This window comes from Lederbergia panacisoli, from assembly GCF_024626525.1.
Lineage (GTDB): Bacteria > Bacillota > Bacilli > Bacillales > Bacillaceae_C > Lederbergia > Lederbergia panacisoli.
In genome coordinates, this window is the sequence record NZ_JANJGU010000008.1 from 57,672 (window position 1) to 115,342 (window position 57,671).

A 57,671-nucleotide genomic window follows, 5' to 3' on the forward strand; every position below is an offset into this window, starting at 1 on the left:
ATTACTTGAAACTCAGGAAAATCTTGAACTCACCCACGAACTGGTAAAAGAGGAAAATGATCCGGAATTAGAAGGTGAACTTGAATCAGAGTTGGAAGAATTAATTGGACGTTTAAATGATTTTGAACTCCAGCTTTTACTAAGTGAGCCTTATGATAAAAACAACGCCATTCTTGAGCTTCACCCGGGAGCTGGCGGAACAGAATCCCAAGATTGGGGATCCATCCTTTTGCGCATGTACACGCGTTGGGCAGAGAAAAAAGGTTTCAAAGTGGAAACGCTCGACTATTTACCTGGAGACGAAGCCGGCATTAAAAGCGTCACTTTGTTGATTAAAGGTCATAATGCGTATGGTTATTTAAAAGCGGAAAAAGGTGTACACCGCCTCGTTCGGATTTCACCTTTCGATTCTTCGGGCCGTAGACATACGTCATTCGTTTCTTGTGATGTTATGCCGGAATTTACGGATGATATAGAAATCGATATCCGAAGCGAAGATTTAAAAGTTGACACATACCGTTCAAGTGGAGCGGGTGGGCAGCATGTCAACACTACGGATTCTGCTGTTCGGATTACCCATATTCCTACTGGCACGGTTGTAACATGCCAAAACGAAAGATCACAAATTAAAAACCGTGAACAAGCAATGAATATGCTAAAAGCTAAATTGTATCAGCGTGAAATTGAACAAAAAGAAAAAGAACTAGCTGAAATTCGCGGAGTCCAGAAAGAAATTGGCTGGGGAAGCCAAATCCGCTCCTACGTTTTCCACCCGTATTCGATGGTGAAAGACCATCGGACGAATACCGAGGTAGGAAACGTCCATGCAGTAACAGATGGAGATATCGATACTTTTATTAATGCATTTTTGCGCTCTAGAATATAATGTGCAAAAGCAGCCGTGTGTATCGTGCGGCTGCTTTTTTTGTTACAATAGAGATATCAATTTTAAAAGGATGTGGAAAATGAATATAAAACCGCTAGTTGAAGGTAGTGAGCTGAAAGGATATAGGATTTTAAACAGCAGAAAGTCGTTATCCCTTGAGAAGACTGATAAACTTAACAGACTTGAAAAAGGTTTTGCAGGTGAGTTGCTTTTTTACGAAAATATAGTAGGACTTTCCAAGGAATGGCTGCTCCTCAATGATTTACAGCTAGAAAGTAATAACAATAAATTTCAAATTGACTCGCTGCTAATTTGTAAAAAGTCCTTAATGCTGTTTGAGGTAAAAAATTACGAAGGAGACTATTATATAGAAGGTGATAAATGGTATTACATGAACGGTGATGCAATCCAAAACCCTGTAAATCAATTGGAACGAACGGAATCCCTTGTTCGACGTCTGTTACAAGACCACAAATATAATAACATCCCCATCCAATCATATGTTGTCTTCGTTAATTCCAATTTCCACTTATATAACGCTCCACGAAATCTCCCTATTATTTTCCCAACCCAATTAAACCGCTTTTTTAAAGAGCTCAATAACATTTCTTCCAAAACGAATAATTACCAGATGAGACTTGCCAAGAAGCTCCACTCACTACATAAAAATATAACACCCGAATTACCAAAATATAGCTATGGCGAACTTCGTAAAGGAGTAATTTGTGGTAATTGTTGTTCGTTTAATTTGGAGAGTAAAAAGAACACTTTATTTTGTAAAGACTGTGGGACGATAGAAGATATTTCCTTAGCAATATTACGAAGCGTCGATGAATATACGCTTTTTTTTCCAGAACAGAAAATTACAATTAGTTATATTTTGGATTGGTGTAATGGGATTAGGGGAAGAGACACCATTCGAAAAATTTTATTAAAAAAATACACTCTTAAGTGGAATGGCAAGGCCTCTTACTACGAAAAATCAAGTGACTAGAGGCTCTGTCACACTAATATTCCGAAAGCCATCACAGTTGCTCTGCGCAAGGCACTGATACGCAGAAAATCCGGCTGGTTTTTCACCAATGCTCTGTGCAAGGTCCCGATACACAGAATCTCCCGTTAGTTTGTCACAGTTTCTCTGCGCAAGGCACTGATACGCAGAATCTCCTGCTGGTTTGTCACAGTTGCTCTGCGCAAGGTCCTGATACACAGAAAATCCCGCTAGTTTGTCACTATAATTCTGCGCAAGGCACTGATACGCAGAATCTCCCGCTGGTTTGTCACAGTTGCTCTGCGCCAGGCACTGATACACAGAATCTCCCGCTGGTTCGTCACAGTTTCTCTGCGCAAGGCACTGATACACAGAAAATCCGGCTGGTTTTTCACCAATGCTCTGTGCAAGGTCCCGATACACAGAATCTCCCGTTAGTTTGTCACTATAATTCTGCGCAAGTCACTGATACGCAGAAAATCCGGCTGGTTTTTCACCAATGCTCTGTGCAAGGTCCCGATACACAGAAACTCCCGTTAGTTTGTCACTATAATTCTGCGCAAGGCACTGATACGCAGAATCTCCCGTTGATTTGTCACAGTTGCTCTGCGCCAGGTCCTGATACGCAGAATCACCCGTTAGTTTGTCACTATAATTCTGCGCAAGTCACTGATACGCAGAAAATCCGGCTGGTTTTTCACCAATGCTCTGTGCAAGGTCCCGATACACAGAATCTCCCGCTGGTTTGTCACTATAATTCTGCGCAAGTCACTGATACGCAGAAAATCTCGGTAGTTTGTCACCAACACTCTGCGCAAGGTCCTGATACACAGAAAATCCCGCTAGTTTGTCACTATTATTCTGCGTAAGGCACTGATACACAGAATCTCCCGCTGGTTTGTCACAGTTTCTCTGCGCAAGGCACTGATACGCAGAAAATCCGGCTGGTTTTTCACCAATGCTCTGTGCAAGGTCCCGATACACAGAATCTCCCGTTAGTTTGTCACAGTTTCTCTGCGCCAGTCACTGATACACAGAATCTCCCGCTGGTTTGTCACAGTTTCTCTGCGCAAGGCACTGATACACAGAAAATCCGGCTGGTTTTTCACCAATGCTCTGCGCGAGGCATTGATACGCAGAATCACCCGTTAGTTTGTCACAGTTGCCCTGTACAATCATCGAAGATTTTCATTGTTCGTTACAAACTTTTATCTCTTGATACGGGTTTGGAGAGAATAAAAACTTTACTCCACATGATACCGGCAATGGCCTCCGCTCTTATGACACCCTAGACCACCCAATAATTCACACATTAGCTACAATTAAAGAAAACCATACCACATATAGGTTTTCTTCAACTTTTTCCAACAATGGTTATGTTTGTGGAGAGTGTATTTAGTTTTAAAAAAATTGATTGTTGGTATACTAAAATTATTGAAAGGAGTGTTTTGTCTTGAAGAAAAAAGTAATTGGATTATTACTGGGAATGACGTTGGCACTTGGGCTCGCGGCTTGTGGCGGCGGAAATAATGCAAACGACAATAATAACAATAATGGTGGTGCAACTGCCACAAATGATGCTGAAGCAATTGTAAAGAAAAACTGTATTTCATGTCATGGTGAAAATCTAGAAGGTCGAAATGGTCCAGAATTGGCTCACATTGGATCCGAGCTTTCAAAAGATGACATTTTAAAAGTGATTCAAGAAGGAAGACCTGGAATGCCTGGCAATATCATCAAAGGCGATGACGCTGACAAGGTCGCTACTTGGTTATCTGAGAAAAAGTAATGCAAAAAGGATGCGCTAATAATATCGCATCCTTTTTCATGCAATAAACCTCTCTAATTCTCCAGAATTCTTATCCGACAAATCATTTCATTTAATCCGATTTAAGTTAATTCATTCTAATACTCGACTATCCATCGTATTCACCATAAACCCGACCAATGACACCACTATCGTAGGGGGAGTTTTTGAAAAGAAGCTGGACTATCGATTAGGTCCCGATCGTCGACGGCGCTTTTTGTAGCAATAAATCCAGCATCGTCCCCTAAATTTTGTCCGAAGCCTTGTGTTTTCTTGTCATAATTATTCCAATCTGCCAATAGGTTTTGCCCTATATTTACTGCAGATGCATTTTCAAAGGAATTAATTTTAATAACAAAAATATTAATGTTAATAGCACTAGCCAATGGAGTCCACCTCCTCTTAACGAACTATATTCAAAATGATTGGTTTTATGATTCCTAAAAAGGAGGGATAGCTCATGGATTTTGATAAATTAAAGCAATGGATGGAACTGGCACAAAAATACCAGTCGGGTGATTTTTGGAATAATATGATGAATCAATCCTCCTTTGGCCAATTTATGAATGATTCCATGGATATGAGTGGGGGTCCCTCACAATCAGAAAAAACGAATCAACCTCAACATTCCACTACTTTTCCTAAAATTGATATTTACATAACGGATACGGAAGTCACAGTAATAGCGGAACTGGCTGGTTATGAAAAGGAAAATCTTCATATATCCGTTTCTGGAAATAAGCTGCTGCTGAAAGGGACATCTACTCCGATTATTATGGGGCAGCCTGTTCTCCAAGAACGAAACGAAGGTCAATTTCAGCGGATCATCGAATTGCCTGAACCTACATTTTCAAATCAAATCAGGGCAAAGTTGCAAAACGGACTTTTAATATTAACGTACAAACGAAAATACTTTCAGGAAGAAAGAGTACCTATCGACTGAATTTGCTGAATATGAACTTAGCCAATGTAAATCGCATTTCATAATCACCATGACTTCCACCAAAACCCACTTTTCCTATGAGTTCTCGTCATAGAACTAGCTGCACTGCCAACGATGTTAGAAACCTACTTCTCCTTTTTTTTATAAAAAACAATATTGCGGGGAATAAAAATGCCTATAAAAGGATTATTCAGCCAAAAACAAAATAATGAAAATATATTAGAAAAAATAGCGGAACTGGAGAAAAAACAGGCAAGATTAAATGCACTCGAAGTTCATATTAAAAGGCTTTTAAAATTAGAAGAGGAAATCACGCCCCTTTTAAAAGGAGGGAATCTAGAAAAAAAGGACAAACCTCCACCGAGAATTTCGGAGAAAAAAGCGGAGCCGAGAGAGAAGGATAAGAATAGGTTCCGTGGTGAAGCTAGTTTAATGGAAACCGCCATTATCAAAAAAATCACGCCTTTTCTAAAAGCTGTGGACAGAATGGACAAACAGATTAGGGAACTTGAAAAAAATGTCGTGCTGATCCATCAATCGCAATCGGAACTCACAATTCGACTTGAAGCAATGGAAGAGAATTTCTCCAGATTTCAAGAAGAAAATACTAAACCAACTGAAAAAAAGCCGCAAGAACAAGCGATGGTTATTAAAGAAATTCATATCGATAAATTTTATTTAGATAAATATGAACAAAATAATAATTTTGCCCAGTTAGGAATTAAAGATTTAAGCGGTGCTCTAAATATTGGAGCGACTTACGGTAGGGAAGTGCTTCCGAAGGAGCTATCGGACCAATTAAAAGAGGATATGAAGGAATTCAAAGGGATGAAAAAGGAGTTTGGTATAGGAGAAGAAGAGTCTTCCAGTACGAATGAAGAGGAATCTTCCGGTATGACTGAAGAATCATCTAGCAGCGAGGAACCTGTGTACGATGCTGAATCCTTTACGGAAATACCAATAGAAGTCGTAGATGACGATAATTAAAAAACAAAACGTGAAGTCAATTTTCATGTTTTGTTTTTTTATGTCTAACAGTAGTTAAAAGGTCCTATTTCGTTAGATTCATCTAACTGGAAAGGTTAGGAAGAAAAACGACAAAAATGAAATGAAACTGTAATATAATTTTCCCTTAACATATTAATATCTGATGTTATAATAGGTTTGGGTTCATTTTTCGCCAGCAAGCGACAGAACGCAGCGGTTTTTTTCGCGATACATACGATTTTTAGCGGAAAAACAGAAAAACTACTATGTAAACCATATTTTTTGCCTTTTACAATTTCCATATTTAGGACATTTCGGCTATAAAAAATTGGTTTAGGAACCAGGTGATGACATGATTGAAATGCAGGATGTAGTAAAAAAATACTCGAACGGCATAACTGCTGTCAATGGATTGAGCATCCGCATTAACCAAGGTGAATTTATTTATGTCGTTGGTCCAAGCGGTGCGGGAAAATCTACCTTTATTAAGCTGATGTACAGGGAAGAAAAACCTACTTTAGGACAAATCAAGGTTAATGGGATCGATTTATCTAAGCTGAAAAATCGGAATGTCCCATTTTTACGTAGAAATATAGGTGTTGTATTTCAGGACTTTAGGCTTCTTCCGACACTTACTGTGTTTGAAAATGTAGCCTTTGCACTTGAAGTAATTGAACAGCGCCCTAAAGATATTAGAAAAAGAGTGATGGACGTGCTGGCAATGGTTGGATTAAAGCATAAGATTCGTATGCTGCCTACCGAACTTTCTGGTGGAGAGCAGCAACGCGTCTCAATAGCGAGATCAATTGTCAATAATCCAAAACTTGTCATTGCGGACGAGCCTACGGGTAATTTAGATCCTGATACTTCATGGGAGATTATGAGTCTATTAAAAGAAATCAACATGAAGGGTACAACGATTATTATGGCAACCCATAATAAGGAGATTGTAAATACAATTAAACATAGAGTTGTGGCTATTGAAAGCGGAAGAATTGTCCGCGATGAACAGCGGGGGGATTACGGATATGAAAGCTAGAACACTTCGACGACATCTAAGAGAAAGCTTTAAAAGTTTACGTCGAAATGGCTGGATGACGTTTGCCTCGGTTAGTGCTGTTACTGTTACATTACTGTTAGTTGGAGTTTTCTTCGTCATTTTGATGAATATGAATAAATTTGCCAGTGACCTTGAACAAGATGTGGAAATTAGAACCCATGTTGAATTAACGGCAACTAAAAAAGATCAGGCAGCATTAGAACAAAAAATTGCAAAACTTGATCTAGTTGAATCAGTGAAATTTTCTTCAAAGGAAGATGAACTTAATCATTTGATACAAACAATGGGAAAAGAGTGGAACTTTATCGAAGAGCAGGAAAATCCTTTACACGACGTATTTGTCGTGAAAACGAAAAAACCTGCCGATACTCCGATCGTTGCACAACAAATCCGTAAAATGGAATTCGTCAACTCCGCTGAATATGGCGAAAAGAAAGTTGAGAATTTGTTTAAAGTCTTAAAAACAAGTCGAAACATCGGGTTGGTTCTCGTCATCGGGCTTTTGTTTACAGCAATGTTTCTGATTTCGAACACAATAAAAATTACTATTTTTGCTAGAAGACGTGAAATTGAAATTATGAAACTAGTAGGAGCAACAAATTGGTTTATCCGTTGGCCATTTTTATTTGAAGGAATTTGGTTAGGGATGCTTGGTTCTATTTTACCAATTGGAGTTGTTGCTACTGGCTATTATTATGCATATGACTTTATGGAAATGCGAATACCACGCCAATTAATTCAGCCTCTTGAGTATACGCCATTCGTTTATGAAGTTAGCCTGCTCATGCTTCTAATAGGAATCATCATTGGTGGCTGGGGCAGTTTCATCTCCGTAAGACGATTCTTAAAAGTGTGAAACTATTACCATTGTATACAAGCTCTATCGACTATAGAGAGAGTAAATGCAAGAGGGAGAAAGGGGAACTATTCTTGAAAAGACGTTCGGTACTTTCGATTACGCTAGCTGTTACATTAGGGTTTGGAGGCATTTTAACAAATGTCCAAGGTGTCTCGGCTGCTAATCTAAAGAATCTGCAAGATGAGCAATCAGATGTTATAAATAAACGGTCAAATATCAATGATTCTATTGGGGAAAAAGATAATCAAATTTCGGAAATCGGTGATCGTCAAAGTCAGCTAGAAGCTGAAATGAAGCAACTTGAAAATGATATTGCTGATACAGATAAAAAGATTACTGAAAAGCAAAAGCAAATTAAAGAGACAAAAGCGGAAATTAAAAAACTAAAAAAAGAAATTGCTGAATTAAAAATTCGAATTGAAAAAAGAAATGAATTGCTTAAAGAGCGTGCGAGAAACATTCAACAAAATGGAGGCTCCGTCAAGTTTATCGATGTATTATTAGGAGCAGAGAGTTTCGGAGACTTTATCGATCGCATTTCAGTTGTGTCTACACTTGTGAATGCTGATAAAGAAATCATTGAGGAACAAAAGGCTGATAAAGAAAAGCTCGAATCGAATCAGAAAAAAGTAGAAATAGAGCTTGCTAGTTTAAATGGAATGCTTAAAGAATTAGAGAATTTGAAAGCAGATTTGAAAAATCAAAATGCTAAAAAAGCTCAATTGAATAAGGAATTAGCCGCCGAGAAGAAACATCTTGAAAGTGAAAAGATGTCTTTAGAGGAAGAGGCAGAATTATTGAAAGCGCAAGAAATTGCTCTTCAGAAGGCTATTAAACTAGAAAAAGATAGGATAGCGGAAGAAGAGCGGAAGGCTCGTGAAGAAGCAGCTAGAATAGCTGAGGAAGAACGTAAGGCAAGAGAGGCAGCAAATGCTAATAAAGGTGGCGCAACGGGACCTGTAAATAATAATAGTGGTTCAAATAACGTTTCGAAGCCGCCGGTTTCATCGGGATTATTCTCAAGACCGGCTAATGGATATGTCTCTTCCGGTTTCGGAGGTCGTTGGGGTGCCTTGCACGCTGGGTTAGATATTGCTGCATCGGGACCAGTTCCGATTGTTGCTGCCGCCAGCGGTGTTGTAAGCAGATCGTATACTTCTTCCAGTTATGGTAATGTTGTCTTTGTTGTGCATCACTTAAATGGACAAACATATGAGACTGTTTATGCTCATATGAGAAGCAGAAGTGTCAGCACAGGACAAACTGTATCTAAAGGGCAACAGTTGGGCGTAATGGGGAATACCGGACATTCATATGGCCAACATCTACATTTTGAATTACATGTAGGGCTTTGGAATATGTCTAAATCGAATGCTGTTGACCCGCGTAGATATATAAATTTTTAATATGATCATCACATAAATGGCCGCATCCATCAGGGTGCGGTTTTTTACATGCCTCTAAAGGTTCATATAGTACTTTCAAATTGGTAAATATGCTAAAATATAGGAAATTAATAAAAGATTAGATAATGCGAGGGGCTTTTTATGACGATTACGTCAATTATGGCGGTTTTATTAAGCATTTTCCTGCTTTTAAATATTGTTTTGGCTGGTTTTGTCGTATTTCTCGAAAGACGGGATGCAGGGGCAACATGGGCTTGGCTACTAGTATTATTTTTCGTTCCGGTAGCGGGTTTCGTTCTATATTTGATTTTTGGACAAAATTTAAGCCGTAAGAAAATTTTTGAGTGGAGAGACAAAAACAAGATCGGCATAATGGAAATTACAAAATATCAAATTGAACTGCTGCAAAAAGGGGAGTTTCTATTCAATGATAATAGAACTTCTCAATATAAAGACTTGATTTATATGTTGCTTGTTAATGATAGAGCCGTACTCACACAAGATAATCACGTAGACATTTTTACTGACGGCGATCATAAATTTCGTTCTCTTTTAAATGATATTATTTCCGCAAAGGATCATATCCACATCGTGTATTATATCGTTCGTAATGATAGATTAGGCAAGGAATTACTAGATACACTCACGAAAAAGGCGAAAGAGGGAGTTGAAGTAAAGTTTCTATACGATGCGATGGGATCAAGGCGTCTTCCTCGCAAGTTTTTCAAACCTCTCATTGAAGCTGGAGGGAAAGTGAGTGCATTCTTTCCAGCCATTTTGCCGCATCTTAATCTACAAGTTAACTTCCGGAATCATCGCAAGCTAGTTATTATTGATGGAGAAATTGGTTATACCGGCGGGTTCAATATTGGAGATGAATATTTAGGGTTAAATAAAAAATTTGGCTATTGGCGTGATACGCACTTAAAGATTTGTGGGAAAGCCGTATATGCGATGCAGACACGGTTTATTCTAGATTGGAATCAAGCCTCTTCTACGAAAGTAAGCTATGAGGATAGGTTTTTTCCTGAGATTGATGCTGTAGGGGATACGGATGTGCAAATTGTTTCAAGCGGGCCGGATTCCGAGTGGGAACAGATTAAATATGGAATGTTAAAATTAATCACCTCAGCGAAAAAATATATATTTATTCAAACACCTTATTTCATCCCAGATGCGAGTGTGCTTGATGCGATAAAAATTGCAGCCTTATCTGGTGTGGATGTACGATTAATGATCCCAAACAAACCTGATCACGCATTTGTGTATTGGGCAACATTGTCCAATGTAGGGGAATTGTTAAAGACGGGGGCAAAAGTGTATATATATGAAAATGGGTTTATCCATGCAAAAACGATGGTGGCAGATGGGAAAATTGCTACTGTCGGAACAGCAAATATTGATGTACGCAGCTTTAAATTAAATTTTGAGGTTAATGCATTTTTATACGATGAAATATTAGTGAAGAAGCTAGTCGATATTTATCATAACGACATCACACATTCACGGGAATTAACTATGGAAGAATATCAAAATCGATCACTGCTTATTCGGTTTAAAGAATCTCTTTCACGGCTTCTGTCCCCGATTCTGTAATGAAATGAGTTGAATCCGTTTGACTTGGTATACAATTGGAACATTATCTTTTCCGGCCACATGGGTTTCGATCATAGCCGCTTTTTTAATAACAGGGGCATTTTTATATATTAGAAAAATGAAAGATACTGCTAATTGGTATGGGAATGTCGTCTTTATTTTTATCATGACTTGGAAATTCAGTGTCGTTCTTTTTCAATTTAACATGATCGTGTCGAATCCACTTTCCATTCTTTATTTTAACGGAGGAATGAAGGGGTATTGGCTTGGAGTAGCGGCAGCCATTGTGTATACATACTTTTATATGAAGCATAATGAAGTGAAAATAGGGCAGTTTATCCAGGCTTGGCTGCTTTTTATCGTTATATATGAGATTGTTTCTGCATATGTTTCACATGAAGCTCGTACTTGGCTTCTTATTCGTTTGATAATCGGTATTCTAGTCATCATATTGTCCTTTTTAAAGGAAAAACAATGGATTTGGCAACTTCAAATTATGATATTATTTATTGGAGTATTAGCAGTTCTTTATTCCTTAACAAATCAATTGCTATCATTGCCTTTGACTACATTCGTTATCATTGCAATTTCATTGAGCCTACTATTAAAAATAAGGAGGCTGGACATTGACTAAAAAAATCTTTGGTTTATCTCTAGTTGCTATTTTAGCAGGTATTTTAATTGTAAATATTGTGCAAGACGCTCGGGAGAAGAAAAGCAATACAGTAGAGCAAGAAACGTACTATATTGATTCCTCTGATGAGGATGGAAATGCAAGTGTGTTTAATAATGAAGGAGTGACTGAAGGGGATATTCCTCCCGATTTTGAACTCATGACGCTCGCTGGCGATAAAATTAGGCTTTCAGATTTTAATGGAAAAAAAGTGATATTGAACTTTTGGGCAACATGGTGTCCTCCATGTAGGGCAGAGATGCCGCATATGGAGAACTTTTATAAAAAGAATGCTGAGAAATTGAATGTAGAAATTATTGCGGTTAATTTAACTGCCGCTGAACGTGGCGGGAATGGACCGGAAAAGGTCAAGAAATTCATAGAGGAATACGGGCTTACATTTCATGTCCCATTAGATGAGACGGGTGAAGTGGGCGATAAGTATAGGATTATTCCGATTCCTACAAGTTTTTTGATTGATACGAATGGAATCATTAAACAGAAAATTTTAGGACCTATGGATGAAGAAATGATGGAGAAGCTAGTAAAGGATTTAAAGTAATTAATCATTTGTATTGAAAAATGTATTGACATGTTGAATAACCTTCATATATACTAGTTTTCAAGAGTTTCAAGAAAATTTAAAAATGAATATGTATATTACTCTTATCAAGAGCGGCGGAGGGAATAGGCCCTACGATGCCCGGCAACCTTCAGGTATTAATATCTGAAAAGGTGCTAATTCCTACGGATCAATGATGATCTGGTAGATAAGGGGAGGAAACTGATAATAAGCCCTCTTCTTATAGAAGAGGGTTTTTAGTTTTAGAATTTATTACTTAGGAGGATGGAAAAATGAGTCAAGAAAATTACAAACAAGAAACGGTTTTACTTCACGGTGGTCAAGTACCTGATGAGACAGGGGCACGTGCAGTTCCAGTTTATAGAACGACTTCATATGTTTTTGAAAATACAGAGCACGCACAAAAATTATTTGGTTTAGAAGTGGCTGGTAATATTTATTCCCGTATTATGAACCCGACTGTAGATGTATTTGAAAAGCGCGTTGCCGAACTTGAGGGCGGAACAGCCGCTGTTGCTTTATCTTCTGGAATGGCTGCTATTGCATTTTCAATCTTGAATATTGCACGAGCAGGCGATGAAATTGTTGCTGCTACTGACCTTTATGGCGGTACGTTTAATTTGTTTGCAGTTTCACTTCCGAGATACGGAATTAATGTGAAATTTGTTGATCCTAAAGATCCAGAGAATTTTAGAAAAGCCATTACTCCTAAAACAAAAGCACTTTTCGCTGAAGTAATTGGAAATCCAAGCCTTCATATATTAGATGTTGAAGCTGTTGCTAATATAGCCCATGAAAATAGCATCCCTTTAATTGTTGATAGCACGTTTGCGACTCCTGTTTTAAGTAGACCAATCGAGTGGGGAGCGGATATCGTTGTCCATTCAGCTACTAAATGGATTGGCGGTCACGGAACTGCCATTGGTGGAGTTGTTGTAGACAGTGGTAAATTTGACTGGAATAATGAGAAATTCCCTGACTTTATTGAGCCGGATCATACGTATCATGGAATCCGCTATGGGATTGATGTTCCGGGAGCGGCATTCGCTACAAAGTTAAGAGTTCAGCTGCTTCGTGATTTCGGACCTTGCCTAAGCCCAGATAACGCTTTTATTTTCTTACAAGGCTTAGAAACTCTACATCTTCGTATGGAAAAACATATTGCAAATACAAAAGCAGTTGCGAAATACTTACAGGAACATGATGCAGTTGAGTGGGTGTCCTACCCGGGATTGGAAGACCATCCATCCTATGAGCTTTCGAAAAAGTACTTCCCTAAAGGGGCGGGTGCGATTATCGTCTTCGGTATTAAAGGCGGACGTGAAGCGGGCAGAGCAACAATTGATAACGTGAAGTTATTCTCACATGTTGCCAACGTAGGAGACGCAAAATCATTGATTATTCACCCAGCGTCCACAACGCATCAACAGTTAAGTGCTGAAGAATTGAAATTGACAGGAGTAACAGAAGAATTAATTCGTTTGGCAGTTGGCCTTGAAGCGATTGAAGACATCACCGCCGACCTAGGGCAAGCGATAGAAAAAGCGGTAGCAGCAACTTCTGTAAAATAAGTGAGTGAATGAAAAGGAGAGGCCTGGGAACTTGTTTCCTAGGTCTTTTCTTTTTAGTGAAGGAAAGGCAGCATCAAAAAAACCATAATTTGAATCTGAATCCTCGCCTGATTCGGAGCGAATATCCTGAAAACCATAATATGAGAACGAATCCGTACCTGATTCGCCCGGAAAATCCCCAAACTCATAATTTGAGAACGAATCCGTGCCTGATTCGACCGGAAAATCCCCAAACTCATAATTTGAGAACGAATTCATGCCTGATTCGAACCGAAAACAGCAAATATCCAAAGTTGAACCGAATTCAAATTAGTGTAAAATGCTTATCTTTTAGAAATTATGTATTAATATCAAGTTATTGGTTTACATTCTTAAAGCAACTTTTATCCATGTTTTTAAGGATACTAACCACACTATTCTATTCCTATCCCATTTACACAAGTTTCTTCACATAACTTGTCCTTTTTCCGCATAGGATGTATGGAAAACTCTTGAAAATGCAATATCATTTGCATGAGCGGCAGAGGAGGAAAAACATGAAGAATAGGTGGCTGGTCATCATTTCAATCTGCTCTTTATTATTGGGGGCGGGTGGTACATATGCTTCTTTTTTATGGATATTGCCGCCGGGAACGATGGACTTTAGCAAGGAAAAGGTTGGATCGGAACAACAGGCTACGACTGAGAGGGAAAGGATTTCTGGTTTGGAGAAAGTGGCGGATGCATTTGATTTGATTCGAAAGTCTTACGTGGAAGATGTGAGTGATGGCCAACTTATACAAGGGGCTATCCAAGGAATGGTTGGAACCTTGCAAGATCCGTACTCCGTTTATATGGATGAAGAGGCATCAGAACGATTTAATGATAGCTTTGACTCTTCGTTTGACGGAATTGGCGCACAGATTGCGATTCAGGAAGGAAAGCTTATCATCATTTCACCCATAAAAAATTCGCCGGCTGAAAAAGCTGGGCTGAAAGCAAGAGACCGTATCATCAGTATCGATGGTGAAACAGTAGAGGGGCTTGACTTATTTGAAGCATCAAAGAGAATTCGTGGCAAAAAAGGATCTGTTGTCAAGCTTGAGATTGCCAGAAGTGAATTGACCAAACCACTAACGATAGAGATAATGAGGGACAAAGTACCTGTTCTAACTGTCTTTTCTGATATGAAAAAAAATGCCGAGAAAAATATTGGCTATATACAAATTACTACTTTTGCGCAACATACAGCAAAAGATTTTACAACAGAACTGAGGAAGCTTGAGGAACAGAATTTAAAAGGGCTTATTATTGATGTGCGTGGAAATCCAGGTGGAATGCTTTCAAGTGTTGAGGATATTTTGTTTCAAATTGTGACTGATTCCAAACCTTATGTACAAATTGAGGAACGTTCAGGGAAAAGAAATCCATTATATACTAGTCTTAAAAAGAAACTACCCTATCCGATTACGCTACTTGTAGATGAAGGGAGTGCTTCGGCTTCTGAAATTCTAGCAGGAGCTTTGAGTGAAATCGAAGGATACACGCTAGTTGGAAAGAAAACCTTTGGGAAAGGAACGGTTCAGCAGGCATTGCCTTTAGACGACCATAGTAATATTAAATTGACGATGTTTAAATGGTTAACACCTGATGGAAATTGGATCCATGGAAAAGGAATAAAACCAACGATTGAAGTGGAGCAGCCAGCTTATTTTCATGCTCATTCATTACAATTAGATGAAACGCTCGCTTTGGATATGAATAATGAGAATGTAACGATTGCTCAAGAGATGCTTTTAGCGTTAGGCTTCGGATCTGGCAGACAAGATGGTTATTTTGATGAGCAAACTGAAAGGGCAGTTAAAGCCTTCCAATCTATTAAAAAGATGCCTGTTACGGGTCGAATTGATGTAGAAACGGCTGTAAAATTAGAGGAAGAAATCGTAAAAGCGATTCAGGATGAAAAAAATGATTTACAATTACAAGTGGCATTAAAAACTTTTCGATAATAGTAATTAATAATTTTTCATAAAGGCGGATTAGCCTTTATTTTTTTTCCTTTTTTCAGGAAAGTTCTGATAGAATAGAATGTAAGAGTATTTTTTCGGAAAAAGGATGTGGCAATATGGCAGAAATGTGGTTGCTTGAAATCGCAAAGGGAATCGGTAGATTGTTTCTTCATCCTATTCTTTACTTCTCGTTGCTGCTTGCTTTAACTGCGGGGTATCTCCGTGTTAAACGGGAGCGTCGGGATTTCCATGTGAGGGTGAATCGTCTTTTTCATGAATTGCGATATTTATTTCCAGCAGGTATTGCTGCAGGACTCATAGTATCAATATTGTTTGTTTTAGTTGGTCTTACTTTACCATTTCCTTTTATTGCGGCCATTGCCATTACGACATTATTATTAGGTTTGGCAGGGAATGCAAGGTTATTATCTCCAGCTTTAACTATTGGACTGGCTTTGTTGGTAGTATTTGCAGTCCATTATTTCAGTTTGGAAATTCCCTATTTTGAAAATACCTTTAAATCGATTGATTCCAGCTTCTTTATGGGGGCTGCCATATTACTAGGTATTCTTATCATGACAGAAGGAACGCTCATGTTAAAAAACGGTCTTAAAGACGTATCTCCTAAACTTCGGCAAAGCAGAAGAGGATTGACGGTAGGAGCACTCCAGACGAAAAGACTATGGCTATTGCCAGTTTTTCTTTTCCTTCCTGTTGGCCCAATCAGCGCACCATTCGAATGGTGGCCAGTCATCCATTGGGGAACTGAAAGTTATTCTATTATTTTAGTTCCATTTTTAATGGGCTTCCAGCAGCAGATTCAAACGACATTACCTGGAAATGTCGTAAAAAGATTAGGAAAACAAGTATTAAGTCTCGGTGTTTTGATTACTGCTATTTCTGCTACAAGCTTCTTATTGCCAAACTATATTCCAGCAATTGCAGCAACGGCAGCTGTACTCGGAAGGCTAATTATTGCCTACCTTCACAGAGTGCGTGAAGGCTCCGCTTTATATTATTTTACACCTAGAAATAGCGGCATCATGGTGCTGGATGTACTCCCAGGATCTCCTGCTTCTAAAATGGGATTAAAAAAGGGAGAAATTATCCAAACATGCAATAATATGAAAGTACGTAATAAAACAGATTTATATAAAGCTTTATTAAAAAACCGTGCCTATTGCAAGCTTGAAGTGTTCGATAAAAATGGTGAGATTCGTCTTGTACAACGTGCTCTTTACGAAGGGGATCACCATGAGCTTGGTATTTTGTTTATCGAAAAGAGAGAGATGCAAAAATCTGCAAAAGCTATGTAATGACGGAAAAATCCTAATTCAGTAGAATTGGGATTTTTTCGTAAAAAAACTCTTAATTTATTAGCCCTTGCTGGACAATCTCCGTATTTATTTCCGCATGAATCGGTATATCCTGGTAGATTTTTTTCCATTCCAATGACTTCCAAGTTTGATAATGGTGTGCTTTTATTCTTTCACCTACTCCGAGCCCATCACAATTCGCTTCCTGCATTTTCTTAATCGTTTTTTCGGCAAGCTGATTTAAGTGTTTCTCCACTTTTTTATTGAGATCTTCAACTTTAGTTTTTTTAAATAAATGATCCGGCGGGTACTCTTCTACTGCCAATTTTAAATTCACTTTTACTGTTGCTTGTATCTTTCCATTATTGTCCTGAATGTTAATTTTCCTTTTAATATTTTGTACTTGGATACTTACGAAGTTATTTAGTTCCTTTTTGTCGTTATTGCTAATTTTTAAATTGAACGGTAAGTTTTTCAATTTATTATCTGATAGAACGAGAAACATGCTAGACTCCATTAATCCTAATACCCCCGAGAATTTATCATCATCGAACAGGGCCAATCCGATCACTTTCGCTTTATTTTCTTCTTTCTTTATTGTCAAATATGGTACAGCAAAATCTTTCCCTTCTGATAAAATGATTGGAAAAACTTCTTGCACATTCTCGTTTTTTGTAATTCCGCCTTGTTCAGATGTATGAAGCAGTTCGGCGTAATAATCGCTGATTGTCATTGCTTCACGCACCTTAATGGATAGCCCTTCCTGGGCATTTTCTTTAACAATCGCTATTTTAGCATTTAGCGGACCTCTTAAATCTCGGTATGTAGAATCTAATATGGGAAAAATGCCTTGAGAAGCTAACTTTTTCCCTAATAATATGACTTTCACTTTAGATAAATCGAATTTCTCGGGAACTTTTCGCTCCATATGAACTTCAGCATCCCGTGCCGAGGATCCCATTGAAGATAAAACTTCACTTCGTTGGGGGGCAGAGTTATGAGTAGGTCCACCGGACGAAGCGAGAGGGTGGGCAATCGTTGCCATGATTCCGTTATCCATTTTGTCATAACCGATGGCCAATATTAAACTATTATCCCTTAAAAGGCGTTGATCCCAACAACCAGCAAGAATGATTGCTACAATAGGAACCCAAAGGAGAATTCGCCCCATTAATTGTCCCTCCGCTCTTTTTTCTTAAAAATCAAGGATATTAATAGGAAAATGACGGGAAAGGCAAAGGCGAAGTAGGTGACAAGATGACTATCGATCTTCCCCAATGCCTCAATTTCAAATTTTCCTTTTGGTATAAATGCAATGATAAAGCAAGCAATTGCTGATAGAAAAACAAAAAGTTTATGACTTTTTGCATTCACGATTGTAGAAAGGCCGATGGAAGAAGCAAATAAAAGACTCATAATCGTTGTGGCAACTAAAACAATCCATAGCGAAGTAAAAATTAAATCCGGTCTCTCGATGATTTTAAATGCAAATGATTTGATTAAGTATAAAACTGGTTCCGGAATAAGTTCTAATTCTTTAGGACTAAAAAACAGTAAACAGATCAAAGTGATAAAAGTATAAAAAAGTGTTACAAAAACATTAGCTACAGTTGCTGCTTTTAGTACACTTTTTTGGTCCGCTTGGACAAATGGAAATAATACTAATAATAACTCAAATCCTTGAAAGGAGGGAAAACCCGCTTTTATTCCTTTTAAAATATGAAGAAATCCATTACTTCCGATAGGAAGGATGTACGTATAATTGGCGAATTTTAATGAATAGGCCGATAAACTGATAAACACAATTAACGGAAGTGTTGCAAGTAAAAGAAACCGAGCGATGATTTGAAGGTTTTCGATTACAAGATAAATCACGGTCAGAATCATTAGTAGTAAAATTAACCATTGGGGTGTCAATGGGAGCATCCAAACTTTTAAAGTAAATGCAAATTTCGCCAAAACCATCCCGGCAACAATAAGAAAATAGCAACAATATAATAAAGAGATGATTTTGCCAATAAATTTTCCAAAAAGACTTTGAAGCACCATATAAAGGTTTTGAGTTGGGAAGCGACGCATTAATGCCCAAATTAAGAAGATCATCACCTGAAGCAGGACACCAGTGATTAATATAGAGATCCAACTATCTCCATCTGCTTTAAGGAACATTACATAAGGTAAAGAGACGATTCCTACTCCAATTTGAGCATGAATTAAAATGATTGTTAGCTGAAATTGGGAAATCTGATGCTTACTTTTCATTTTTATCCCATTCCCTTGAACGCCTTTGCTTTACTAACTTTTGAGGCTTAATGTTTTTTGGTCGTTTGTTTAGCATCCAAATAGGAAAACGGACGATGGAGTCCTTTAAATTCGGAACCTTCAATGGTGCAAACGGTGCAAGATAAGGTGTTCCTAAAGATTCCAATTTACATAGATGGATAATAATAATCATTAAGCAAAAAATGATTCCGACAAATCCAAGTGTTGCCGCGGCTATCATGATTGGCAATGATAAAAGCCGTGCGGTGTTGCTCATCTCATAAGAAGGAATCGTGAAAGACATAATAGCTGTTAATGCAATGACAATGACCATTACATTAGATACCAGTCCCGCGTTCACAACCGATTCTCCAATAATTAATCCTCCCACTATACCGATCGTTTGGCCAATCGGCGATGGAAGCCTTATCCCAGCTTCTCTAATTAATTCAATCGTAACCGCCATAATCAAAGCTTCAATAAAAGGCGGAAAAGGAATGTTTTCAATAGAACTTTTCACGACGGTAATAACATCATTCGGAATCAGCTCAAAATGAAAACTAATAATAGCAATATAAATAGAAGGCAGCGTAATGGCCCCCCAAAAACTAAAAAACCTAAGTAAGCGAAACATCGAACCTGCATAAAATCTAATATTAAAATCGTCTGGAGATTGGAAAAATGCAAAAAAGGATACAGGCATAATCGATACGTCAGAAGTACCCTCTGAAAATATTGCAACTCTTCCCTCCATTAAATGGGCTTCTACACGATCAGGTCTTTCCGTATATAAAATTTGTTGAAAAGGGGATATAGGTCTATCCTCAATAAATTCTTCAATATAACCGGGGCTAAAAATCATATCGGATGAGATGGAATTAATCCTTTTTTTCAATTCATCGACCAGAGTTGGGTTTGCAATTTCTTCCATATAGACTATCGCAACTCGTGTATTAGTTTCCCAACCAAGTTCGAAGTATTCAATTTTTAAATGGCGGTTTTGAATGCGCATTCTAACCAAATTTAAATTAATATTGAGATGACCTACAAACCCTTCATGGGACCCCCTAACAACTTTTTCATTTTCAGGTTCCTCCGGAGAGCGAGAATGGCTTTGTAAAGTGTTTAATATATAAATTTCTGTCCCGTTTTCCAAGAAGAGTATGCTATTTCCTTTAAGAAGTGCAGTAACTGCGATATTCATGTTGCTTGATTTTGCAAATTGAGCGCTTGTGACGATATCATCTATTTTTTGACCTATATTCGCCTGTGTAAGTGGGATAAGGATGCTGCGCTGAAGCTCCTCGGAATTCACCATTGTCTCCAAGTAGATAATAACACCGGGAATACCATTAAAATGGATAGTACGTGTTTTTAGATCGTCAGTATTATGTAAAGCGTCATTAAAATAATGGACATTTTCATCAATACTCGGAAAAATTACATCACTTCTATTTCTGTTTTTGAAAAAAGACATAGCCTTTCTCAACTCGTCTCGTTAATAAAATATGAATCTGCATCTTGTTTTACTTATGTAAAAAGAGCCTTAAACAAAGTATCTGTCATTTATTTCTTTCCTATTCAAATACAATTCTAATTTATTTACATACCGCTAAGGGGTATGATACGATTATTGACATTAACGTTAAATTACGAAGAGGTGCACTATGAATAATAAAAAAATTGTTATGATGACGGTTGTAATTTTTGCCATAATCATAGCGCTTGTATTAGTTTTTAGTAATAAAGATAAAAGCCAGGACCAAGCAAAGGTCAATCTTAATAAGTTAGAAAATCAACCGATGATAGGTAATGAACATGCACCTGTTTCAATCGTTGAGTTCGGTGATTATAAATGTCCATCTTGTAAAGCTTGGGGAGAAAAAGTATTTCCACAGCTAAAAGAAGAGTTTATTGATTCTGGAAAAGCTAATCTTACATATATAAATGTACTTTTTCACGGGAAAGAATCAGTCCTTGCAGCCCTTGCGTCAGAATCTGTTTTCAAGCAAGATCCGGATAGCTTTTGGGCTTTTCATAAAGGCCTTTTCGATGCTCAACCTGCTAGTCAAAATCACGATGAACAATGGGTAACAACAGACACACTAGTGGAGATTGCCAAAGCGTATGCTCCTAATATTGACTTTGAAGAATATAAAAAAGACATCGATCAAGAAGGAACATTGGAAGAAGTGACAATTGATGATGAGCTTGTGAAAGAAGTAAATATCCAATACACTCCAACAATTGTCATAAATGGGGTTATGTTAAATGATCCATTTGATTATGAAGCGATAGCAGCAGAAATTGAAAAAGGTTTGGACAATTAAAATGAATGAGTCTAAATCATCCTTAACCTTATATTTTGCCTGGGTTGTTTCAGTAATTGCTACTTTGGGAAGTTTATATTTTAGTGAAATAAAAGGCTATGTTCCTTGCGAACTTTGCTGGTATCAAAGAATTTTTATGTATCCACTCACGATTATCCTTGGCATCGCTGCTTTTTATAATGAAAGATATATAAAAAAGTATATTCTGCCAGTATCCTTGATTGGCGGCTCGATTTCTTTATATCATTATTTAGTTCAAAAAGTTCCAGGTTTTGCAGCAATCAAGCCATGTGTACAAGGTGTGCCTTGTAATGTGCAATATATTAATTGGTTCGGTTTTATAACAATTCCTTTTCTGGCGTTAACGGCTTTTACGTTGATTAGCGTATTCATGATTCTTATGTATAGAGAGGATCGCAAATAGAAAAGTAAAACGGAAGGTGATATAAATCACTTTCCGTTTCTATACTTGCACATGTTTAGTTTTCTTTTTCTCCATCAGCTTCAGTTACTTCTGCTGTTTCTTCAGGAGCCTCCATCGGTCTTCCCCAGAAAAATCCCCACGGATCTCGAGCGGGTGCTTCAGCTTCCCTTTCCCTATTATGCCGTTCTTCCACAACTTCAACGTTCTGGGCATGGATAATTAAATTTTCAACATGAATTTCTTTTGTTTTTTTCTCTTCAGACATTTCTACCCTCCTAGCTGTAACAATAATATTCGTTTTATCTTATTCAAAAGGGATATATGTGTATAGGCATTTTTGTTTTTAATTGATTAAAATTTTGTAGTTTGCATACGGTATGGGGGTATGTTATGATAAAGAAAAGGAGGAATGTTAATGGCTATGGAGATGGACCAAATCCCTGAGGAATCCTGCTGCGAATCCACTATGAATCGGAAAAGTCATCATTCTGAGCAAGTTAAGAAAAACTTAGTGACAAGGCTAAACCGAGTAGAAGGGCAAATTCGTGGAATAAAAGGTTTAATTGAAAAAGATACTTATTGTGATGATGTTATAACGCAAATTTCCGCCACCCAGGCAGCATTGAATAGTGTAGCGAAAATTTTGCTTGAAGGTCATATGAAAAATTGTGTCGTTGAAAGAATTCAAGAAGGAGATTTTGACGTCTTAGACGAATTCCTTATTACAATACAGAAGCTAATGAAAAAATAATAGGAGCTGATTATTATGGAAAATATTACATTAAAGGTTGAGGGAATGTCTTGCGGTCATTGCGTAAAAGCGGTAGAAGGAAGCGTTGGCAAACTTCAAGGCGTTTCAAATGTGAAAGTAAATCTTGAAGCTGGAACTGTCGCTGTAGAATTTAACAACAATGAAGTAAATGTTGACCAAATCAAGGAAACAATTGATGATCAAGGGTATGATGTAAAATCTTAAGGAACGTGCTTTCCATTGCACGCTTTCTTTTTACATAGACATATACCCCTTATAGGTATAAGGAGATTTAAAAAATGAAAAATGGTAATGTTTCAGAAAGCCAATTTCAAATAAGCGGTATGACGTGTGCCGCTTGTTCAAATCGAATTGAAAAAGGATTGAATAAGCTTGACGGTGTAAAGGATGCCAATGTAAATCTCGCTTTGGAAAAAGCGACGATTCATTATGATAAAGAGAAAATATCCTTGGAAGATATTCAGAAAAAGGTTCAAGACTTAGGGTATGATGTCGTAACTGAAAAAGTGGAATTAGTCATAACAGGCATGACGTGTGCCGCTTGTTCAAATCGAATTGAAAAAGGTTTGAAAAAAATGACAGGAGTTCTTGAAGCGAATGTAAATCTTGCGCTTGAAAAAGCGACAGTTGAATTTAATCCATCCGTATCATCTACAAAAGATATTACTAATCGAGTCGAACAACTAGGATACGGGGCAATTGTGAAAAATGATGAAGGTGATAAAGAAACGATTGATTATCGTGAAAGGGAAATTAAAAACCAGGAAAGAAAGTTCATTCTTTCTTTACTGCTGTCCCTCCCATTGCTGTGGACGATGGTATCGCATTTTAGCTTTACTTCTTTTATTTACGTGCCAAAAATGTTAATGAATCCTTGGGTGCAAATGGCGCTTGCGACACCCGTGCAATTTTATATCGGAAAACAATTTTATGTGGGCGCCTATAAGGCTTTGCGAAATCAAAGCGCAAATATGGATGTTCTTGTTGTACTAGGTACATCAGCTGCCTATTTTTATAGCGCATTTTTAGTAATACGCTCAATAGGGGCTCCTGGCCATTCGATTGATTTGTATTTTGAAACGAGTGCTGTTCTAATTACGTTAATCATCCTCGGGAAATTATTTGAGGCAAAAGCAAAGGGAAGGTCTTCGCAGGCGATTAAAAAGCTAATGGGTTTACAAGCGAAAACGGCAACGGTCGTTCGGCAAGATGCTATCCTCGATATTCCCCTTGAAGAAGTGATGGAGGGCGATATTTTACTCGTAAAACCCGGTGAAAAAGTTCCGGTCGATGGAATGATTATCGAAGGTCAGTCCGCTTTTGACGAATCAATGATTACGGGAGAAAGTGTGCCAGTTGATAAAAACGCCGGTGACTCTGTTATTGGCGCAACCATTAATAAAAATGGTTTTATAAAAATGCGGGCAACAAAAGTCGGGAAAGAGACGGCCCTTGCACAAATTATTAAAGTAGTAGAAGAAGCCCAAGGGTCAAAAGCTCCGATTCAACGATTGGCCGATCATATTTCTGGTATTTTCGTACCCATTGTAGTTGGGATTGCAGTTCTAACGTTTATCATTTGGTTTACAAGAGTTGCACCAGGAAATTTCCCTGAAGCTTTGGAAAAAATGATTGCGGTTCTTGTCATTGCTTGTCCTTGTGCTCTCGGGCTTGCCACACCGACTTCTATAATGGCTGGATCAGGAAGAGCTGCCGAATACGGAGTTTTATTTAAAGGCGGCGAGCATTTGGAAACGACACATAAAATTGATACTGTTATTTTGGATAAGACAGGAACAGTCACGAACGGAACTCCAATTTTAACAAATGTGTCTACACATCTTAATGAGACAGAATTTCTATCAATGATTGGATCAGCTGAACAGCAGTCTGAACATCCGTTGGCTGAAGCTATCGTGGACGGGATAAAAAGGAAAAAGATTCATTTAAAACGACCTTCCTCATTTGAAGCGATTCCCGGGTTTGGCATCAAAGCAGTTATTGATGGAAAAGAAATTCTTGTTGGAACAAGGCGTCTTATGAAAGAAAACAAGGTTGATATTAATGAAGCCATCGGTAAAATGGATCGTTATGAAAGTGAAGGGAAAACCGCCATGCTTGCATCCATTGATGGTATGTATGCGGGAATCGTTGCAGTTGCGGATACAATCAAGGATACTTCACGAGAAGCAGTCGAGCGTTTAAAAGAAATGAAAATTGAAGTTATTATGATGACGGGGGATAACAGTCGAACTGCACAGGCAATCGCAAAAGAGGTCGGCATCGATCACGTAATTGCTGAAGTGTTGCCGGAAGGAAAAGCGGAAGAAGTAAAAAAACTTCAAGAAGCCGGAAAAAAAGTTGCGATGGTTGGAGACGGGATCAATGATGCCCCGGCTCTGGCAATTGCTGATATTGGAATGGCAATCGGAACCGGGACAGATGTGGCGATGGAAGCCGCTGATATCACGCTCATCCGTGGTGACTTAAACAGCATTGCCGATTCCATTTATATGAGCCATAAAACTATTCGTAATATTAAACAAAACTTATTTTGGGCATTTGGCTATAATACATTAGGAATTCCAATCGCCGCAGTTGGATTTCTCGCTCCGTGGGTCGCTGGCGCAGCAATGGCATTCAGCTCGGTGTCTGTTGTTTTAAATGCATTGAGGCTGCAGAGGGTTAAGCTATAAAAAAAGACAAGGTTGGGAGATGGAATATCTTTCAACCTTGTCTTTCTATATGTGATCTTATTCCGCAGAAGCAAAAAATTCTTTCGCTTTTTGGATATAAATCTCATCTTCCGGAAGCAAATCTTCCTCGTGATATATCGCTTCAACTGGGCATACTGCTTGGCAAGCGCCACAGTCGATACATAGGTCAGGGTCGATAAAATACATATCTTTTCCTTCAAGAATACAATCAACAGGACAAACTTCGACGCATTCGCCAAACTTTTCCCCAAGACATGGTGCAGTTATAACGTATGACATAAAAAAACCACCTTTATAATATTATCTTTATGATAATTTCTCTGCTCACTGTAGAGAAATTTTCCAGTCTCACTTGGCTTGAATTAAGAACTAAAATTTAAAAGATTTAGCTCGATTCATCCTTAATAATAGCAAAATCACTAACTTATTTCAATTGTACGAAAAAATGAGCGAAAATACATTGTCAATTTTATGAAGATTGACAGTTCTCATCGAAAACCGTACATTTAAAATTAGAATGAACCTGCCCACAGAAAAAGAAGGAGGTTTGCTGGTGGAAAGAGTGCTTGTAGTTGATGATGAGCCTTCAATTGTGACGCTTTTGCGTTTTAATTTGGAGAAGGCTGGGTTTTCAGTAATGACTGCTGGAGATGGAAAGACTGGCCTGGAAATGGCTATGAAGGAGAAACCGGATTTTATTGTGCTAGATTTGATGCTTCCGGGAATGGATGGAATGGATGTTTGCAAAACATTAAGACAGGAAAAAGTAAGAACTCCTATTTTAATGCTAACGGCAAAGGATGATGAGTTCGATAAGGTGCTTGGACTCGAACTTGGTGCAGACGATTATTTGACGAAACCTTTTAGTCCGCGTGAAGTAATAGCTAGAGTGAAGGCAATTTTACGAAGGTCCAATATGAATGAGGTTTCAGAGACTATAACAAAAGACGAAGTGATAGAAATTGGCGAGCTTACCGTTTTCCCTGAAAAATATGAAGCTGTTCTTTCCGGTGAAAAGCTTGAGCTTACACCGAAAGAATTTGAACTTTTACTATACCTTGCCATTAATCAGGGGAAAGTATTAAGTCGCCATCAACTATTGGATGCGGTATGGAATTATGATTTTGCCGGCGACTCTCGTATCGTTGATGTCCATATTAGTCATTTGCGTGAGAAAATTGAGGTAGATACGAAGCAACCGGTTTATATTAAGACGATTCGCGGTTTCGGCTATAAATTGGAGAAGCCATAAAAATGCACAAATTATGGATTCGCATTACGTTCTCATTTTTATTATTAATGTCTTTATTACTCCTCATTTCTGGTTTTTTTCTGGCGGAAATGATGAAAAATACATATTATGACCTAAAGGAAAATCAATTAAAGCAAACCGCTCATTTAGTGTTTAATGCGGTGGAAATGGATAGAACAGGGTTGTATGCAAGCGACCTGCAACAAAAAGTGATGATGCTATCTTCGTCCATACAATCACGGATAACCGTAATTGACAAGGATGGTGTTGTTTTAGCAGATACGAAAGATAACCCTGCTAATATGGAGAATCATTCTAATCGCCCTGAAGTTAAGCAGATCATCAAAGAGAATTTAACATCAGGGCTTTCAATTAGATATAGCGATACCCTTGGATTTAGTATGATGTATGTATCGATTCCAATCCATGAAAATAATCAAACCGTTGGGGTCATGAGGGTTTCACTATCGATGGAAAATATTGAGCATGCAATTAGAAGGTTATGGATCAGCATCGCTCTTGTTTTGTTTGCTGCATTTCTTTTAACTGGCCTAATAGGAATGAGATTAGCGAAGGGCATATCAGGTCCGATTGAGGAAATGATTGATGTATCTGAAAAACTGAAGGAAAAAGATTATACAGCCCGTGTAAAAATGAAATCTAAAGGGGAGCTCGGCCAATTGGCGAATGCCATAAATGTCCTGGCATCCAGTTTGAAAAGCCAAATGGATAAGCTCCATGAAAATGAGCAGCGTCTTACAGGTGTTCTTGCGAATATGATGAGTGGCGTTTTGCTAGTAAATATCGATGGTCGAATTTTATTAGCTAACCGTGCAATGGGGCAAATGTTAGGAGAAGACCCAAGAACTTTTACAAATAAGCATCATGCCGAAGTGGGCAGGAGTAAAGAACTTAGCCACTTGATCGATCAATGTTTAAAAACAGGTCAAGAGCTTAGAAAGGAAGCCTATTTTTATTATCCAAAGGAAAGAACGGTAGATGCCCATTTAGCTCCGTATGTACGTGAAAATGGGGAAGTAAGCGGGATTATTGCTGTTCTCCATGATGTGACGGATATTCGCAGACTTGAGAAAATGCGCAGTGATTTTGTAGCAAACGTATCTCATGAGCTAAAGACCCCTATCACATCTTTAAAAGGATTTGCCGAAACATTGCTTGATGGGGCAATGGAAGATGAGGAACTATGCCGTAACTTTTTGACGATTATTTATAATGAAAGTGATCGATTACATCGCCTTATTAAGGATATTCTCTATTTATCAAGTATTGAACATCACCGCATTCCACTTGAGATTGAACTTGTGAATATAACGGATGCTGTAATAAATACAGCCAATACGATAAAAAAAGAAGCCGCCAAGAAAAACTTACAACTGACTCTACCAGAAAATAAGGAAATTTGGATTGAAGGCGAAAAAGATCGTATTCAGCAGATTGTTTTAAACCTTCTTTCAAACGCAATTGCGTACACTCCAGAGGGTGGAGAGATTTCTGTGAACGTAATCGAAGAGAAAAATAAAATTAAGCTTCTCATATCTGATACAGGAATCGGCATTGCCCAGAAAGAACTTCCAAGAATTTTTGAGCGCTTTTATCGAGTGGAAAAAGCACGATCACGCAGTTCGGGTGGTACAGGCTTAGGGCTTGCCATTGTGAAGCATTTAGTCGATTCACACCATGGAATCATTGATGTGAATAGCGTTGAAGGGGAAGGTACAACGTTTATTATTAGCCTTCCGAAAAAACAGGAAAATATATAATATTTTGGGACTCCTCTTTAATTAGCTACGGAGTCTTTTTTGTTTTTATGAAACACAACTCAACTTTTTAGCGGATGAAAGATTAATAGAAACAAAACAATACATTAACACAACCTTTACAATGTGTTAATCGCGAGTTTATAAACACCCTGTAAGATAGGGATTGTAAGAAACAAATAAAATTCTCACAGGGGGAAATCTTAACATGAAGTTGAAATCCTTAATTGCTACATTCACTCTATCATCTGCACTTATACTTGCAGCTTGTGGAAATGGAGATGGAAGTTCTACAAATGGAAATGGCAAGTCAGCAAATGAAAATGACAGCACTTCTAAAGTAGAAAATAATGAAAGTGAAAAACTTTCCGGATCAGTAGGCATCGATGGATCGTCAACTGTTTTCCCAATCATGGAAGCTGTATCTGAAGAATACTTGGCTGTACAGCCTGATGTAAAAGCACCTGTTGGTGTTTCTGGTACGGGTGGTGGATTTAAAAAATTCATTGCTGGAGAAACAGATATTAGTAATGCTTCCCGTCCAATTAAAGATGAAGAATCTCAATTGTTAAAAGATGGTGGAATTCCCTATACAGAGTTTGAAATTGCATACGACGGTTTGTCTGTCGTTGTGAATAAAGATAATGATTTTGTTGATCAATTAACTATTGAAGAATTGAAAAAAATGTGGATCGAAAGCGGAAATGTGAAAACTTGGGCAGATGTACGCGATGGCTGGCCAGAAGAATCGATTTCATTCTTTAGCCCAGGAACAGATTCCGGAACGTATGACTATTGGAATGAAGTCATCCTTGAAGATGAGCAAATGAGAAAAGATGCAACATTATCTGAAGACGATAATGTCCTCGTTCAAGGTGTTATAGGTGATAAAGGTGGTATTGGATTCTTCGGATTCTCTTACTACATTGAGAATAAGGATAATTTAAAAGTTGTACCGATCGTAAATAGTAAAGGTGAAGCAGTCACTCCTGATCATGACACAATTATGAACGGAGTGTACGAGCCACTATCTCGTCCGCTATATTTCTATGTACGTAATGATGCATTATCTGGCAAACCTCAAGTATATGATTACGTGAAATTTGCACTAGAAAATGCCGGTGAACTAGCTGAAGAAGTAGGATACATCAGTCTAAAAGATGACGAATATGCAGAAGCACTTAACAAATTGGAAGAGTCTGCAAAATAAAAAGAAAAAATATAAGCACTGTGCAATCAAAACAATTTAATAGAGTGAGAGGCATTCCTCTCACTCTATCTTTGATTAATCGATGAGGAGTTTTCCTATGGATATAAGGGATCAAAAAATTTCAGTAGCAAAAATAATAGAAGAAAATAAAAGAAAAGATAAGGTTAAACAGGCATTGACGGAAAAATCAATACCTGTGTTGCTGTTTTTGATGGCAATCATTTCAATCATGACAACGATTGGAATTGTCATGACATTATTAGTGGAAACAATTACGTTTTTTAAACGTGTTAATTTTATAGATTTTATTTCCGGAACAGAATGGTTTCCGTTTTTTGAAGCCGATCCCCAATATGGCATCATACCGCTTATATCCGGTACATTGCTCGTAGCAATTATTGCCATGCTCGTTGCCATCCCTATTGGACTAGCAACTGCTATATATTTGAGTGAATTCGCGAGTGAACGAGTCCGAAAAATAGTTAAACCGATTTTGGAAGTATTGGCAGGGATTCCGACAATTGTTTATGGTTTCTTTGCTTTAACTTTCGTTACTCCGAGTTTACAAAAGCTAGTACCTGATTTGAATTTTTTCAATGCATTGAGTCCAGGGATTGTTGTAGGAATTATGATAATTCCAATGGTTGCATCGTTATCTGAAGATGCGATGAGTGCCGTTCCAAGATCGATGAGAGAAGGTGCTTTAGCACTTGGCTCTACTAAGTTAGAAGTATCTTTAAAGGTTGTATTGCCTGCTGCCCTATCAGGGATCATTGCTTCATTTGTACTTGGCATTTCACGTGCCATCGGAGAAACGATGATTGTCACAATAGCTGGAGGGTCCAAACCAAATCTAACGTTTGATCCTACTGAGACCATTCAAACGATGACTGCCTATATTGTACAAGTGAGTCTAGGTGATGCCTCATACGGTTCAACAATTTATTACAGCATATATGCTGTCGGAATGGCATTATTCGTCTTTACACTTATTATGAATATCATTGCCCAATGGATCTCCAAGCGTTATAGGGAGGAATACTGATGGAATTGATTAATAAAGAGAAAGTATCGCAAAGAATTGGCTCTCGTATTTTAACAAATGCAGTCATGAAGTGGCTGTTTTTTCTAGCAACATCATTTGGATTAATTGTGCTTGCTATACTCATTTATCGAATTTTCAATGATGGCTTTAAATTTTTGGATTTTGAATTTTTTACAAATTATGCTTCTAGAAAACCCGAAAATGCTGGCATCAAATCAGCTATTTTTGGAACGATCTGGCTTATGGCGATAACAGGGCCCGTTTCGATCTTACTAGGTGTAGGCTGTGCAATTTATCTTGAGTTGTATGCGAAAAAAAATAAATTTACACGCTTTATTCAAATGAATATTTCCAACCTGGCAGGAGTTCCTTCTATAGTATTTGGTTTATTGGGATTAACAGTATTTGTTCGAATGATGGAGATGGGGAGAAGTGTGCTTGCAGGTGGATTGACAATGAGTTTGTTGATCTTACCCATTATTGTAGTAGCTACTCAAGAAGCGCTGCGTGCAGTTCCAAAAGAACTCCAAGAAGCTTCTTACGGAATGGGTGCGACGAAATGGCAGACAATCAGACGTGTTATTTTGCCTGCAGCAATACCTGGTATCTTAACTGGAAGCATATTGGCATTATCCCGCGCAGTTGGTGAAACAGCACCATTAATTATGATTGGAGCGTTAACGTTTGTGGCCTTCATTCCAGAAAATATTTGGTCCGGCTTTACAGTCATGCCAATACAAATATACAACTGGACGAGCAGACCACAAGTAGCATTCCATGATGTAGCGGCAGCTGGAATTATCGTACTTCTTGTCATGCTTCTTTTAATGAATTCAATTGCAATTATCATTCGAAATAAATTTTCAAAAAGATACTAACTTTGTGATGGAGGGATTATTTTGTTAGGAACAATGCTCAAAAATAACAATATGGATAAAACTTTAAATGAAAAATCAAATGTATTTGAAGCGAAAAATTTTAACCTATGGTATGCAAATGACCATGCCTTGAAAAACATCAATTTTGATATTGTGGAAAATAATGTGACAGCCATTATCGGTCCATCAGGCTGCGGTAAATCAACCTTCGTCAAATCTCTTAATAGAATGGTTGAATTAATTCCTTCTGTAAAAATGTCAGGCGAACTCCAATATAGAGGCAATAATATCTTATCTAAACAATTTGGAGTCGAGGAACTTAGAACAAAGGTTGGGATGGTTTTTCAAAAGCCGAATCCATTTCCAAAATCCATCTATGAAAATGTTGTGTATGGTCCTAGAATTCATGGAATTCGCAATAAAAAAATACTTGATGAAATTGTGGAAACAAGTTTAAAGGGAGCGGCCATCTGGGATGAAGTAAAAGATCGCTTGAATGAAAATGCCTACGGATTATCAGGTGGTCAGCAACAACGTCTTTGTATAGCTAGGTGCCTTGCAATTGAACCAGATGTCATTCTGATGGATGAGCCTACCTCAGCTCTTGATCCGATCTCTACATTAAAAGTAGAAGAGCTAGTTCAAGAATTAAAAGAAACATACAGCATTGTGATTGTCACACATAATATGCAGCAAGCTGCACGCATCTCAGATAAAACAGCCTTTTTCTTAAGTGGGGAAATCATCGAATATGATGATACGTCTGTGATATTTTCTAACCCTACAGATCAGAGAACAGAAGATTATATTACGGGAAGATTTGGTTAAGGAGGAAGGTAAATGGTTGTTAGAAATCAGTTTGAGGAACGGTTGAAGGAATTGCATCAAGATCTGCTTAAAATGGGGATAATGGTTGAGGAATCTGTTTATAATGCGGTAAAATCCCTTGTCAATAAAGATGTTGAGTTAGCCCAAAAAGTAGTGGACGGAGATCGGGCCATTAATGACGCTGAAATTGAAATTGAAAAAAAGTGTATGATGTTGATTGCACTTCAGCAGCCAGTGGGGAGTGATCTGCGCAGGATCGCAACAACTCTTAAAGTTTCTTCTGATTTAGAACGGATGGCGGACCATGCTGTAAGCATATCGAAAACAACGATAAAATTAAAAGATGAAATATATGCTAAACCGTTGATTGATATTCCAAAGATGAGTGATGGCGTGAAAAAAATGGTGCACGATTGTTTAGATGCCTATATTCAAATGGATAAAGAAGCTGCTGTTGCCATTGCAAAACGAGATGATCAAATCGATGCTTATTTTAAAACAATTTTTACCGATCTAATTGAACTGATGAATAAAGATAATGCTTGGATTAATCAAGCTACACATCTTTTATTAGTGGCTCAGTATTTAGAGAGAATAGGCGATTATGTCACGAATGTATGTGAATCAATTGTTTATATGTCTTCCGGCCAAGTAATAGAATTGAATAATTAACTATCCGTAGCTGTTCCTACAATAGGAGCGGCTTTTCTTCTTTACAAATGATGAAAAATGAATTAAAATAAATACTTACCTAGGTAACTAATTTGAGGTGAAAAATCGTGAATCCACTATTCCATGAAATTTTTCAAAAAACACGCTATTTAAGTAAAGAATTAAACAATACGTTAAAGGAATATGATTTATTTACTGCTCAATGGAGCGTTTTGTATACCGTTAAGCAACATGGGGAAATAACGCTGACGCAAATATGTAAGTATTTAAATGTTGAAGCACCGACTATTTCCCGGACTGTGCGAAGATTAATTGAGTTAGGTTGGCTGACAGAAAAATTCGGGGAAGATCGGCGAGAGAAAATGGTAGGGTTGACGGAAGATGCGGAAAAAAAGTTCAAAAGTATTGAAGAGTCCGTCATACATTTTGAAAATCAGTTTTTACAGGAATTGTCATTAGAAGAGCAAAATCAATTAGTTATGTTACTCAAGAAATTGAAGAAGGGATGAATTTTTTGAAAAAAAGAGAACCAATCTGGACGAAAACATTTATAGGTTTATTCTGCACAAATTTAGCTGTCTTTACCGTGTTTTATGGATTAGTGACAACCTTGCCGCTTTATGTACTTGAAAGTTTAAATAGAACAGATGAAGATGCAGGTCTGTTAATGACGATTTTTCTTCTTTCAGCGATTATAGTCAGGCCATTTACAGGGAAAATATTAGACATTTACGGCAAAAGAAAAATGTTATGGATTAGTTTGATCTTTTATTTAGTTTGTACAATTTTATATGCATTTGTTACACCATTTTCGGGATTATTAATTTTACGTTTTGTTCAAGGGATTTGGTTTAGCATCGCCACAACGGCTAGTGGTTCCCTTGCAGCTGATAACGTCCCGATGTCTAGACGCGGAGCTGGATTAGGTTATTTTACAATGTCCACCAATTTAGCGGTTGTCCTCGGACCGATGCTTGCTTTACTAATTGTTCAAGTCTTATCATTTAATGCACTGTTTATCATCATGAGTATTTTTATGCTCATTGGTGCTTCATTATCCTTAACCATTAAAGTCGATAAAGATGTAGAAAAAAATAAAACCTCAAAACGCCCTTTCTCAATTCACGACTTATTTGAAAAAAAATCTGTTCCGATTGCATTGCTGGCTAGTGTAGTTTCCTTCTCGTATGCTAGTGTTTTATCATTTTTATCAATATACGCCCAGCAAAAACATCTGTTGCATTTAGCAACTATTTTTTATTTGGTTTACGCTTCGGCCATGCTGCTAACACGTCCATATACGGGTAGATGGTTTGATGAAAAAGGACCGAAATATGTATTGATTCCAGGCTTCATTAGCTTTTGCGGTGGACTCATTTTATTAGCCTTTATCAACTCACCATTTTTATTTCTACTGTCGGGTGTTTTTATTGGTTTCGGCTACGGCGCACTCGTTCCAAGTTTACAAACCCTTTCCGTGCAGGCAACCAATCCACAAAGAAGCGGATATGCCACAGCAACTTTCTTTACACTTTTTGACATTGGAATCGCCGTCGGTTCCTATATACTGGGGCTCATAGCTGTTCATTTTGGTTATCAAAATGTGTATGTATTATCCGGAATAATAATTTTCGTGCTATTAGCGTTTTATATAGTTGCTGATAAGAAAAAAACATTGGTGAGGAATACTCTTGCGGCTAAGGATCTTTAAATAGAGAGGAATACGGGAATGAATTGTGAACAAAACCGGATTACTGAATCCGGTTTTAATAAAATTAATAGCAGGCATCTCTATAGAAAAACCATGCTATTATAAAAAAATCCTTGCTTTTTGCTTTTGTTTAAGAAAAACTGTACATATAGCCAGAAGCGAGGTGTTTTCTTTTGATTGATAAAATAATATCCGCCATTTTTTTACCCGCACTGCTTATGATCTTTTTCACGAGGGTGACGTATAGCCGGACGGTTGGATTTATCTTAACGATTGCTTTAATTATCGTTTCAGCATATAAAGGGTATATACAAACATGGTGGTTAATTGTAATAGAAGCAGCCTCATTAACGGTAGGCTTGTATGTTTCCAATCAGATGAAAAGAAAAAAGAATAAAGGAACATCAACTTAAATACGGAGTCAGTCCTCCATCTAGGATGGAAGTCTAACTCCATTTTTTCATTTAATTGACAGGAGTGGGATGAATGTTAATGCCAAGATTGACTGCAGAAAAAAAACGCGAAATGATTAAAGACTTACAACAGTTTTTTTGGGATGAACGTGGGGAGGAAATTGGCGAGCTTGCAGCGGAAGTCTGTTTTGACTTCATAAAAGACCGTTTCGGACCAGTATTTTATAACGCGGCCATTCGTGATGCACGTGAGATTGCAGAGCAAAGAATGCAAACTCTTGAAGAAGATCTATATGCGCTGGAAAAACGTTAGTAAAATAAACCAAATATACGTTCGCTTTTTGCTGGTTTTTATTGCATAGGTTGTGGTAAAATAAAATACATGATTATTTGCGTATAAGTGTTGTCCATAATGATAGATGTAGTGAAATCGAAGGAAGAATAGGAGGCCGCCATTTTGAAAAATCAATTTGAAATCGTTTCGAAATATCAGCCTGCTGGCGACCAGCCGCGGGCTATTGAGAGCCTTATTGCGGGTCTCCGCAATAAGCAAAAGTTTCAGACTCTGCTTGGGGCGACAGGTACTGGAAAAACATTTACGGTCTCCAATGTCATCCAAGAAGTTAACAAGCCGACGCTTATTATTGCACATAATAAAACACTTGCTGGCCAATTGTACAGTGAGTTCAAAGAATTTTTTCCTAACAATGCTGTCGAATATTTTGTTAGTTATTATGATTATTATCAACCAGAAGCATATGTCCCACAAACGGACACTTATATAGAAAAAGATGCGAGCATCAATGATGAAATTGATAAGCTTCGCCACTCGGCCACCTCATCTTTATTTGAAAGAAGAGATGTGGTTATCATTGCAAGTGTGTCTTGTATTTATGGTCTCGGTTCTCCTGAGGAATATCGGGAGCATGTTCTTTCACTAAGAACTGGTATGGAGATTGAGAGAAACCAGCTTTTACGTAAACTTGTTGACATTCAGTACGCCCGAAATGATATTGACTTTCAGCGTGGAACATTCCGAGTACGTGGTGATGTGGTAGAAATCTTTCCAGTTTCAAGAGATGAACATTGCATCCGCGTTGAATTTTTTGGCGATGAAATTGATCGAATCAGGGAAGTGGATGCTTTAACTGGAGAAATCATCGGAGATCGTGAACATTCCGCCATTTTCCCGGCTTCCCACTTCGTAACGGGTGAAGAAAAATTATCCATCGCCATTGAAAATATTGAAAAAGAACTGGAAGAACAGCTCGCGATCATGCGTGCGAATGATAAACTCCTAGAAGCTCAACGACTAGAACAGAGAACACGCTATGACTTGGAAATGATGCGTGAAATGGGTTTCTGTTCAGGAATTGAAAACTATTCCCGTCATTTAACATTGAGACCACCAGGTGCTACTCCATATACATTACTAGACTATTTTCCAGACGATTTTCAAATAATCATAGATGAGTCTCATGTTACATTGCCACAGATTCGTGGTATGTACAATGGTGACCAAGCGAGAAAACAAGTGCTTGTCGATCATGGTTTTCGTTTGCCTTCAGCTCTTGATAACCGACCTCTTAAATTTGAAGAATTTGAGAAACATATTCATCATGCAATATTTGTATCGGCAACTCCAGGACCTTTTGAAATTGAACATACGCCTAAGATGATTGAGCAAATTATTAGACCGACGGGATTGCTTGATCCAAATATTGACGTGAGGCCAATTGAAGGGCAGATTGATGACCTTCTTGGTGAAATCAATGAGCGTGTTGCCCGAAATGAGCGTGTACTCATAACGACGCTAACGAAGAAAATGTCTGAAGACCTTACCGATTATTTAAAAGAAATCGGAGTAAAAGTGCAGTATTTACACTCTGAAATCAAAACGCTTGAACGGATTGAGATAATTCGAGAGTTGCGGATGGGTACGTATGATGTACTCGTAGGGATCAACTTACTAAGAGAAGGGTTGGATATTCCTGAAGTATCTCTCGTTGCGATTCTAGATGCAGACAAAGAAGGGTTCCTGCGTTCCGAGCGTTCGCTTATCCAAACGATAGGGCGTGCGGCACGGAATTCCAACGGACATGTTATTATGTATGCCGATAAAATGACTGATTCAATGGAAAAAGCCATTACCGAAACAAAACGTCGCCGTGCCGTTCAAGAAGCACATAATCTGAAACATGGCATTACACCGACAACGATTCAAAAAGATATTCGCGATGTCATCAGAGCAACAGTAGCCGCAGAGGATACAGATGGATATGCAGCTGCAGTAAAAACGAAAAAATACACGAAAAAAGAAAAAGAAAAGCTGCTGGCTACGATGGAAAAAGAAATGAAAGAGGCAGCAAAAGCGCTTGATTTTGAAAGAGCAGCCGAGCTTCGCGATGCGATCTTGGAGTTAAAAGCGGAAGGATGAACAAAGAATGGCACAGGATAAAATAATCGTGCAGGGGGCTAGGGCCCATAATTTAAAAAACATAGATGTTACTATTCCAAGAGATAAACTTGTCGTATTAACTGGTCTTTCAGGTTCGGGTAAATCTTCCCTTGCCTTTGACACTATTTACGCTGAAGGACAACGCAGGTATGTCGAATCTCTATCAGCATATGCCCGCCAATTCCTAGGTCAAATGGATAAGCCCGACGTAGATGCGATTGAAGGACTTTCGCCCGCCATTTCAATCGATCAAAAAACGACGAGCAGAAATCCGCGTTCTACAGTCGGTACAGTAACGGAGATTTATGATTATTTACGTTTGCTATATGCCCGGATTGGCAGACCCATTTGTCCTATCCATGGCATTGAAATCACGTCGCAAACAATTGAACAAATGGTTGATCGAATCATGGTCTACCCTGAGAGGACAAAACTTCAAGTTTTAGCCCCGATTGTGTCAGGAAGAAAAGGGACACATGCGAAAGTGTTGGAGGATATTAAAAAGCAAGGTTTTGTTCGTGTTCGGGTAAATGGCGAAGTATATGATCTCGGGGACGAAATTGTTCTTGAAAAAAACAAAAAACACTCAATTGAAGTGATCATCGACCGTATCGTTGTAAAAGCTGGAGTCGAAACGAGACTGGCAGATTCATTGGAAACGGCACTTGGGCTAGGAGAAGGAAAAGTGATCATCGATGTGATCGGGGAAGAGGAATTACTGTTTAGTGAAAATCATGCTTGTCCAGAATGCGGCTTTTCCATTGAAAAGTTAGAACCAAGGATGTTTTCTTTTAATAGTCCGTTCGGTGCTTGTCCTGACTGCGATGGTCTTGGTTCGAAGCTGGAAGTTGATCAAGAACTTGTCATCCCAGATTGGACGCGACCACTTAATGACGATGCCATTGCTCCGTGGACACCAATTAGTTCACAATATTATCCACAACTATTAAAAACAATTTGTCATCATTATGGAATTGATATGGATATACCTGTTCAGGATTTGCCAAAAAAAGAGATGGATACAATTTTGTACGGTGGTAAAGGTGATGTTATTAAATTCCGCTACCAAAATGATTTTGGTCAGGTACGTGAAAGCAATATTAGATTTGAAGGAATCATCCGCAATGTAGAGCGTCGTTATCAAGAAACAAGTTCGGACTATATCCGTGAACAAATGGAAAAATATATGGCGCAGCAGCCTTGTCCACGTTGTAAAGGACATCGTTTAAAAGAAGAGAGTCTTGCTGTCAAAATAGATGGCCGCCATATAAGTGAAATCACGGGACTTTCTGTAGTAGAAGCCGATCAATTTTTCGCTGGCTTAAATTTATCGGAAAAAGAAATGCAAATAGCAAAGTTAATTTTAAGAGAGATTGAAGAACGTTTAGGTTTCCTCGTTAATGTCGGGCTTGACTATTTAACATTGAGCCGTGCTGCTGGAACATTATCCGGCGGGGAAGCGCAGCGGATTCGCTTGGCAACACAAATTGGTTCAAGACTAACTGGAGTTCTCTATATATTGGATGAACCTTCAATCGGGCTGCATCAACGTGATAATGACCGTCTCATCAGCACATTGAAAAATATGAGGGACATCGGCAATACGCTCATCGTCGTCGAACATGATGAGGATACAATGCTTGCTGCGGATTATTTAATTGATATTGGTCCAGGTGCTGGTGTTCACGGTGGAGAAATTGTCGCTTCTGGAACACCAGAAGAAGTAGCGCAGAACAATGCATCCCTAACTGGACAATATTTATCAGGTGAAAAGTTTATACCCCTTCCAATAGAACGAAGAAAGGCAAATGGAAGGTATCTTGAAATAAAAGGTGCCAAGGAAAACAACTTGAAAAATGTAAATGTTAAACTTCCTTTAGGACTTTTTATCGCGGTCACAGGAGTTTCGGGATCTGGGAAAAGTACATTAATCAATGAAATCCTTCATAAAACACTTGCTCAAAAGCTCCATAAAGCAAAGGCTAAGCCGGGGGCTCATAAAGATATTATAGGCATCGACCTATTGGAAAAAGTAATCGATATCGATCAATCGCCAATCGGCAGAACTCCGAGATCGAATCCAGCCACTTATACGGGTGTGTTTGATGATATTCGTGATGTGTACGCAACTACAAATGAGGCAAAAGTGCGTGGTTATAAAAAAGGGCGGTTTAGCTTTAACGTAAAAGGCGGGCGCTGCGAGGCATGCCGCGGAGATGGGATCATCAAAATTGAAATGCACTTTTTACCAGATGTTTACGTCCCATGTGAAGTTTGCCATGGTAAAAGGTATAACAGGGAAACACTGGAAGTAAAATATAAAGGGAAAAATATTGCTGAAGTGCTCGATATGACAATTGAAGACGGGCTAGAATTTTTTGAAAACATCCCGAAAATCAGTCGGAAATTGCAAACGATCGTTGACGTTGGACTGGGTTATATGAAACTTGGTCAGCCCGCCACGACATTATCGGGTGGAGAAGCACAACGTGTCAAGCTTGCATCTGAACTACATCGTCGTTCAAATGGACGTTCTCTTTATATTTTGGATGAGCCGACTACAGGGCTTCATGTCGATGATATTGCAAGGCTTCTTACGGTGTTGCAGCGTCTAGTTGATAATGGTGATACTGTTCTCGTTATTGAACATAATCTTGATGTCATTAAGACGGCAGATTATATCGTCGATCTTGGCCCTGAAGGCGGCGACAAAGGTGGAACGATCATCGCAAAAGGTACACCTGAAAAAGTAGTAGAAAATCCTGAGTCTTATACTGGAAGATATTTAAAACCAATTTTAGTTCGTGATAGGGATCGTATGAAAAAACGTATTGCTGAGCAAGAGCATGTGGAAGAACTAGTTGGAAAACATTAACTTTGATTATTATCTGCACCAAGTAAGTGAAACTTATGCTGCTTCGTAATCGTATTACCTTTTATAACCACCAATAAGGAGGAAATCGAAATGAATCAGGAAAGAAAAAAAATACTTGAATTGGTGCAAAAAGGAAAACTATCAGCACAAGAAGCGATTATCCTACTAGAAGCATTAGACGAATCCACTGTAAAGAAAGAAACACCTATCAACGAAGCTGAATCAACTAGCGCTCCAATAAACGAAGCTGAAGAAACGAAGGAAACGGAACCGAAACTAACGGAAGAAGCGTCACATGATGAGGTCTTTCAAGGGACTCAAACAGAAGGAAATCAACAGCAACAAGAAAAACAGAACAAGGATGAATCATTCTATTCACAATTGGAAAGTGCCGGGGAGAAAATTTTTGATTTCGTCAATAATGCCTTAAATAAAATTAAGCATTTTGACTTTCAATTTAATCAATCAGTAGATGTGCCTCACACTTTCCAGCAGGCTGATTCGGATATTGAAAGAATCGAACTGGACATCGCAAATGGTCCAGTCAGACTCGTAACTTGGGATCAAGATGAAATCCGGGTTGAATGTCAGGCGAAAGTTTATCGATCTGAGGATAAAGAAGATGCAAGGAATTACTTTATAGAAAACACTGTGTTTTCTATTGAAAACGGGTTGCTTATTTTCGCTACTCAATCGAAATGGATGAGAGTAGAAACAGTCGTTTATGTTCCGAAGAAGGATTACAAAAAGATTTCAGTTCGAATTTTTAACGGTGGGCTGACTGGCGAGCAATTGGATGCCAAATACTTAACGGTCAAAACAACGAACGGGAAAGTGGAACTTTCCAATGTTGATGGCGAAAAGTTCGATATTGATACGGTAAATGGACAAATCAAATTAACGAATTCAAATGCATCCCAGTTAGCTGCAGAGACTGTGAATGGGGCAATCGAGGCATTGGGATTATTTGAAAATGTTGAACTGCAATCCTTTAATGGAAATATCACATGTACATTAGAAAATAGAACGAATAAGTTTGAAGCAAAGGCAGTTACAGGCAATATTAAATTGATCGTGCCGGGCAATTCAAGCGTGGATGGAGATGTCCGCTCCAATTTAGGAAGCTATAAGCTTGATCTTGAAGGCATTGAAGTCATGCATGAAAAGAAAGAAATCATTCAGAAACAGGTGAAATTTAAGCGTACCTCAATCGACGATCATGTTATTCATGTCTTAGCAGATACGAAAACAGGATCAGTCCATATAGGAGAAGCGGAAACGGCTGTCGTCTGATAGGAGAGAGAGTGGGGAATTAAAGATGAAATGGATCATTGGAATATTGATTAATGCGCTTCTTTTCATCGCTTTTGCAGGATATTTTGAGGGCTTTCAAGTATCAAGTTTTGGAGCGGCAGTTGGAGCAAGCGTCGTCTTGTACCTTATTAATATGCTCGTACGACCGCTTCTCATCATCTTTACTTTACCCGTCACAATCCTTTCACTTGGCTTATTTTTATTCGTAATTAATGCATGTACATTATTAATGACAGATGCATTGATGGGGAGTAAATTTGAAATATCCGGATTTGGGCTTGCCCTTCTCATCGCTATCATCATGTCGATCGTCAACTTAATCATTCATAAAACGATCATTGAACCTAAAAAAAGAAAGAAGAAATAAAGCTCCCCTTTCCAAGAGGGCACTGAAAAAAGCCCCTTAAATTAAGCAATGTGTTAAACTTGGTTGTTGATTTCCGTTCCAGGCGGCTTCGCTTTCAGCGGGCGTTGCGGGGAGCCTCCTCGGCGCCTAAGCGCCTGTGGGGTCTCCCCTGCCCCGTACTCCCGCAGGAGTCTTCGCCGCCCTCCACTTCAATCAACATAGTCCTTTACTTAGGCAAAATCTAAAAAGGTATAATTCCTATTAATTATGGGGTTATACTTTTTTGCTGTATAATTATACCAATCGCTTTTGGACACTATTCGTATGATTAAATATTCACTAGCCGGTTGAGAGTTCCGAATGAGACAATCTTTTAAATCTACATATATCAATTTCATCTTTTTTTCGATAAAGCAGATCTAATAAACTTACAACTTTTAAAGCAACTTACGGAACTTTATTAATGTACATTTTGACCATCCAGGAGTATTTTTGTTTTAATCCATCAAGCACAAAAGAAAAGTCGACCAAACCTTTCATTTGAAGGAGCAGTTAATTTTAAGTTGTTGCAGAAAGATTTATCTTAATTTTTAGCAGTTGCCTGTTGATTGGAGCGGAAGGCGGCGACTCCTGGTCGGCTAAAGACGGCCACGTCCTGTGGCCAACACCGACACTAGGACGTCCTGTCCGTCGGGGGATTAGCGTGACAAGTGAGATCCCCTTAGGAGCGTAGCGACGAGGAAGCTCACCGCACGCCCCCCGGAAAGCGTCCGCCTGCAGCGGAAATCAACAGTATTTCACGAAAATCCTTTATTTGAAGGATTTTTAAGCGCCATCCCTTCACATTAGCAGGAGCTTTTTACTGTAAAAATAATGAGAAGGGTAGAGATTACATTTAAAGAAGTGATAGAATAATAAAATGAGTGTAAGCTTTTCATTATGCATTAGGAGTGATTGAGTTGGCGAAAGTCCGAACAGAAGACATCTTAAAGCAATTTGACCTAGAATTAATTAGTGGAGAGGAAGGCATTCATAAACCAATCACCACTAGTGATATTTCGCGCCCGGCCTTGGAATTAGCTGGCTTTTTCAATTATTATCCTGCAGAGCGTGTTCAACTTCTCGGAAAAACGGAAATCGTTTTTAGTGAAGGGCTTCTACCACATGAAAGAAAAGAACGCATGGAGATGCTTTGCAGTGATACTACTCCTGCTATTGTCGTGTCAAGAGGTCTTGAAATTCCATGTGAATTATATGAGGCAGCTGAGCGAAATAGCGTACCTCTTATGAGAACAAATATGAAAACAACCCGTTTTTCTAGTAAATTAACGAATTTTTTGGATGGGAAATTAGCCCCTACTACAGCAGTACACGGGGTACTCGTCGATATTTATGGAATCGGAGTCTTAATAACTGGACAAAGTGGCGTTGGAAAAAGTGAAACCGCACTGGACCTTATTAAGCGGGGGCATCAGCTTGTGGCAGATGATTGTGTCGAAATCCGCCAAATAGAAGAAAATTTACTCGTTGGATCACCTCCTGATTTACTTGAACAGCTTTTAGAAATTCGTGGTTTGGGAATTATCAATGTCATGACCTTATTTGGTGCAGGTGCCGTCAGGCCAAGCAAAAAAATTACACTGACCGTTCATTTAGAGTCATGGGACGAAAATAAGCATTATGATCGTGTCGGGCTTGACGAAGAGACGATTAAAATTATTGATACAGAAATTACCAAATTGACTATTCCTGTCAGACCTGGACGTAGCCTAGCTGTCATTATTGAAGTAGCCGCAATGAATTTCCGTCTGAAAAAAATGGGTGTGAATGCTGCCCAACAATTTACGGAGCGCCTTGCACAGGTGATAAAAGCCGGCGAGGATGGCATTGTTTAGATCGGTAAAAAAAGGACGTATGCTTTTCTTTTGTAAAAGCCCAATTGCCGGCTTTTACACTATTTAGAAAGTATATCGGTTCTTTTGAAGTTGCCAGCTAGAATCCATTAATAGTAATAACAAATTATAAGTAAAGAGTTTTTAAAAAAAGGAGTTGACTATATGGGTATTGAGCCGATTAATCCAATTGCCATCAAACTTGGACCAATTCCGGTTCATTGGTATGGAATCATAATAGGGATAGGCATTGCAGTTGCATTATTTTTAGTTGTCCGTGAAAGTGAAAAGCGTGGAATGCATAAAGATACTTTTCCCGATCTGTTAATATGGGCTATCCCGATTGCGATTATTTCCGCAAGGATTTACTATGTCATTTTTGAATGGAAACATTATTCACAACACCCTGAGCAAATTATTCAAATTTGGGAAGGCGGAATCGCCATCCATGGAGCGTTGATAGGTGCCGTTATCACAGCGATTGTTTTTGCAAAACGAAAAGGGTTATCCTTCTGGAAATTAGCGGATATTGCCGCGCCAAGTATTATCATTGGACAAGCAATCGGCCGTTGGGGAAATTTTATCAATCAAGAAGCTCATGGGGATGTTGTTTCAAAAGCCTTTTTGGAAAATTTGCATCTACCACAATTCATTATTGATCAAATGTACATAGAGGGTGAGTATTATCATCCTACATTTTTATACGAGTCTATCTGGGACTTTCTTGGCTTCATTATCTTAATCTTATTAAGAAAAGCAAACCTTCGCAGAGGTGAAATGTTCTTAACATATGTCATTTGGTATTCAATTGGACGTTATTTCGTAGAGGGACTTCGTACGGATAGTTTGATGCTGACAAGCGGTTTAAGAATGGCACAAGTACTTTCTCTCGTATTAATAATTGGCTCAATAATCATATGGATTTATCGCCGGAAAGCTGGGATTGCCGATAAAAGGTATTTAGAAGAGGGATAAGGGGAAAGGCATCATGTGGAAGTCTTCGATAAAAAATGGGGGATTAATAGGACTTAAAACAACGTGGACATTAGGAAAAGTTATTTTTCCGATTACGCTAATCGTTGTGGTGCTTCAACATACACCGGTATTGCCATGGTTAATAAAATTGATTGAACCACTAATGGGGATTCTTGGCTTATCGGGAGATGCTGCCATTCCACTAGTTTTAGGAAATGTTTTGAACTTATACGCTGGAATAGCAGGAATTTTATCACTTGATTTAACTGTGAAGGAAGTTTTTATTATTGCTGTCATGATGTCATTTTCACATAACCTGCTCATTGAGTCGGCTGTTGCTGCTAAGGTGGGAGTGAAGTTATGGATTATGATTGTCGTTCGGTTAGGTTTGGCAATGTTCTCCGCCATATTGATTAATGTAGTGTGGAGTGGCGGCCAAGAAATTGCCCAGTATGGGATCATGCAAGTTCAGGAAGAGCAAGTGACAGGACTGTGGTCCATAGCACTACTCGCATTAACAAAGGCTTTTTATGGAGTCGTGCAACTTGCGATTATAGTCATACCGCTTATGGTAGGAATTCAGTTTCTAAAGGATTATAAGTGGCTATCCGTTTTTTCAAAGTGGATGGCTCCTGTTACAAGATTATTAGGGATGAAAGAAAATACATCAACGACGATGGCAGCTGGATTAATTTTTGGTCTTGCCTATGGGGCAGGCGTTATGATTCAAGCTGTAAAGGAAGATGGGGTAAGCAAAAAAGATGCCACATTAGCTTTTATTTTTCTCGTTGGATGCCACGCAGTTATAGAAGATACATTAATTTTTCTTCCCCTTGGTATTCCAGTCCTGCCACTCCTTCTTATTCGCTTAATAACTGCCGTAATTTTGACATTAATTGTGGCTTCAGTCTGGAAACGTCTTGATCAAAAGAAAGAAAGGGGATTCGCGTAATGGATAAAAAAATATCTACTTTATTATTTGACTTAGATGGGACTTTGATTGATACAAATGAATTAATTATTACTTCGTATTTACATACACTGGAGCAATATTATCCCGGTCGTTTCGGAAGGGATGATGTACTGCCTTTTATGGGACCAACTCTGGAAGATGTATTTAACGGAATTGATCATGAACAAGCTGAAGAAATGATTAAGGTGTATCGGACATTTAATGTTGAGCAGCATGATCTTTTAGTAAAAGAATTTAATGGGGTATTTGAAACGATACGAACCCTTCATGAGAATGGATTTAAGTTGGCAATAGTGTCTACGAAGGTTCGTGATGTCGTGTTAAAAGGGCTCGTGCTGACAAATCTTGATCAGTTTTTTGATGTTGTTATTTCACTTGATGAGGTTGAAAACGCTAAGCCAGACCCTGAACCATTGGAAAAAGCGTTGCATTTATTAGGTTCTTCTTCGGATGAGGCTATAATGATTGGCGATAATCATCATGATATTTTAGGCGGGAAAAATGCAGGAACTTATACGTGTGGAGTTTCCTGGTCATTAAAAGGCAGAGACTATTTGGAGCAATACGAGCCTGATTATATACTAGATCAAATGGCCGATTTATTGGATATTGTCGGAGTTGGAGCAAAATGAGGAGGACCGAGCGTTTTCCGGTTACAGGGGCAAATTCTCTTTGGCATGTGTATAAAACAGTGCCGTTCTGGAAGGTCGTTCGCAACTTCATTGTTATTCAACTGGCAAGGTATACACCATTTCTTGGAATGAAAAATTGGCTGTATCGATCGTTTTTACGAATGAAAATAGGTGAGCACACTTCATTTGCTTTAATGGTTATGCTGGATGTCATGTTTCCGGAAAAAATTTCTGTCGGTAGAAATACGGTGATTGGCTACAATACGACTATTTTGGCACATGAATATTTAATTAAGGAATATCGTTTAGGCAATGTGGAAATTGGCGATGAAGTGATGATTGGCGCGAATACGACGATTTTGCCGGGTATAAAGATTGGCGATAAGGCAATTGTTTCGGCAGGGACGCTTGTCCATAAAGATGTACCAGATGGGGCATTCGTAGGTGGCAACCCGATGCAAATCATTTATACAAAAGAAGAACTCACTGAAAGATGGAAAGATGATTTTATATATGGAGTAAAGAAAAAAGAAACCTGATGCATTGCGGCATCGGTTTTTTCTTTTTTTCAACAACAATCGACTATAATGCCTATGAATCAAAGAAAACTCCTATTTTTAGTTCACTTCAAACAATCTCGCTAGTATGATATACTACAAAAAGCGACATAGGAATTAAGCAACGGAGGATCTAGATGAAAGACTCAAAGGTGCAATTTGAAAGGGCCAAAATATTTCCTTTCATTCCGACAGGTGAATATTATTTTAATAAAGGTGTAAAAGCGTATGACCGCTTTGATATAAATAAAGCAAAAAAGTATTTAAAAAGAGCGTTGGAACTAGAACCGGATGAAGCGATGATTGCATGTCAGCTTGCAATTGTTCTTACTGAATCAGGTGAATATACAGAATCTAATAAACTGTTATTTATGATACTCAGTGATTTAGATGATAAGATGTCAGAATGCCATTATTTTATTGCCAATAATTTTGCGCATCTAGGAATGTTTACAGATGCATTTAAACATGCTCAGCGTTATCTGGAAGAAGATAATATTGGCGAATTTTCGGTAGAAGCCGAAGAATTGATGGAACTTATCGGATTAGATGAAGATGAAAATTTTGATAGTTTAGTAGAACAGGACGAGCTAATTGATAAATTGGAAACTTCTAGGATATTACTTGAATCAGGAGATTTTAGGGAAGCTATAAGAATGTTAGAGCTGACCGTTGAGGATTATCCGGAATTTTGGCCAGCTTATAATAATTTGGCTTTAGCATATTTTTATGAAGGTGATTCAGGTAAAGCAGCCGGTACTTTAGAAAAGGTGTTGGAGAGCAACCCCGGTAATTTACATGCACTTTGTAATTTAGCTGTGTTTCTTTACTATGAAAAGGAAACTGGGCAATTAACGGAGTTGTTGACTGCATTGGATAAAGTGCAGCCGATGTTATTTGAACATCGATATAAGCTTGGTGCTACATTCGCTTTAACGGGAAAATATGAACAGGCTTATTTTTGGCTGCGGCAAATTCAAAAATATGGCTTTGACGGGGACCCAGGATTCTATTACTGGCTCGCTAAAGCAGCTTATTTTACCGGAAATAAAAAAGTTGCAAACCAAGCTTGGCAAATTCTATCTAAAATGAATCCTAGACAAAACCAAATCGAGCCTTGGAATGTTAAAAACCATCCCGATCCACGGAATCTTGAAGGTGATTCAGCGGTTTTGAAAATGTTAAATAGTGAGCTGTTTGAAGAAAGGTTATATGCTATTTTTCTTATTTCCGTAACAGACCATATGCAGGATATCTTTTCACATCCAGATTTCAAACGCCTCGAGGATTTTTCATACGCGGAAAGGATTTATTTAGCGCATATATTAAGGGATCGGCTGAATGCCCCTATACCAGAAGAGGAATACGTAGAAAAGATTCATGAGGTCGCAGTTAAATTATACGAGCGATTTAATGAAGCAGGTTTAGATACACGTAATATACTATTACAGTGGTTTTCTTTTTTTATTCTAGGAATGGGAGAAGGCATTTCTATAGCGAATCCAGATGCGTGTGCAGCTGCGGCAGAGTATATTTACTTTAAACAGAGTCATAATAAAAAAACACAAAAGAAGGTGGCGGAGGAGTACAAAATTTCCGAGGCTACTTTGCGCAAATATATTAAGATAGTGGAAAAGTATTGGGAATAAGCATATTTTTGGACTTGAAGGCGATTGTTTATTACGATGAATGTAGGGAATTTGAAACAAAAATAAAGATTTTTTTCATTCATTTAAGGGGTGTTTACGACAATGTCGGAAAATAAAATATATGATGTTATTATCATTGGCGCTGGCCCTGCAGGTATGACTGCAGCGGTCTATACATCTCGTGCCAATTTATCAACATTAATGATTGAGCGTGGAGTTCCTGGAGGTCAAATGGCCAACACAGAGGATGTGGAAAACTATCCAGGATTTGACCATATTCTAGGACCTGAGCTTTCAACAAAAATGTTTGATCATGCAAAAAAATTTGGTGCTGAATATGCGTACGGAGATATTAAAGAAGTGATAGATGGAAATCCATATAAAACTGTCAAAACAAGTACGAAAGAATATAAAGCTCTTACTGTTATCATAACAACAGGTGCAGAGTACCGGAAAATGGGTGTACAAGGTGAAAACGAATTGACCGGTCGAGGCGTTTCTTATTGTGCTGTTTGTGATGGTGCTTTCTTTAAAGGAAGGGATCTTGTCGTAGTTGGAGGCGGAGATTCGGCTGTTGAAGAAGGAGTATACTTAACTCGATTTGCGAATAAAGTGACGATTGTTCATCGCCGCGATGAATTGCGTGCTCAAAAAATCTTGCAAGATCGTGCATTCGCTAATGAAAAAGTAGAATTTATTTGGAATCACACTGTTAAAGAAGTAAATGAAGAAAATGGAAAAGTTGGTTCTGTTACGCTCGTTTCAACGAAAGATGGAAAAGAGCAGGAGTTTAAAACAGATGGAGTCTTCATCTATATTGGAATGGATCCTTTAACAGAGCCATTTAAAAAATTAGGCATTACTAATGCTGCCGGCTATATTGATACGAATGAAAATATGGAAACGAATATACCAGGTATTTTCGCAGCAGGGGATGTCCGCGATAAACTTTTGCGCCAAATCGTAACGGCAACGGGTGACGGTAGTATTGCAGCACAAAGTGCACAAATTTATATTGAAAATGTTAAAGATCATTTAGCTGTCCAAAAGTAATTTTAGGGAAAAGAAAATATAAAAGGGCCAATCAAATATCAAATGCAAAAACGTAATCACGACTTAATAAAACTGTAACAGTAGTGAAATGATTTTCGGGTACAGTAGAAACATGAGATATTGACCCCCTTTTTATACAATATCCCTTTCTTACAGCATAGGCCTAGCCTGTGCTATTTTTTTTGGTTAATATCTGCACTATTATTTCGTAACTGTAAATAGTATAATAATATGAATGGAAACATCGTCAAAAATACGTTTCGTGAGAAAACAGGAGTTGGGAAACATGAATCCAGCAAGTGCAACGGATGAAATACAATTAGTCATTATTACAGGAATGTCTGGAGCAGGAAAAACTGTTGCAATCCGCAGTTTTGAAGATTTAGGTTTCTTTTGTGTGGACAATTTACCGCCGGCGCTCATGCCAAAATTCCTAGAATTAATGAAGGAATCTGGAAATAAAATGAATAAGGTGGCTCTTGTAATGGATTTGCGGGGAAGGGAATTTTTCGATACGTTGGTGCGTATTATCGATGAATTATCGACCTATACCTGGGTGACTCCCCAAATTCTTTTTCTTGATGCGGATGATGCCACATTAGTTAGAAGGTATAAAGAAACACGTAGATCCCATCCACTTGCGCCATCAGGATTGCCATTGGAAGGGATAGAGCAGGAGCGGAATTTACTTAATGAATTAAAAGGCCGTGCTCAATCAATTTATAACACATCCACGATGAAACCAATGGAGCTGCGTGAAAAAATATTAGTTGAGTTTTCTGCAAACAAACAAACAATTTTTACAGTCAATGTCATGTCTTTCGGATTTAAACATGGCATTCCAATAGATGCTGATCTTGTTTTTGACGTACGCTTTTTGCCGAATCCCCATTATGTGGATCATATGAGGCCAAAAACGGGACTAGAAGAAGAAGTATCAAGCTATGTTTTAAAGTGGAATGATACACAAAAGTTTCTAGCAAAAACAATAGACTTATTGACATTTATGCTGCCGCTTTATAAACGCGAAGGAAAAAGCCAGCTTGTTATTGCAATCGGATGTACAGGTGGACAGCACCGATCAGTAGCGCTTGCTGAATATATCGGCGCATTTTATAAGAAAGACTATAAAATCCAAATGATCCATCGAGATATACAAAAGAGAAAGGGAATAGCTCAATGACGCAATATTCAAGGCCGAAAATTGTTGTAATAGGCGGCGGTACAGGATTACCTGTTCTTTTACGCGGTTTGAAAAAAAGACCTGTTGATATTACTGCAATCGTAACGGTTGCTGATGATGGCGGAAGTTCAGGCAGGATCAGAAATGAGATGGAAATTCCGTCCCCCGGTGATATTAGGAATGTTTTAGCCGCATTATCAGATGTTGAACCGCTTGTAGAGGAAATGTTTCAGCATCGATTTAATACAACAAATGAGCTCGCTGGACACTCTCTTGGTAACTTAATAATTGCTGCCTTAACTTCAATTACGGGAGACTTTGTGCATGCTGTACAAGAAATGAGCCGTGTACTTAATGTTCACGGTAAAGTTTTGCCTGCAGCTAATCAAAGCGTCATACTGCACGCAGAAATGGAAGATGGCTCAATTGTAAGCGGCGAATCAAAGATACCTTTTTCCGGTAAAAAAATAAATCGTGTTTTTTTAACACCGGAAATGATTAAGCCCCTTCCTGAAACAATTAGATCGTTACGTGAAGCGGATTTGATTGTGATAGGGCCGGGAAGCCTTTATACAAGTATACTTCCCAATTTATTAGTGCCGGGCCTTGGTGAAGAAGTATGCAAGGCTAAAGCAAAAAAGGTTTATATTTGTAACATAATGACTCAAGCTGGAGAAACTTTGGGATTTACTGCAAGCGACCATTTGGAAGCATTATATAGCCATATGAAACGTCCATTTATTGATATCGTACTTGTGAATAATGAAGAGATTCCTAGTGATGTGCAAAATCGTTATAAGGAAGAGCTAGCCCAACCAGTCAAGTTTGATGTAGATAGGCTGATTTCTCTGGGCGTCGAAGTATTATACGATGAATTTATTAGTTTTGAAAATGGATATATTCGACATAATACAGAAAAAGTGGCAAGCATGATCTTTTCGCTATTAAGCAGTGGTCCAGATCAAATTGCCCAAACATAAGTAGATAGTGCGTTAAAGGGGGTGAGAAAGGATGTCGTTTGCTTCAGAGACGAAGAAAGAGCTGACGAACCTTGATGTGAAGGATTGCTGCGCAAAAGCTGAACTTTCTGCACTCATTAAAATGAACGGTTCCATTTCTTTTTCGAACCGGATTTTGGTTGTTAATGTTCAGACTGAAAATGCAGCAATCGCTAGGCGGATATATACGTTAATAAAAAAACTTTACGAAGCGGACGTGGAATTGCTTGTCAGGAAAAAAATGCGTCTGAAAAAAAATAATGTATATATTGTGCGATTAAAAAAAGACGCCGAGAAAATCTTGCGTGAATTAAAGATACTTGGGGACGGACTTACGTTTATACATGATATTAAAAAAGAATTAGTAAGAAAGAAGTGCTGTAAAAGATCCTATTTACGTGGTGCCTTCCTTGCAGGAGGATCTGTCAATAACCCTGAAACGTCATCTTATCACCTTGAAATTTTCTCACTTTATAAAGAGCATAACGATTCACTATGTGAACTTATGAACGACTTTGGACTGAACAGTAAGACACTGGAAAGAAAAAATGGTTTTATTACGTATTTAAAAGAAGCGGAGAAAATTACAGAATACCTCAATGTAGTGGGTGCCCATAACGCACTGCTCCGTTTTGAAGATGTAAGAATTGTAAGAGATATGCGCAACTCAGTTAATCGTCTTGTAAATTGCGAAACAGCCAATCTGAATAAAACTATTGGTGCAGCGCTTAGACAAGTTGAAAATATTCGCTTTATTGAAGAATCAGTAGGATTGGATATATTGCCAGATAAACTAAGAGAAATTGCTGTGCTTCGTGTTGAACATCAAGATGTTACGTTAAAGGAATTAGGAGAAATGGTGTCAAGCGGAACCATCAGTAAATCGGGCATTAATCATCGATTGAGAAAAATTGATGCCATTGCGGAAAATCTCCGTAAGGGCGTTCAAGGAGAATAAACAGTAAAAGGAGAGATATAGTTGGCTCAAAAAAAAGTGGAAGTAAAATTAAATACTGGATTACAAGCACGTTCTGCCGCTCTATTTGTACAAGAAGCTAGTCGCTTTACATCAGATATATTTATAGAGAAAGATGGCAGAAAAGTAAATGCAAAAAGCATCATGGGATTAATGAGCCTTGCCATTGGGCCAGGTGCAAACATCAAGCTTTATGCTGAAGGCAATGATGAAGAGGAAGTGCTGGATACATTATCTGCATTTGTACTAAGTGAAAGTTAAACATACTTTTCGGCGGCTAATGCGATCTGCTATTGCCGCCCATTGTTTTTTTCTGGTGGCTAGCTCGCTCCAGCGCCTGTCTACGAGCAGGCATATGTTGTAGGAGGATGAGCAAGGCGCTTACACTTTTCTAAAATCGAGGTGATATATATGTTAAAAAAGTTCTTCTCATACTATAAACCACATAAACGATTATTTATTATTGATTTTTCAAGTGCTTTAGTTGTGGCCGTTCTAGAATTGGCCTTTCCGGTAGCCGTTCAATGGTTTATAGATAAGCTATTGCCAGGCGGCGATTGGAATAAGATTGTAACCATCGGCATTCTTTTATTAATTGTCTATTTATTAAGTACTGTATTGCAATATATTGTCAGTTATTTAGGTCATAAACTGGGAATCAATATTGAAACGGATATGAGAGAACAATTATTTACTCATGTCCAACGTCAATCTTTCCGCTTTTTTGATAATACAAAAACAGGGCATATTATGAGCCGAATCACGAATGATTTATTTGATATCGGTGAACTTGCCCACCACGGTCCAGAAGACTTCTTCATTGCGATTATGACGTTTATTGGTGCATTTGTCATCATGTTTAATATCAATCCGGAACTTGCCATTATTGCGATTATTATGATCCCTTTCCTTGTTTGGCTCGTAACGTATTGCAATATAAAAATGAATAATGCATGGAAAAACATGTACAGTAGGATTGCTGATGTAAATGCGAGGGTGGAAGATAGTGTTTCCGGTGTACGTGTTGTCCAATCTTTTACAAATGAAGAATTTGAAATTAGCCGTTTCAAAAAAGATAATGGAAGTTTTCGTTTAGCCAAGCTGATTGCATATAAAGTGATGGCAGGGACACATTCTAGTATTTATATGATGACCCGGTTAGTCACTCTATTAGTTTTAGTTGTTGGTGCATGGTTTAGCTTTAACGGCAAACTTACTTACGGGGAACTTGTCAGTTTCGTATTGTACGTGAATGTATTGATTAAGCCAGTTGATAAAATTAGCGCCCTTCTAGAGCTGTATCCGAAAGGAATGGCTGGATTTAAAAGATTCCTAGAATTAATTGAACAAGATCCAGAGATCAAGGATCGTCCACATGCCGAAACTGTAAAGGGACTGATGGGTGATATTCAATTCGATAATGTGTATTTCCATTACGATGACCATAAAGCAGTTCTTGAAGGTATTGATTTGAATATTCGTGCTGGTGAGACGATAGCGTTTGTCGGACCGTCTGGTGCCGGAAAAACGACGATTTGTTCTTTAATTCCTCGTTTTTATGATGTCCAAGCAGGTTCCATCTCCATAGACGGCATTGATATTCGCGATATGACGAAGCACTCACTTCGCTCACAGATTGGGATAGTTCAGCAAGACGTTTTCTTATTTACAGGAACGATACGTGAAAACATCGCCTATGGTAAAAGAGATGCGACTGAAGAGGAAATTCGGGATGCTGCTCGTAAAGCCCATTTAGAAGATTTTATTGCTTCACTTCCCGATGGCTACGAAACGCAAATCGGAGAGCGTGGCTTGAAGCTTTCAGGCGGACAAAAACAGCGTCTAGCGATTGCGAGAATGTTTTTGAAAAATCCACCTATCTTAATTTTGGACGAAGCAACCTCCGCACTCGATACAGAAACAGAAAAAATCATTCAACAAGCATTAAACGAACTAGCAGAAAATCGCACAACTCTAGTTATCGCACACCGTTTGGCGACCATTCGAGATGCCGATAGAGTCGTCGTTGTGACGGAAGATGGAATTGCAGAAGATGGTACGTATACGGAGTTAGTGAATCAAGGCGGGCTATTTGCAAGGCTTCATAATATTCAGTTTCAAGAAGTTTGAGTGATCGATTAATAGATCTAAAAAAAATTGCGATTCATCTTTTGTTTATTGAGACCTTATGGGTGGCAATATGAGCTGCAGAGCGACCTCAGACGAGTAATTAAGACCTTAAGCGAAGCGAGTTTTATAGTACCAGAAATACAAAAGCAGGTGAAAAACAATTTATGTTTTTCACCTGCTTAATTTTCTACTATTTAGACATATCCTCATTACGCTGAATGATATGGTCGATTAAGCCGTATTCTTTTGCACGTTCCGCAGTCATAAAATTATCGCGGTCCGTATCACGACTGATAACCTCAATTGGTTGCCCAGTCCGATCAGAAAGAATTTTGTTTAATTTTTCTCGCATATGGAGAATCCGTTTTGCAGCAATCTCAATTTCAGTTGCTTGACCTTGTGCTCCACCAAGCGGCTGGTGAATCATCACTTCACTGTTTGGAAGGGCAAAGCGCTTGCCTTTTGTTCCAGCTGCTAGCAAAAAAGCACCCATCGATGCTGCCATACCGATACAAATGGTATGTACATCTGCTTTTATAAATTGCATCGTATCGTAGATCGCCATCCCAGCGGTAATGCTTCCACCCGGGCTATTAATGTAAAGATAAATATCTTTTTCAGGATTTTCAGCTTCCAAGAATAATAATTGAGCTACGATGGAGTTTGCAACTGTATCATCAATCGCACTTCCAAGCATGATAATACGGTCTTTCAATAATCGGGAATAAATATCGTATGCACGTTCTCCACGGTTCGTTTGTTCAATAACAGTTGGAATTAAATGCAAAATGTTCTCCTCCTTTAGTAAGGCTTTTATTTTATTACATTATGTATTTCCATCATACAATGATGGTCAATAAAGGTCAAATTATACACCTTTATTTTTTGCTATTTCAGCTGCGCTTTTCGTTATATCATATTATATTTACCACTTCTATATAATAATAAACGTAAATAGCTTGCAATGTGTAATTATTTATCTTATAATTTTTTATCGTACGGTTAAAAACTGTGCCCTCGTGGTGCAACGGATAGCACGTGAGATTCCGGTTCTTAAGATGTGGGTTCGATTCCTGCCGAGGGCGTCATATTAAATCTTTTCCACCATAATGAATGGTGGTTTTTTTATTTATGAAAAAATTTTCAATAAAGTGTTTACAATCATACTTATATTGGATATAATTACCACCGTAAGTAAAAAATTCTTAAGGAGGTCGGATGAAAAATGAAAACTTTATCATTAGTTAATCAAGTGCAATTTAATAATTTAATAAATTCGACCTACGGGGAATGGACTGCTTAATTTTTGACTATTACTACAATCATAAAATATCCATGCCGCAGGGAGAATGTTCCCCTGCGGCTTTTTATGCCCATTTTTAAAGCCGCAGGAGAAGTGTATTCTTGCGGCTTTTTTTGTGCTAAGCCGCAGGAGCAATGTCTTCTTGCGGTTTTTTTTCGTCATATTGGATATAAATGATTATTTAAGGAGGTGTGAATAAAATGACATTAAATATTATATTTTTTACAATTACGATTAAGAGGCGACACGTTACACTTGAAGAAGCTCTTCATAATAAAAAAATTGAGAAAATGCATAATGAAATTAAAGATCGTCAGATTTCTATGTATCGCCCGTACTAATATTTTTTTAAAAATTAATGAAAGGTGGTTTTTAACATGATTATTCTAATGTTGGGACGTCAATCAATTTATGAGGTTTATAAAGACAGTACCTAGTACAAAAATGAATATGTGAGAATCTAAAATTTTCGTTTTTTCATATGGACTTAATTGAATCAATACAGGTGGCCTTAGTACAAGAATGGGTACTAGGGTCATTTTTATAATAAATATTGTATTTATCTTTATAGTAGATCTTTCAATACAATATAGGAGGACTTTATTTTTCAAGATTGCTATAATGAAAATGTGAAATCTATAGCTAAAAGGAACGTGAACTAAATGCAAATCATTTTTTATACTCGAAATCGCTGCCCTCTTTGCGTAGATGCAAAATTGATCCTCCAACAACTTCAGAGAGAGCATCAATTTCAAATTATCGAAAGGGATATTGATACGAATGACGAATGGACAGAACAATATGGTTTAATGATACCTGTTGTTGAAGTTGCGGGAGAGGTTGTACAATATGGCTTGATTGATCCAATCACAATTGAGGAAAAATTAAATCATTTAATTTGAATTATCTTAAGTCGAGTGCTAAAATAAAAATTAGCTACTGAACCATTTTTTTTGCTGGTGATGGGACGCAATATGTCTTACCGGGACATATTTTGACCTGCGTTAAAAGGAGCCATGATTATGCACTCATTATTAAAAATTCAAACTCAACTCGTTCCTGATATGCTTTCAGTTATGCAGAAACGTTATCAAGTTTTACGTTCGATTCGTTTAACTGAACCGGTTGGACGGAGAACATTAGCTGATATGCTAGGCATGACTGAACGTGTCCTTCGAAGCGAAGCGGAATTTCTGAAAGCCCGCCAACTCATTACGATAAAAACGGCTGGAATGATGGTAACTCCTAAAGGTACGAAATTGCTGTTGGAACTTGATGAAATGATGAGGGAAATAACCGGCATTAGTAAAATGGAGCAGAGCTTAAAAAAAGTACTTTGCGTCAGAAACGTTGTGATTGTTCCGGGGGACAGTGATGAAACGCCGCTCGTGAAAGAGGA

The 57,671-nt window shown here is 38.2% G+C and carries 56 protein-coding genes, 1 tRNA gene and 1 riboswitch (2 of these 58 cut by a window edge); of the genes, 50 read left to right on the top strand and 7 right to left on the bottom strand.

All coding sequences use genetic code 11. From position 1 onward, the window contains the following. From prfB to cccB, 3 genes are all read left to right on the top strand, one after another. The gene (gene prfB, locus NQ185_RS12215) for a peptide chain release factor 2 (RefSeq protein WP_373370801.1) occupies positions 1 to 886 on the top strand (it extends 213 nt beyond the left edge of the window). Within the gene, positions 1 to 886 belong to an annotated coding region that runs on past the window's edge; the region does not span the whole gene. Positions 887 to 965: 79 nt separating this feature from the next. After that, positions 966 to 1,880 (top strand): nuclease-related domain-containing protein, encoded by a 915-nt coding sequence (locus NQ185_RS12220; protein ID WP_257582121.1) that lies wholly within the window; start codon positions 966 to 968, stop codon positions 1,878 to 1,880. Positions 1,881 to 3,330: 1,450 nt separating this feature from the next. Then, positions 3,331 to 3,666 carry a cytochrome c551 gene (gene cccB / locus NQ185_RS12225; RefSeq protein ID WP_257582122.1) on the top strand — a complete coding sequence of 112 codons (336 nt, stop codon included), beginning with the start codon at positions 3,331 to 3,333 and terminating at the stop codon, positions 3,664 to 3,666. A gap of 167 nt (positions 3,667 to 3,833) precedes the next feature. Here cccB and NQ185_RS12230 read toward each other — a convergent pair whose 3' ends face one another. Further along, positions 3,834 to 4,070: a hypothetical protein gene (locus NQ185_RS12230; protein ID WP_257582123.1), complete on the bottom strand. Its 237-nt coding sequence runs from the start codon at positions 4,068 to 4,070 to the stop codon at positions 3,834 to 3,836. Between the two features lie 74 nt (positions 4,071 to 4,144). Here NQ185_RS12230 and NQ185_RS12235 point away from each other — a divergent pair, with 74 nt between their 5' ends. The 11 genes from NQ185_RS12235 to NQ185_RS12285 all read left to right on the top strand — a co-directional run bounded on the left by NQ185_RS12235 (position 4,145) and on the right by NQ185_RS12285 (position 16,666). Then, positions 4,145 to 4,627 carry an Hsp20/alpha crystallin family protein gene (locus NQ185_RS12235; RefSeq protein ID WP_257582124.1) on the top strand — a complete coding sequence of 161 codons (483 nt, stop codon included), beginning with the start codon at positions 4,145 to 4,147 and terminating at the stop codon, positions 4,625 to 4,627. 171 nt (positions 4,628 to 4,798) lie between these two features. Continuing rightward, positions 4,799 to 5,614, top strand: coding sequence for a hypothetical protein (locus NQ185_RS12240; protein WP_257582125.1), 816 nt, complete (start codon positions 4,799 to 4,801; stop codon positions 5,612 to 5,614). A 352-nt stretch (positions 5,615 to 5,966) separates the two neighbouring features. Continuing rightward, complete coding sequence (gene ftsE / locus NQ185_RS12245; protein WP_257582126.1) at positions 5,967 to 6,653, top strand: cell division ATP-binding protein FtsE; 687 nt, start codon at positions 5,967 to 5,969, stop codon at positions 6,651 to 6,653. Next, a complete protein-coding gene (gene ftsX, locus NQ185_RS12250; protein ID WP_257582127.1) occupies positions 6,643 to 7,530 on the top strand; it encodes a permease-like cell division protein FtsX in 888 nt (295 codons plus the stop codon). Before ftsE ends, ftsX begins: the two co-directional genes overlap by 11 nt. A gap of 74 nt (positions 7,531 to 7,604) precedes the next feature. After that, positions 7,605 to 8,939 carry a murein hydrolase activator EnvC family protein gene (locus tag NQ185_RS12255; protein WP_257582128.1) on the top strand — a complete coding sequence of 445 codons (1,335 nt, stop codon included), beginning with the start codon at positions 7,605 to 7,607 and terminating at the stop codon, positions 8,937 to 8,939. 141 nt (positions 8,940 to 9,080) lie between these two features. Next, positions 9,081 to 10,535, top strand: coding sequence for a cardiolipin synthase (gene cls / locus NQ185_RS12260; protein WP_257582129.1), 1,455 nt, complete (start codon positions 9,081 to 9,083; stop codon positions 10,533 to 10,535). A gap of 19 nt (positions 10,536 to 10,554) precedes the next feature. Then, entirely contained in the window at positions 10,555 to 11,169 is a 615-nt protein-coding gene (locus NQ185_RS12265; RefSeq protein WP_257582131.1) for a hypothetical protein, read from the top strand. Further along, the gene (locus NQ185_RS12270) at positions 11,162 to 11,770 is read left to right on the top strand and encodes a redoxin domain-containing protein (protein WP_257582133.1); all 609 of its coding nucleotides are present in this window, start codon (positions 11,162 to 11,164) and stop codon (positions 11,768 to 11,770) included. The genes NQ185_RS12265 and NQ185_RS12270 overlap by 8 nt, the downstream gene beginning before the upstream one ends. A 101-nt stretch (positions 11,771 to 11,871) precedes the next feature. Beyond that, positions 11,872 to 11,985: riboswitch (SAM riboswitch) on the top strand. A gap of 78 nt (positions 11,986 to 12,063) precedes the next feature. Then, a complete protein-coding gene (locus NQ185_RS12275) occupies positions 12,064 to 13,362 on the top strand; it encodes an O-acetylhomoserine aminocarboxypropyltransferase/cysteine synthase family protein (RefSeq protein ID WP_257582134.1) in 1,299 nt (432 codons plus the stop codon). 536 nt (positions 13,363 to 13,898) lie between these two features. Further along, positions 13,899 to 15,350, top strand: a complete 1,452-nt coding sequence (locus NQ185_RS12280) for a S41 family peptidase (protein ID WP_257582136.1) — start codon at positions 13,899 to 13,901, stop codon at positions 15,348 to 15,350. A gap of 116 nt (positions 15,351 to 15,466) precedes the next feature. Then, positions 15,467 to 16,666 carry a PDZ domain-containing protein gene (locus NQ185_RS12285; RefSeq protein WP_257582138.1) on the top strand — a complete coding sequence of 400 codons (1,200 nt, stop codon included), beginning with the start codon at positions 15,467 to 15,469 and terminating at the stop codon, positions 16,664 to 16,666. 52 nt (positions 16,667 to 16,718) lie between these two features. On the opposite strand, the gene NQ185_RS12290 is transcribed toward NQ185_RS12285, so the two are convergent. The 3 genes from NQ185_RS12290 to NQ185_RS12300 are packed head-to-tail and all read right to left on the bottom strand — an operon-like array spanning position 16,719 to position 20,405. Then, the gene (locus NQ185_RS12290) at positions 16,719 to 17,837 is read right to left on the bottom strand and encodes a Ger(x)C family spore germination protein (protein ID WP_257582139.1); all 1,119 of its coding nucleotides are present in this window, start codon (positions 17,835 to 17,837) and stop codon (positions 16,719 to 16,721) included. Beyond that, positions 17,837 to 18,928, bottom strand: a complete 1,092-nt coding sequence (locus NQ185_RS12295; protein WP_257582140.1) for a GerAB/ArcD/ProY family transporter — start codon at positions 18,926 to 18,928, stop codon at positions 17,837 to 17,839. Before NQ185_RS12295 ends, NQ185_RS12290 begins: the two co-directional genes overlap by 1 nt. Further along, complete coding sequence (locus tag NQ185_RS12300) at positions 18,918 to 20,405, bottom strand: spore germination protein (RefSeq protein ID WP_257582141.1); 1,488 nt, start codon at positions 20,403 to 20,405, stop codon at positions 18,918 to 18,920. Before NQ185_RS12300 ends, NQ185_RS12295 begins: the two co-directional genes overlap by 11 nt. A gap of 190 nt (positions 20,406 to 20,595) precedes the next feature. On the opposite strand from NQ185_RS12300, the gene NQ185_RS12305 reads away from it, so the two are divergent. Next, the gene (locus tag NQ185_RS12305; protein WP_257582143.1) at positions 20,596 to 21,258 is read left to right on the top strand and encodes a DsbA family protein; all 663 of its coding nucleotides are present in this window, start codon (positions 20,596 to 20,598) and stop codon (positions 21,256 to 21,258) included. 1 nt (position 21,259) lies between these two features. Continuing rightward, on the top strand, positions 21,260 to 21,682 hold the full coding sequence (locus NQ185_RS12310) for a disulfide oxidoreductase (protein ID WP_257582233.1): 423 nt from the start codon (positions 21,260 to 21,262) through the stop codon (positions 21,680 to 21,682). A gap of 55 nt (positions 21,683 to 21,737) precedes the next feature. Here NQ185_RS12310 and NQ185_RS12315 read toward each other — a convergent pair whose 3' ends face one another. Next, positions 21,738 to 21,947: a hypothetical protein gene (locus tag NQ185_RS12315; RefSeq protein WP_257582144.1), complete on the bottom strand. Its 210-nt coding sequence runs from the start codon at positions 21,945 to 21,947 to the stop codon at positions 21,738 to 21,740. Between the two features lie 150 nt (positions 21,948 to 22,097). On the opposite strand from NQ185_RS12315, the gene NQ185_RS12320 reads away from it, so the two are divergent. The 3 genes from NQ185_RS12320 to NQ185_RS12330 all read left to right on the top strand — a co-directional run bounded on the left by NQ185_RS12320 (position 22,098) and on the right by NQ185_RS12330 (position 25,150). Continuing rightward, positions 22,098 to 22,433, top strand: coding sequence for a metal-sensitive transcriptional regulator (locus NQ185_RS12320; protein WP_307000888.1), 336 nt, complete (start codon positions 22,098 to 22,100; stop codon positions 22,431 to 22,433). Positions 22,434 to 22,448: 15 nt separating this feature from the next. Beyond that, complete coding sequence (gene copZ / locus NQ185_RS12325; RefSeq protein WP_257582145.1) at positions 22,449 to 22,658, top strand: copper chaperone CopZ; 210 nt, start codon at positions 22,449 to 22,451, stop codon at positions 22,656 to 22,658. 74 nt (positions 22,659 to 22,732) lie between these two features. Continuing rightward, on the top strand, positions 22,733 to 25,150 hold the full coding sequence (locus tag NQ185_RS12330; protein ID WP_257582146.1) for a heavy metal translocating P-type ATPase: 2,418 nt from the start codon (positions 22,733 to 22,735) through the stop codon (positions 25,148 to 25,150). Between the two features lie 57 nt (positions 25,151 to 25,207). Here the strand turns inward: NQ185_RS12330 and fdxA are convergent, their stop codons facing one another. Next, positions 25,208 to 25,450, bottom strand: a complete 243-nt coding sequence (fdxA, locus tag NQ185_RS12335; protein ID WP_257582147.1) for a 4Fe-4S ferredoxin — start codon at positions 25,448 to 25,450, stop codon at positions 25,208 to 25,210. A gap of 271 nt (positions 25,451 to 25,721) precedes the next feature. Between fdxA and NQ185_RS12340 the strand changes: the two genes are divergently transcribed. The 27 genes from NQ185_RS12340 (at position 25,722) to NQ185_RS12470 (ending at position 54,969) form a co-directional block, all read left to right on the top strand. Next, positions 25,722 to 26,423 (top strand): response regulator transcription factor, encoded by a 702-nt coding sequence (locus NQ185_RS12340; RefSeq protein WP_257582235.1) that lies wholly within the window; start codon positions 25,722 to 25,724, stop codon positions 26,421 to 26,423. A gap of 2 nt (positions 26,424 to 26,425) precedes the next feature. After that, the gene (pnpS, locus tag NQ185_RS12345; protein WP_257582148.1) at positions 26,426 to 28,204 is read left to right on the top strand and encodes a two-component system histidine kinase PnpS; all 1,779 of its coding nucleotides are present in this window, start codon (positions 26,426 to 26,428) and stop codon (positions 28,202 to 28,204) included. Positions 28,205 to 28,409: 205 nt separating this feature from the next. Further along, positions 28,410 to 29,411, top strand: coding sequence for a PstS family phosphate ABC transporter substrate-binding protein (locus NQ185_RS12350; protein ID WP_257582150.1), 1,002 nt, complete (start codon positions 28,410 to 28,412; stop codon positions 29,409 to 29,411). 97 nt (positions 29,412 to 29,508) lie between these two features. Next, positions 29,509 to 30,456 (top strand): phosphate ABC transporter permease subunit PstC, encoded by a 948-nt coding sequence (gene pstC / locus NQ185_RS12355; protein ID WP_257582151.1) that lies wholly within the window; start codon positions 29,509 to 29,511, stop codon positions 30,454 to 30,456. Beyond that, positions 30,456 to 31,334 carry a phosphate ABC transporter permease PstA gene (pstA, locus tag NQ185_RS12360; RefSeq protein WP_257582152.1) on the top strand — a complete coding sequence of 293 codons (879 nt, stop codon included), beginning with the start codon at positions 30,456 to 30,458 and terminating at the stop codon, positions 31,332 to 31,334. Before pstC ends, pstA begins: the two co-directional genes overlap by 1 nt. A 51-nt stretch (positions 31,335 to 31,385) precedes the next feature. Further along, entirely contained in the window at positions 31,386 to 32,162 is a 777-nt protein-coding gene (gene pstB, locus NQ185_RS12365; protein ID WP_373370804.1) for a phosphate ABC transporter ATP-binding protein PstB, read from the top strand. Between the two features lie 12 nt (positions 32,163 to 32,174). Next, positions 32,175 to 32,834: a phosphate signaling complex protein PhoU gene (gene phoU / locus NQ185_RS12370; protein WP_257582153.1), complete on the top strand. Its 660-nt coding sequence runs from the start codon at positions 32,175 to 32,177 to the stop codon at positions 32,832 to 32,834. Between the two features lie 107 nt (positions 32,835 to 32,941). Further along, positions 32,942 to 33,343 carry a MarR family winged helix-turn-helix transcriptional regulator gene (locus tag NQ185_RS12375; protein WP_257582154.1) on the top strand — a complete coding sequence of 134 codons (402 nt, stop codon included), beginning with the start codon at positions 32,942 to 32,944 and terminating at the stop codon, positions 33,341 to 33,343. Further along, entirely contained in the window at positions 33,340 to 34,545 is a 1,206-nt protein-coding gene (locus NQ185_RS12380) for an MFS transporter (protein WP_373370803.1), read from the top strand. Before NQ185_RS12375 ends, NQ185_RS12380 begins: the two co-directional genes overlap by 4 nt. 173 nt (positions 34,546 to 34,718) lie before the next feature. Continuing rightward, positions 34,719 to 34,958: a CsbA family protein gene (locus NQ185_RS12385; RefSeq protein WP_257582156.1), complete on the top strand. Its 240-nt coding sequence runs from the start codon at positions 34,719 to 34,721 to the stop codon at positions 34,956 to 34,958. Positions 34,959 to 35,031: 73 nt separating this feature from the next. Beyond that, positions 35,032 to 35,271, top strand: coding sequence for a DUF2164 domain-containing protein (locus tag NQ185_RS12390; RefSeq protein WP_307000891.1), 240 nt, complete (start codon positions 35,032 to 35,034; stop codon positions 35,269 to 35,271). Between the two features lie 144 nt (positions 35,272 to 35,415). Beyond that, the gene (uvrB, locus tag NQ185_RS12395; protein ID WP_257582157.1) at positions 35,416 to 37,395 is read left to right on the top strand and encodes an excinuclease ABC subunit UvrB; all 1,980 of its coding nucleotides are present in this window, start codon (positions 35,416 to 35,418) and stop codon (positions 37,393 to 37,395) included. 7 nt (positions 37,396 to 37,402) lie between these two features. Next, the gene (gene uvrA / locus NQ185_RS12400) at positions 37,403 to 40,291 is read left to right on the top strand and encodes an excinuclease ABC subunit UvrA (protein WP_257582158.1); all 2,889 of its coding nucleotides are present in this window, start codon (positions 37,403 to 37,405) and stop codon (positions 40,289 to 40,291) included. A 90-nt stretch (positions 40,292 to 40,381) separates the two neighbouring features. Continuing rightward, the gene (locus tag NQ185_RS12405) at positions 40,382 to 41,584 is read left to right on the top strand and encodes a DUF4097 family beta strand repeat-containing protein (RefSeq protein WP_257582159.1); all 1,203 of its coding nucleotides are present in this window, start codon (positions 40,382 to 40,384) and stop codon (positions 41,582 to 41,584) included. Between the two features lie 25 nt (positions 41,585 to 41,609). Beyond that, positions 41,610 to 41,972, top strand: coding sequence for a phage holin family protein (locus tag NQ185_RS12410; protein WP_257582160.1), 363 nt, complete (start codon positions 41,610 to 41,612; stop codon positions 41,970 to 41,972). A gap of 938 nt (positions 41,973 to 42,910) precedes the next feature. Further along, positions 42,911 to 43,846 carry an HPr(Ser) kinase/phosphatase gene (gene hprK / locus NQ185_RS12415; RefSeq protein WP_257582161.1) on the top strand — a complete coding sequence of 312 codons (936 nt, stop codon included), beginning with the start codon at positions 42,911 to 42,913 and terminating at the stop codon, positions 43,844 to 43,846. Positions 43,847 to 44,008: 162 nt separating this feature from the next. Continuing rightward, positions 44,009 to 44,818, top strand: coding sequence for a prolipoprotein diacylglyceryl transferase (lgt, locus tag NQ185_RS12420; RefSeq protein ID WP_257582162.1), 810 nt, complete (start codon positions 44,009 to 44,011; stop codon positions 44,816 to 44,818). A 13-nt stretch (positions 44,819 to 44,831) separates the two neighbouring features. Next, positions 44,832 to 45,770, top strand: coding sequence for a nucleoside recognition domain-containing protein (locus tag NQ185_RS12425; RefSeq protein WP_257582165.1), 939 nt, complete (start codon positions 44,832 to 44,834; stop codon positions 45,768 to 45,770). Further along, a complete protein-coding gene (ppaX, locus tag NQ185_RS12430; RefSeq protein ID WP_257582167.1) occupies positions 45,770 to 46,423 on the top strand; it encodes a pyrophosphatase PpaX in 654 nt (217 codons plus the stop codon). The genes NQ185_RS12425 and ppaX overlap by 1 nt, the downstream gene beginning before the upstream one ends. After that, the gene (locus NQ185_RS12435; RefSeq protein ID WP_257582168.1) at positions 46,420 to 46,962 is read left to right on the top strand and encodes an acyltransferase; all 543 of its coding nucleotides are present in this window, start codon (positions 46,420 to 46,422) and stop codon (positions 46,960 to 46,962) included. The genes ppaX and NQ185_RS12435 overlap by 4 nt, the downstream gene beginning before the upstream one ends. 155 nt (positions 46,963 to 47,117) lie before the next feature. Further along, on the top strand, positions 47,118 to 48,629 hold the full coding sequence (locus tag NQ185_RS12440; RefSeq protein ID WP_257582170.1) for a tetratricopeptide repeat protein: 1,512 nt from the start codon (positions 47,118 to 47,120) through the stop codon (positions 48,627 to 48,629). A gap of 102 nt (positions 48,630 to 48,731) precedes the next feature. Next, positions 48,732 to 49,682, top strand: a complete 951-nt coding sequence (gene trxB, locus NQ185_RS12445) for a thioredoxin-disulfide reductase (protein WP_257582171.1) — start codon at positions 48,732 to 48,734, stop codon at positions 49,680 to 49,682. Positions 49,683 to 49,968: 286 nt separating this feature from the next. Then, positions 49,969 to 50,865 carry an RNase adapter RapZ gene (rapZ, locus tag NQ185_RS12450; protein WP_257582172.1) on the top strand — a complete coding sequence of 299 codons (897 nt, stop codon included), beginning with the start codon at positions 49,969 to 49,971 and terminating at the stop codon, positions 50,863 to 50,865. Further along, a complete protein-coding gene (gene mgfK / locus NQ185_RS12455) occupies positions 50,862 to 51,845 on the top strand; it encodes a gluconeogenesis morphogenetic factor MgfK (RefSeq protein WP_257582173.1) in 984 nt (327 codons plus the stop codon). Before rapZ ends, mgfK begins: the two co-directional genes overlap by 4 nt. Positions 51,846 to 51,876: 31 nt before the next feature. Beyond that, on the top strand, positions 51,877 to 52,821 hold the full coding sequence (gene whiA / locus NQ185_RS12460) for a DNA-binding protein WhiA (RefSeq protein ID WP_257582177.1): 945 nt from the start codon (positions 51,877 to 51,879) through the stop codon (positions 52,819 to 52,821). A 21-nt stretch (positions 52,822 to 52,842) separates the two neighbouring features. Next, positions 52,843 to 53,100, top strand: a complete 258-nt coding sequence (locus NQ185_RS12465) for an HPr family phosphocarrier protein (protein ID WP_257582180.1) — start codon at positions 52,843 to 52,845, stop codon at positions 53,098 to 53,100. 150 nt (positions 53,101 to 53,250) lie between these two features. Next, on the top strand, positions 53,251 to 54,969 hold the full coding sequence (locus NQ185_RS12470) for an ABC transporter ATP-binding protein (protein WP_257582181.1): 1,719 nt from the start codon (positions 53,251 to 53,253) through the stop codon (positions 54,967 to 54,969). A 190-nt stretch (positions 54,970 to 55,159) separates the two neighbouring features. Here NQ185_RS12470 and clpP read toward each other — a convergent pair whose 3' ends face one another. Continuing rightward, positions 55,160 to 55,756, bottom strand: coding sequence for an ATP-dependent Clp endopeptidase proteolytic subunit ClpP (gene clpP / locus NQ185_RS12475; RefSeq protein WP_257582182.1), 597 nt, complete (start codon positions 55,754 to 55,756; stop codon positions 55,160 to 55,162). A gap of 226 nt (positions 55,757 to 55,982) precedes the next feature. On the opposite strand from clpP, the gene NQ185_RS12480 reads away from it, so the two are divergent. From NQ185_RS12480 to NQ185_RS12495, 4 genes are all read left to right on the top strand, one after another. After that, positions 55,983 to 56,054, top strand: a tRNA-Arg gene (locus NQ185_RS12480). A gap of 418 nt (positions 56,055 to 56,472) precedes the next feature. Next, entirely contained in the window at positions 56,473 to 56,613 is a 141-nt protein-coding gene (locus NQ185_RS12485; RefSeq protein ID WP_257582183.1) for a YrzI family small protein, read from the top strand. 321 nt (positions 56,614 to 56,934) lie between these two features. Then, on the top strand, positions 56,935 to 57,174 hold the full coding sequence (locus tag NQ185_RS12490; protein ID WP_257582184.1) for a glutaredoxin family protein: 240 nt from the start codon (positions 56,935 to 56,937) through the stop codon (positions 57,172 to 57,174). A gap of 120 nt (positions 57,175 to 57,294) precedes the next feature. Further along, positions 57,295 to 57,671, top strand: partial view of a sugar-binding transcriptional regulator gene (locus tag NQ185_RS12495; RefSeq protein ID WP_257582186.1) — the 5' portion only. 655 nt of this gene lie beyond the right edge of the window; the window shows 377 of its 1,032 coding nt (coding positions 1-377); it begins with the start codon at positions 57,295 to 57,297; the stop codon falls past the right edge of the window.

Excerpts from the sequence above, each read along its gene's own strand:
- copZ (WP_257582145.1), top strand. The coding sequence starts at position 22,449 with ATGGAAAATATTACATTAAAGGTTGAGGGAATGTCTTGCGGTCATTGC.
- NQ185_RS12315 (WP_257582144.1), bottom strand. The coding sequence starts at position 21,947 with ATGTCTGAAGAGAAAAAAACAAAAGAAATTCATGTTGAAAATTTAATT.
- NQ185_RS12350 (WP_257582150.1), top strand. The coding sequence starts at position 28,410 with ATGAAGTTGAAATCCTTAATTGCTACATTCACTCTATCATCTGCACTT.
- phoU (WP_257582153.1), top strand. The coding sequence starts at position 32,175 with ATGGTTGTTAGAAATCAGTTTGAGGAACGGTTGAAGGAATTGCATCAA.
- rapZ (WP_257582172.1), top strand. The coding sequence starts at position 49,969 with ATGAATCCAGCAAGTGCAACGGATGAAATACAATTAGTCATTATTACA.
- NQ185_RS12380 (WP_373370803.1), top strand. The coding sequence starts at position 33,340 with ATGAATTTTTTGAAAAAAAGAGAACCAATCTGGACGAAAACATTTATA.
- NQ185_RS12220 (WP_257582121.1), top strand. The coding sequence starts at position 966 with ATGAATATAAAACCGCTAGTTGAAGGTAGTGAGCTGAAAGGATATAGG.
- ppaX (WP_257582167.1), top strand. The coding sequence starts at position 45,770 with ATGGATAAAAAAATATCTACTTTATTATTTGACTTAGATGGGACTTTG.
- NQ185_RS12285 (WP_257582138.1), top strand. The coding sequence starts at position 15,467 with ATGGCAGAAATGTGGTTGCTTGAAATCGCAAAGGGAATCGGTAGATTG.
- NQ185_RS12425 (WP_257582165.1), top strand. The coding sequence starts at position 44,832 with ATGTGGAAGTCTTCGATAAAAAATGGGGGATTAATAGGACTTAAAACA.
- pstA (WP_257582152.1), top strand. The coding sequence starts at position 30,456 with ATGGAATTGATTAATAAAGAGAAAGTATCGCAAAGAATTGGCTCTCGT.
- NQ185_RS12290 (WP_257582139.1), bottom strand. The coding sequence starts at position 17,837 with ATGGGGCGAATTCTCCTTTGGGTTCCTATTGTAGCAATCATTCTTGCT.
- mgfK (WP_257582173.1), top strand. The coding sequence starts at position 50,862 with ATGACGCAATATTCAAGGCCGAAAATTGTTGTAATAGGCGGCGGTACA.
- NQ185_RS12485 (WP_257582183.1), top strand. The coding sequence starts at position 56,473 with ATGACATTAAATATTATATTTTTTACAATTACGATTAAGAGGCGACAC.
- NQ185_RS12280 (WP_257582136.1), top strand. The coding sequence starts at position 13,899 with ATGAAGAATAGGTGGCTGGTCATCATTTCAATCTGCTCTTTATTATTG.
- trxB (WP_257582171.1), top strand. The coding sequence starts at position 48,732 with ATGTCGGAAAATAAAATATATGATGTTATTATCATTGGCGCTGGCCCT.
- NQ185_RS12305 (WP_257582143.1), top strand. The coding sequence starts at position 20,596 with ATGAATAATAAAAAAATTGTTATGATGACGGTTGTAATTTTTGCCATA.
- NQ185_RS12470 (WP_257582181.1), top strand. The coding sequence starts at position 53,251 with ATGTTAAAAAAGTTCTTCTCATACTATAAACCACATAAACGATTATTT.
- pnpS (WP_257582148.1), top strand. The coding sequence starts at position 26,426 with ATGCACAAATTATGGATTCGCATTACGTTCTCATTTTTATTATTAATG.
- cls (WP_257582129.1), top strand. The coding sequence starts at position 9,081 with ATGACGATTACGTCAATTATGGCGGTTTTATTAAGCATTTTCCTGCTT.
- NQ185_RS12240 (WP_257582125.1), top strand. The coding sequence starts at position 4,799 with ATGCCTATAAAAGGATTATTCAGCCAAAAACAAAATAATGAAAATATA.
- NQ185_RS12490 (WP_257582184.1), top strand. The coding sequence starts at position 56,935 with ATGCAAATCATTTTTTATACTCGAAATCGCTGCCCTCTTTGCGTAGAT.
- NQ185_RS12235 (WP_257582124.1), top strand. The coding sequence starts at position 4,145 with ATGGATTTTGATAAATTAAAGCAATGGATGGAACTGGCACAAAAATAC.
- ftsE (WP_257582126.1), top strand. The coding sequence starts at position 5,967 with ATGATTGAAATGCAGGATGTAGTAAAAAAATACTCGAACGGCATAACT.
- NQ185_RS12390 (WP_307000891.1), top strand. The coding sequence starts at position 35,032 with ATGTTAATGCCAAGATTGACTGCAGAAAAAAAACGCGAAATGATTAAA.
- NQ185_RS12435 (WP_257582168.1), top strand. The coding sequence starts at position 46,420 with ATGAGGAGGACCGAGCGTTTTCCGGTTACAGGGGCAAATTCTCTTTGG.
- NQ185_RS12330 (WP_257582146.1), top strand. The coding sequence starts at position 22,733 with ATGAAAAATGGTAATGTTTCAGAAAGCCAATTTCAAATAAGCGGTATG.
- NQ185_RS12310 (WP_257582233.1), top strand. The coding sequence starts at position 21,260 with ATGAATGAGTCTAAATCATCCTTAACCTTATATTTTGCCTGGGTTGTT.
- NQ185_RS12320 (WP_307000888.1), top strand. The coding sequence starts at position 22,098 with ATGGCTATGGAGATGGACCAAATCCCTGAGGAATCCTGCTGCGAATCC.
- NQ185_RS12405 (WP_257582159.1), top strand. The coding sequence starts at position 40,382 with ATGAATCAGGAAAGAAAAAAAATACTTGAATTGGTGCAAAAAGGAAAA.
- pstC (WP_257582151.1), top strand. The coding sequence starts at position 29,509 with ATGGATATAAGGGATCAAAAAATTTCAGTAGCAAAAATAATAGAAGAA.
- NQ185_RS12440 (WP_257582170.1), top strand. The coding sequence starts at position 47,118 with ATGAAAGACTCAAAGGTGCAATTTGAAAGGGCCAAAATATTTCCTTTC.
- pstB (WP_373370804.1), top strand. The coding sequence starts at position 31,386 with ATGGATAAAACTTTAAATGAAAAATCAAATGTATTTGAAGCGAAAAAT.
- whiA (WP_257582177.1), top strand. The coding sequence starts at position 51,877 with ATGTCGTTTGCTTCAGAGACGAAGAAAGAGCTGACGAACCTTGATGTG.
- uvrA (WP_257582158.1), top strand. The coding sequence starts at position 37,403 with ATGGCACAGGATAAAATAATCGTGCAGGGGGCTAGGGCCCATAATTTA.
- ftsX (WP_257582127.1), top strand. The coding sequence starts at position 6,643 with ATGAAAGCTAGAACACTTCGACGACATCTAAGAGAAAGCTTTAAAAGT.
- NQ185_RS12410 (WP_257582160.1), top strand. The coding sequence starts at position 41,610 with ATGAAATGGATCATTGGAATATTGATTAATGCGCTTCTTTTCATCGCT.
- fdxA (WP_257582147.1), bottom strand. The coding sequence starts at position 25,450 with ATGTCATACGTTATAACTGCACCATGTCTTGGGGAAAAGTTTGGCGAA.
- lgt (WP_257582162.1), top strand. The coding sequence starts at position 44,009 with ATGGGTATTGAGCCGATTAATCCAATTGCCATCAAACTTGGACCAATT.
- NQ185_RS12275 (WP_257582134.1), top strand. The coding sequence starts at position 12,064 with ATGAGTCAAGAAAATTACAAACAAGAAACGGTTTTACTTCACGGTGGT.
- NQ185_RS12300 (WP_257582141.1), bottom strand. The coding sequence starts at position 20,405 with ATGTCTTTTTTCAAAAACAGAAATAGAAGTGATGTAATTTTTCCGAGT.
- NQ185_RS12295 (WP_257582140.1), bottom strand. The coding sequence starts at position 18,928 with ATGAAAAGTAAGCATCAGATTTCCCAATTTCAGCTAACAATCATTTTA.